Below are 56,940 nucleotides of genomic sequence, written 5' to 3' on the forward strand. Positions count from 1 at the left end.
AGTCAGCGCGAAACTGCCTGCGCCACGGCGCGTATGCACCAGCCCCTCGGCTTGCAGCCGGGTGATGGCCTCGCGGACCACGGTGCGCGAGACGCCGTGGTCGGCAATCAGCGTATTCTCGCTGGGAAGCTTGTCGCCGGGGGCGATTGCCCCGGAGCTGATCCGCTCACGAAGGTGCTGGACCAGGGTGGTGGTCAGATTCGGTTTCATGCTCTCCATAGGTCAAGAATAAGCGCCGGGGCACCTCGATGAGATGTCCCGGCGCTTATTGCGGTTTCTTTAGGCCCGGCCGAATTCCACAGTTTCGGTGGTCCAGGCGCGTGCCTGGTCGCTGAAGCTGAATCCCAGACCCGGGCGGTTCGGCACGATCATGCGGCCGTCTTTGGTCTCGAGGCGTTCATTGAACAGCGGATCCAACCAGTCGAAATGCTCCACCCACGGTTCGCGTGGGTAGGCGGCTGCCAGATGCAGGTGGATTTCCATGGCGAAGTGCGGTGCCAGATCCAGTCCAGCCTGATCGGCTAGCGTCGCCAGACGCAGGAACTGGGTGATGCCGCCGACGCGTGGAGCGTCGGGCTGAATGATGTCGCACGCACGGGCGGAGATCAGGCGCTCGTGTTCGGCCACCGAGGCAAGCATCTCGCCGGTGGCGATGGGGGTATCCAGTGCGGCGGTCAGCGCCGCATGCCCCTCGGCGTCATAGGCGTCCAATGGCTCTTCGATCCACACCAGGTCGAATGCTTCGAGCTTGCGGCCCATGCGCAGGGCAGTGGCGCGGTCCCACTGCTGATTTGCATCCACCATCAGCGGGAAGTCCGCCCCGATGTGCTCACGCACGGCAGCGACGCGGCGCAGGTCTTCGGCGCTGTCGGGCAGCCCGACCTTGATCTTGATGCCGCCGATACCCTCGGCAATGGATTGAGTCGCACGGTCCTTGACCTCTTCGATGCTTGCGTTCAGGAATCCACCGGAGGTGTTGTAGGTGCGGACCGAATCGCGGTGCGCGCCTAGGAACTTGGCCAGCGGCAGCCCCGCGCGCTTGGACTTCAGGTCGTAGAGCGCGATGTCCAAGGCCGCCAGTGCCTGGGTGGCGACACCCGAACGACCCACCGAGGCGCCGGCCCACAGCAGCTTGGTGTAGAGCTTGGCGATGTCGTTGGGGTCCTCGCCGATCATGGTCTGTGCGACTTCCTTGGCGTGTGCGTACTGCGCGGGGCCGCCGGCTCTCTTGGAGTAGGAGAAGCCAAGGCCCTCGTGGCCCTGCTCGGTGGTGATTTCCGCGAAGAGGAAGACCACTTCGGTCATCGGCTTCTGGCGTCCGGTGAAGACCTTGGCATCCGAGATCGGTGTGGCCAGGGGAAGCCGTGCGGTAGAAAGCTTGACGTGGCGAATGGCATCTGGTGTGTAGCTCATGAGTTTTGAACTCCTATTGGGAAAGTGCCCTGCGCGGGCCCTGCATGTAACTTATATTATAAGTTAAGGAGTTGTGACACAAGTGGTTCTGCTGGGATTCTGCAACCAGATCTGCCGCGGTGCCGACCGCAGTCACCAAGATTAAAGTGAAAGACCGCCCGGAGCATCCGAGCGGTCTTTCGTGGAGGGGAGGCTTGGGCTAGCCGATGGCTTCAGCGATCGGGGTCGACCCATCGTAGAAATTAACCGTTCGGCGAGTCGCCGCATCCTTGGCCAGCACGTGCGTGATGACCTCGGCGACGTTCTCTCGCGAGGTGTTGGATTTCCCATCCAGCACGGCGCGACCCTGGATCTTGCCTTCTGCGTCGGCCAGGACGATTTGCCCGGTGGACGAGTCGAGGGTCAAGGCGCCCGGTCCGAGGATCGTGTAGTCCAGATCGGTGCCGCGCAGATACTCATCTGCGTCGTGCTTGGCCTTAGCGTAGCCGAAGAACGAATCTTCCGGATCGAGGGTGTCCACGTCCACCGCAGCGCGTGAGTATGAAACCATCACAAAGCGCTTCACTCCAGCCTGCTGCGCTGCCTGCATGGTGCGCACGGCAGCCTGGTAGTCCACCGCAAGGGTGCGTTCGGGATTGCCGCCGCCGGCTCCGGCGGAGAAAACAACGGCCTTGGCGCCGGCAAACTGCCGAGCGAGGCTGTCCACGTCGGCCTGCTCGATGTCGAGCACGACCGGAGTCGCGCCAAGCGCGGTGATTTCTTCTGCATGGTCCGGATTGCGGATCACGGACTCGACTTCCAGTCCCTGACGTGCAAGTTTGGGCGCCGCGAGAAGGGCGATCTTCCCGTGTCCGCCAAGAATGACTACTCGATTTGTTTCGGCCATATTCTGCTCATTTCTCCTCGGTTGTCGTCTTAGGCACAACGCGAAGTCGTGCTGCGATATTCCAGCCTCAGCAGTTTGAGTCTTCAACTCTTCTCACGCGGTGCCGCCGGAGCGCTGGAAAGCAGGCCGCGTCAGGAGATTGGGGTGACGAGCGAACCGTCTGCCAGATAGGAACGCAGGTTATCCAAGGTCATCGCCGCCATATCTGCGCGCGTCTCGTGCGTTCCGCTGCCCAGGTGCGGCAGCAGCACAACGTTATCCAGCGCAAGTAGCGCTTGCGGGACGGTCGGTTCCTTGGCGAAGACGTCCAACCCTGCGCCCGCAATCAGGCCATTTTGCAGGGCATGGACAAGCGCTGCTTCGTCCACCACGCTGCCGCGCGCAATATTGATCAGGAAGCCTTGCGTTCCAACTTTCGACAGGACCTCGCCGTCCACCAGATTGGCCGATTCCGGGCCGCCTGCCGCCGCGACGATCAAGACATCGGTGGCCGCGGCGAGCTCGGCTGCGGAGCCGTGGAAGGTATAGGAAACGCCGGGCTTTTGCGAACGGTTATGATAGTGGATTTCACACCCAAATGCCTCCAAGCGTGTGGCGATTGCCTGCCCGATTCGGCCAAGGCCGAGGATGCCCACGCGTTTGCCGCTGGCCCTGGTGGCCAGCGGGAAATTCTCTCCCTTGCCCCACGTTCCATTGCGGACAAATCGCTCGGCTGCACCCAATGAGCGAAGCGTGCTCAAGTACAAGCCCAGCGCGGTATCCGCCACGCAGTCGGTGAGAACCTCTGGAGTGTTGCTGATCGGGATGTTGCGCTGTGCGGCCTGGGAGAAGTCGGTGGCATCGTAGCCCACGCCGAAATTGATAATCGCTTCCAGATTGGGCAAGCGGCTCATCAGTTCGGTATCGACGCCGATCTTGCCCGAGCATACGGCGATGCGGATCGCATCCGCGTGCACTTGAAGGAAAGTGTCGCGCTCGGCGCCGACCGCGGGAAGGATCAGCGAATCGAATTCTTCGGCAAGGGCCTTCGCGACGGTGGGGTTCACCGGGCCGACGCGCACGATGGTGTTCCCGGTGATTGCGGTGGTGTTGCGCGATGCGGACGCGCTGGTATCTGTGGGCATAACTGCATCGTAGGAACTTTCAACGATTCAAGTCCAACACGCAGATTGGATAGATCTATGCCCTTACGGTATCGGTGAGGATTCAGGCGCGAAATGTAGCGCATGTCACATTTGATACTTGCCGGTAGGCACCAGTGATCCTTCTCTTTGGCCATGACGCCGACCGGTCATCCCTTGACCGGCCACCGGCTGCAGTCAAAACTTTGGTACGAACAAGGCTAGTTTTTCGCACTGGCCGCACCCGCACTCGTACGTCGAAGGAAACAACGATGACTAACTCCCCGCACACCGCACCACGAGCTCGGCGCATCTCCATGGCAGTGGCCGCCGGCGCCCTGCTGAGCACCACGGCGCTGGCCGGTTGCTCGGTGGCCAATTCCGAAGATTCCACCAGCGGCTCGCAGGCGGCCGTTGCCGGCGACACCCTCCGGATCGTGCTGCAGCAGGAGCCTCCCACGCTTGAGGCCTGCGAATCGAATCTGACGAGCACCGGCGTGGTGGTCCGTTCGACCATCACCGAGCCGTTGATCGAACGCAATCCCTCCACCGGAGAACTCGAACCGAAACTCGCCACCGAATGGTCCAGCGAGGACGACACCACCTGGACGCTGAAGCTTCGCGAAGGTGTGAAATTCCACGACGGATCGGACTTCACCGCAGAAGATGCCGCGGCGACCATAAACCGCGCCGTCAACTCGGATTTGGGCTGCAATGTTGAAGGCTATGTCTTTGGCGACGATGACTTGGACGTCAAGGCGGTGGATGACAACACGGTGGAGGTCACCGCCTTGAAAGCGGACCCGATCCTGCCGCTGCGCTTGTCCTTCCTCGAAGTCGTCCCCGCGGAAACTTCGACCACGGAAAAGGTACGCGAACCCATCGGAACCGGTCCGTACAAGCTCGATGCATGGAATGCCGGTCAAAGCATCGATGCCTCGGCTTTTGCCGAGTACTGGGGCGAGGCCCCGGCCTTTGCCAAGGCGAACTACCAGTGGCGCTCCGAGGGAAGCGTGCGAGCTGCCATGATCACCTCCGGGGAAGCCGACATCGCCACCGGGCTGAGCCCCGAAGACAGCATCGGGGATCTAGGCGTCTCCTATCCGAACAATGAGACCGTCGCTTTGCGCATGCACGCGGACAAGGCACCATTTGATGACATCCGGATCCGCCAGGCGGTGAACTATGCCATCGACAAAGAAGCCATCGTCGCCTCGCTCTACGGCGGGCGCGACAAGGCCGCGGCCCAACTCGTGCCCGAAGGCGTCGTGGGGCACAGCGAATCCCTGCCGGTTTGGGAGTACAACCCCGAAAAAGCCAAGTCCTTGGTCGCAGAGGCAAAGGACGACGGCGTGGAAACCTCGGCGCAGATCAACATGATTGTGCGCACCGCACAGTTCCCGAAGATCGAGGAATTGGGGCAAGTCATCCAGGAGCAGCTTTCCCAGGCGGGGCTCAACGTGAATCTGAAGATGCTTGAGACCAGCCAGCATCTGACTTACCAGGTCCGGCCGTTCCCCACGGACGAGGACGGCGCCATCATGCTGATGACCCAGCACGGGAACCAAGCCGGTGACGCAGCCTTCACCGTTGACCAGTACATGACATCCAAGGGAGCCCAGTCGGCCTTCGGAACCCCGGAGCTGGATGAACTCATCGACACGGCGGATGCCGCCACCGGCGAGGACCGCCAGGCGGCCTTCGAAAAGGTCTTCCAGTACCAGAATGACGAGGTCGTGCAATTCGCCCATATTGCGCATCAGACGGGCATGCTCGGCATTGCCGGGACCGTGAGCTACGAACCGAACTCATCCTCGGGTGACGAGCTGCGCTTGGCCGAAGTCACCGCGAAGTAAGCATCCGATGCTGTTGAAGTGGAACAGATAATGACGAAAATTACTGAAGGTACACGGTCACATGCTCACCTATCTGCGTAAAAGGATCATCTCCTCGGCCCTGCCGTTGCTGGTTGTCATCGTGGGCGTTTTCGCACTGGCCCGGATGACCGGCAACCCGGCGGCGCTCTACCTGCCGTTGAATGCCACCGAGGCCATGCGAGAAGACTTCGCGGTCCGCAACGGACTTGACCAGCCGATCTGGGTACAAATGGCACAGTATTTCGGCGGAATTCTCCGTTTGGATTTCGGCGAATCGATGCGCACCGGTGAAAGCGCGGGCGCCATGGCGTTGCGGGCTTTCCCCGCAACGCTGCAGCTGGCCGGCACCACGATGGCCCTCGCGATTGTGCTGGCGGTTATTGTGGGTTCCGCCGCGGCGCTGAAGCCCAACGGCATTTTGGACAGATTCTCCAGCTTCCTGTCCATGACCGCCGCGTCCATCCCAGATTTCTGGCTCGCGATCGTAGGGATCTGGGTGTTCGCCATCACGCTCGGCTGGGTTCCTACCTCCGGGGTGGTGGGCATGGCGGCCTGGGTGCTGCCGGTGGCGACATTGGTGATGCGACCCTTCGGCACGTTGGTCCAGGTGGTCCGCGGAGCCATGGTCTCCTCACTGTCTGAACCGTATATCAAGCTGGCGCGCGCCAAGGGTGCAACCCAATATCGGGTGGTCGGAGCGCATGCATTGCGCAATGCCGCTGCCCCGGGGCTCACCGTCGCCGGTGACCTGACGGTGGGACTGGTCAATGGCGCGGTGGTGGTGGAGACCATTTTCGGTTGGCCGGGCATTGGCAAGCTGATGATCGACTCCATTCTGCAACGGGATTTCGCGGTGCTCCAGGCCTGTGTGCTGCTGACCGCGGTGGCGATCTTTGTCCTGAACATCCTGATCGATATCGGCTACGCGCTGCTGGATCCGAGGGTTCGACCCAGCGCCGGGGCGCGCAAGCGCCGCAAGGCGCGAGTCGAGCACCGTGGACAGCAAAACGGTCCAAATGCACCCACCACCCCAACTACTACCGGCTCGGCGGCGACCGCCGTGCTCGACGCTTAGGGGATAGCCATGACACAAATCCAAGATCAGCCGGTGCCCGGCAAGACGGTTAAGACATCGGTCGCCCAACGACTGGGGCGGCCGAGCATGCTGAGCATGCTGCTGCGCGATAAATTTGCCACCGTAGCCGCGGTAATTCTCGGCTTCGTCCTGCTGACTGCGGCTTTCGGGCCATCCCTGATGGGTGAACTGGCCACCAATCAAGATCTGATGTTCATGAATAAGGCGCCATTTGATCCGGCAAATGGCTGGGCCTATTTTCTGGGTTCGGATTCGCTGGGCCGTTCCATGCTTGCCCGGATGGTTGTCGCGACCCAGACCACATTGCTGGTCGCCGTTCCTGCGGTGCTCGTTGCCCTCTTCCTCGGTTCGCTCTGGGGAGTTTGGGCGGGCTATCACCGCGGCCGGCGCGAAAATATCTCAATGCGCCTGGCGGACATCATCATGTCCTTTCCCTCGTTGCTGCTTGCCGTAGTTGTTCTTTTTGTTTTCAGCCCGTCGGCTGCAAATATTGTGCTAATTCTGGCGATTACCCGCATCCCGATCTACATGCGTACCGCACGGGCCGAATCTGCCGAGCTGCAGTCGCGCACCTTTGTGGACGCGGCGCGGACCTTCGGAACCAAACCCAACTCGATTATCGTGCGGCATGTGATCCCGGTCGTCACCCCGACCCTGCTGACCCTGGCGACCCTGGAATTCTGTTTCGTAATGCTCGCCGAATCCTCGCTGTCATTCCTGGGGATCGGCATCCAGCCACCAGACGTTTCCTGGGGGCTGATGGTCGCCCAAGGACGCCAGTACCTGCAGACCGCCTGGTGGCTTTCGATCCTTCCGGGGCTTGCCATTGTGATCACGGCGGTGGCCGCCAACGTGCTGGCCGCATGGATGCGCATTGCCACCGATCCGGCCCAACGCTGGCGATTGACGCTGGATAAGCAGGCAAAGAAGGACCTCACCGCAGTAATCAAGGACGCGAAATGATGACCGAGATGCTTGAACCGACAGCGCAATCAGATCCGCCTACCGACACGGTGCTCGAAGTCACCGGACTCGACGTGGACATACGCACTCCGCAGGGAACCGTGAGGGTGGTCAGCCAGGTGAGTTTCGCCGCGCGGCGCGGCCAGACGCTAGCCCTGCTGGGCGAGTCCGGGTGCGGGAAATCGATGACCGCCAAGGCCATTGCCGGGCTGCTCGACCCGGTGGCCTCCGTCGCCGGCGGCACCGCGGTACTCGATGGCCAAGACCTGAACCAGATGAATCCGAAACAGCGCCGGGCGGTCGCCGGCCCCGGGCTGGGTATCGTCTTCCAGGACGCGCTGACCGCACTGAATCCGGTCTATACCATTGGCACTCAGCTGGGGGAGGCGTTCCGCATCCACCGTGGGGCCAGCAAGAAGCAGGCCAAAGCCGAGGCGATCGACCTGATGCGCCGGGTAGGCATACCGGAACCCGAAACCAGAGTGAACTCCTACCCGCACCAGTTCTCCGGGGGCATGCGCCAGCGCATCCTGATCGCGATGGCCGTCGCGCTCAGTCCGCAGTTGCTGATCGCCGATGAGCCCACCACCGCTCTGGACGTGACGGTCCAGGCGCAAATCATGTTGTTGCTGCGTAAATTGCGTACCGAACAGCAGATGGCGGTTGTGCTCATTACCCACGACCTCGCGGTGGTGGCGGAAGAAGCCGACGAGGTGTGCGTGATGTATGCCGGAAACGTCGTTGAGCAAGGCAGCGTCGACAAGGTGTTCTCTCACCCCACCCACCCATACACCAAGGGGTTGCTCGAGTCGGTGCCGACCGATGCGCAGCGCGGCGAAGGGCTGTCTTCGATTCCGGGCAGCCCTCCGGAACTAACCAAGATTCCTGCCGGGTGCGTCTATCAGGATCGCTGCCCGCTGGCGAGTGCTATCTGCCGTCAAGAGCGCCCGCTGCTGCGGGACACGGCAGATGGACAACGCGCGGCGTGCCACTTCGCCGAAAAGGTGTCAGCGGCCAAGACCGACAACGATGATGCCAACAACGTCAAGGAGGAAATCCGATGAGCACTTCGCCTAGTATGAGCCCCGAGAACGTGCTGGAGGTCAAGGACTTGTCCAAGACCTTCCACGTATCGGCCGGGGCCGCCGGAAGCAAAGAGCTACGGGCCCTGGACGGCATTAATCTCCATGTACGCCAGGGCGAAACCCTTGGGCTGGTCGGAGAATCGGGGTGCGGCAAGTCAACGCTTGCCCGCACCCTGATGATGCTGGAGACTCCGGATACGGGGACTGTGCGCTTTGAAGGGCAGGACCCCTTCGCCCTGCGGGGCAAGGAATTGCTTACCTGGCGACGCCGAGTGCAAATGGTATTTCAAGACCCCTTCGCCTCGCTTAATGCCCGCATGACCGCGGGGCAAATCATTACGGAGCCCTTTGCAACACACAAGGACCTGTATCGAGGAACCGCGGCCAAGAACAGAAGGCTGAATGAACTGCTGGATCTGGTGGGGCTGCGCTCAACAGATGCCGCCAAGTCTCCGCAGGAATTTTCCGGAGGACAGCGGCAGCGCATTGGGATTGCCCGGGCGCTGGCTTTGGACCCCGACCTGATCATCCTTGACGAGCCGGTCTCTGCCCTGGACCTCTCGGTACAAGCGCAGGTGCTCAATCTGCTCAACGATCTGCAGCAGGAGTTGGGCGTGAGTTACATCTTCATTTCCCACGATCTGTCGGTGGTTCGGCACGTCACCGACCGGGTCGCGGTCATGTATTTGGGCCGGATCATCGAATCTGGATCCACCGAGCAGGTCTTCGACGCGCCTCTTCATCCGTACACCGCCTCGTTGATGTCCGCGTCGCCGAAGCTTGATCCCGCTAAACGTCCGGCCCGGCGAATCGTGTTGCAAGGCGAGCTGCCATCACCGCTGGATCCACCGTCTGGGTGCCGCTTTCGCACGCGGTGCTGGAAAGCACAACCCATTTGCAGCGCAGAGCGGCCAGAAAAGATGACTAGAAATGACTCTGGTCAAGTCAGCTTGGGGATGCCCGGAGTCGGACCGGGCGCCGGAGCGCATGTGGCCGAATGCCACTTTCCTGTGGCTGATCCCTCCGAAGCGGGACTAATTCCTGCAGGTTAAACCGGCACTCGATGCACGCTGCTGGAGGCCGTGCCGGCGCTGCATGTCACGGCCTCCAGCAAGCCAGCGCGTAGCAGGCCAGATTGCATTGCATCATAGTGGCCTGCCAGATAGGTGAGTGAGGGGCGAAAGTGACAAGATGGTTCCAGACGTGTTCAACAACAAGGAGTCATCGTGAGCTACCAAGTCGGTCCCGCAGAACAGATTTCCAGAGGAGACGCTCTGCTGGTCCCCGCCAGTGACAGCGGCGCCAGCGAAGACATTGCGATTTTCCATGCAGCAGACGGCAATTTTTATGCATTGCAGGACGAATGCCCCCATGAGATCGCTTCGCTCTCCGACGGTTGGGTCGAAGGGTGCGAGGTTGAATGCCCATTGCACGCCTCCACCTTCGATTTGAAGAGCGGAAAGGTGCAGTGCCTTCCCGCCACCGATGACGCGCGCACCTACAAGGTTGCGGTAGTTGACGGGAATTTGGAGCTAGATATCTAAATGCCGTCAGTTCATATTGTCGGCGGTGGCGTTGCCGGATTTACCCTTGCGCGCGAATTGGTCAACAAGGGATATTCCGGAAGCATCAAGATCAGTGACCCCGAGGGGCTTCCCTATGACCGGCCACCGCTAAGCAAGTCGCTGCAGCGTGAGCACTTTGTTCCGCTCTCGTGGTTCGAGGAACATGGCGTGGGGCTGGTCCAGGAATCGGTCACCGAACTGAGCGTACCCACGGAGCCGGACGATTGGGTGGTGCTCGCCACCGGCACCACTCCCAACAAGCTTCAGGTGCCAGGCGCAGAATACGCGCGCAGCCTGCACAGCGGAGAAGACGCCGTTTTTCTGTCGTCGATGCTGGAAGATGGAATGTTCGGCCAACGAGTCCTCGTCATCGGCGCCGGACTGGTCGGTGCGGAGTTCGCCGCCACCGCAAAAATGCTCGGAGCGCAGGTGACCCTCGTGTCCAGCTCTTCGGCTCCGCTGTCCAAAGTCTTGGGCACAGACATGGCAACGGCGCTGCATGCCGAGCATTCCCGCCGCGGGATTACCTCGATGACGGGGGCGGTGACCGAGCTCGGTCCGACGCACGCGATGGTTTCCGGTCGGCGGATCGATGCAGAAATCATCGTTGCAGCAATCGGTGTCACCGCCGAAACCACGCTCGCAGCGGATATGGGGTTGGAAATCAACGACGGGATTGTTGTCGATGAATCCCTGCGCACCACCAGTCAGCGGCAGGTCCTTGCTATTGGGGACGCCGCGCGCATGCTTCAGCGGCCTCGTGCGGTGCACTGGGAAGCCGCCATGGAGGATGCAGCCATTGCTGCCGCAACCATCATGGGCACCGAAGCAACCGCACACTCGGTTCCTTGGTTCTGGTCTGACCGCCACGACAGCCACGTCGAAACGGTGGGGGACTTCGGCAAGGCAAGTCGAACCATTTCGCGGTTGAACCGGCGCGGCCAGCTGCAGGTACTCTTTGGTTTGGACGAGTCCGGAAGCCTGATCGCCGCATCAATGGTCGATGGCGGGCTGATGTCCAAGGCAGTTAAACGACTTATTGCCCGAGGCGTGACCCCGAGCATTGAAGAACTACGAGACCCACTGGTCGGTCCTCGCGACCTTGGACGGCAGGACCGAACATGATCACAGAACGTAATTCGCGGTTGCCCGAAGCTCTTCGCGTTCCGACGAAGCGCGTAGGAGCCGGGTGGATAGCCGCGGTCGTCATTGTCCATATCGGCATCAATGTCGGCTTTTTCGCGCCGATTCAGGTGCTGCTTGGCCTGCACGCCGAACAGCTGGACGCCAGCCAGAAAAACGCCATTCTTTCGCTGGTCACCGGTGTGGGCGCGGCGGTGTCGCTGGTTGCCAACCCGTTATTCGGTGCCTTGAGCGACCGGAGCACCTCGAAATTTGGCCGACGCGTCCCGTGGGTGATGTGTGGAACCGTCTTTGCCGCGCTGGCATTGCTCTTGATGTCCACCGCGCAGACGGTGACCATGCTGGTAATCGGCTGGGCGTTGATGCAGGCAGCCGGCAACGCGGCACTGGCCGCGATCTTCGCGGCCATCCCGGATAAGGTGCCGGTGGAACAACGCGGACTGGTCGGTGGACTGGTAGCACTGGGCCAGACCTGTGGTTCGCTTATTGGTGCGGTCATCGGCATGGTGGCCGCCTCGAACCTGGTTTTCGGCTATGCCATGGTCGCTACTGCGGTGGCGATCTGCGCCATTCCATTCGTATTGATGCGCCAGGACGTGCCGTTGCCCAAGGGAACGCTGGAACCGTTGAAACTCTTGGAATTCATCAAGAGCTTCTGGATCAACCCCCTGCAGTACACCGATTTCGGGTGGGCCTGGCTGACTCGATTCCTGCTGTATCTGGGCAGCCAACTATGTTTGGTATACCTGCTCTTCTTCTTGCAAGACGAACTGCATCATCCGGAACCAGCCACCGGGGTGCTGGTGCTGACCGCCATTTACGCCTTCTGCGTGATCTTCTCCTCGGTGATATCTGGACGCTTGTCAGATCGGGATGGGAAGCGCAAGAAGTATGTAATCATCTCCTCGGTCATCGTGGCCATTGCTGCCCTCACGCTGGCTTTCGCCTCTTCCTTTGGCACCGCAATCATTGCCGCGGTACTGCTGGGCATTGGTTTCGGAGCCTACCTAGCGGTGGATTTTGCCCTGCTAACCCAGGTCCTTCCGCATGAAGACTCACGGGGCAAGGATCTGGGCATGATCAATATTGCGAACTCCCTGCCTCAGGTCGTAGCCCCGCTTGTCGCTTGGCTGTCGGTGACTTGGTTCGGCGGATATTCAACCTTGTTCATCTGCTCCGCGGTGATCAGCCTCGTAGGTGCCGTACTGGTCACGAAGATCAAAAGTGTCCCGTAGCGGTAAATGACAATTGATTGGCTGGTGAATGAGGCACCTTTCATGGTGACTTTCACATTCTTCTTTTTCGGAGCGATGCTTCGCGGCAACGCGACCTATTGGGTAGGCCGCGCAGTGGCACGCGGGGTGGAAAACACCCGGTATCAAAGAATCATGCACGGAATTGTGTACCGGCGTGCCCAAAGATTCATTGCACGGTGGGGAATGCTTGCGGTTCCATTGTGCTTCCTCACCGTTGGAATTCAGTCTGCGGTTAATGCCTCGGCCGGGGCTAGCCGGATGCCGCTACGGCGCTACCTGCCTGCGGTGACGGTAGGAGCGCTGGCCTGGGCCTTGATTTACACGACCATTGGCATGGCGGTGTTCTACGCCTGGCTCTCGCTGGATTGGCCGTATATTGTTGCTGCCTTGTTGGCCATCGCGGTGATCGTGTATTTTTTCCTCCGCTACCGCAAGCGCAATTCCGAACGGATCAGCGGTGCCGCTTCCGAAGAGAGCATGCCTGATCAATCATGAACTCACTATGATGTTGTTCTAGAGAATGTAAAGACGTCCAAGGCGGCAAGGCCCAAAAAAACTTGGTAGTGAAAGCTGGTGCAAATAGATGCTCAATAACCCCGCGTCTGGCGAAAAAAGAACTGCCCAGCTCGATGAGCTAGACCGACGGTTGTTGGCGCTGCTCTCGGAGAATTCACGTAGAACTAATAACTCGTTGGCCGAGGAATTGGGAATTGCGGCATCCACCTGCCTGGCTCGACTAAATGCCCTACGCGACTCCGGAGTCATCTCCCGATTCACCATCGAGGTCGATCCGCAAGTTCTTGGTCGGGAGCTCGAGGCGCTGATCTTCGTCAAAATACGTCCGGGCGCACGTCACCTGATGTCCAGCTTCGCTTCGGACATGCGTGCTAAACCCGGGGTCCGCCAGCTGTTCTTCCTCGGCGGCGCCGACGATTTCGTCCTGCACGTTGCTGTCCGGAACTCCTCAGATGTGCGGCAGTTCGTCTTGGACAACCTGTCAGCGAATCCCGCGGTGGCCACCACCCAAACTTCTCTGGTCTTTGAACACAGCCATGGCACCGACGAGTATTAACGAATGGTTGCAACCCGGTTGGCACCCCTCGACGATACTGACGTTTGGATGAGAACGTATCGGGAATATGGTCCACAACGGAATCGAAGCCAGCGTGCGAAAGTAGAACGATTTGCAGGCTTCGGAAACACGCTCTCGATTCGTACTTCCTGACGATAGCGACTGGCATTATTCGAATAAAAATGCTAAGATGAACGTTCTCTTCCGAGGTGAGGCGTTTCGAAGTCGCGAACCATCGCTGATGATGCCTCGGTCGAGGCTAGCCGCATCCGCGGTTGAGTTTTGAGGAGGCCGAGAACTTAATGAGTGTTGACGTAACTGTACTGGCCGCATTGGTCACCCTTACGGCGCTTGTTGGCGCCAGTATCTATCTGGTCGCGAAATACCGGCGAACACACGCAGCAGAGATCCGCGAGTCGCTGATTCGGCAGGCAAATAAGCATGGCGTCGCATCCCCGGAGAACCTGACGAATCAGGAGCTCAAGGCACATATTCACGAAGCTAAGCGCGACCGCAAGCAAGGGCAGATGAAGACCGCCTAGCAGGTATCGGCGCGCTACCTTCAATGGCGGCGGTGAATAGAACATTTCGGATTCGCTCACCGCCGTCATTCATTTCCCCGCTCAGGCTCTTCGCTAGACCCGTCGCATTCGCCGCCTGAGTGATGATGGACGGGTCGCAAAACCTAGATTAGTTAAAGAATAAATAATCTTCAGAATCATATTTACGCTTTGATTTTTACCCTCTTTGATAAATGGCGCAAGTCACCATTTTTGCCGTAACTTCCGGTTATTCATGCGGATTGAATCACAAGGTGCTGTGACGTTGTGAACGAATTAGAGGGTTCTGTAAAAAAGGGGAAAATTTATGGGCTTTACTGGAATTACGATGTTGGCAAAAATCTAGGAGCAGAACATGGGTGCGATCCCTCTCGGCGAAGACATACTCTTGGCCCGTCATGGCGCAAGTATCGTCAAGTTTCGTCAGGATCGCAAAAACCGTGCAACTGTTGCCTATCTGCGTGGGGGCGCAACGGATTCGGCGTCGAATCTGCTCAGTGCCCGAGCGCTTAGTCCGGCAGAATCGATTAGCCGCGGAGCAGTTTCCTACCTGGAAGATGAATCGGTAGTCAGCCGCCAGGAAGTGCGCTCGCTGGTGAAGATCTCTCTCGGGTTCAGCGCCGTGATGGGAATCGTCTTCGGCGGATTGCTGCTGGCTCTGTACAAGGTCGGTGGCAACGAGGCGATCGCGTCGCTGTCGACCATGGGTGCTATGCCCTAACTCCAGAATTTTCAAGCAGCTTGGGCGAAACCTATTGGTTTCGCCCAAGCTGCTTCTGTATTGCTGGTACTTCGGCTGCGTGCGCATCTCGGAGCGCCGCTGACAAGACTCGTAATTAAGAAATTCTGGGCATAGGATGGCGACAATCCCACGGATTGGAGCCCGACATGCGTTTCGTAATGGAAGTAAACTTCGACTCCGAGAGTATGAAGCTCAAGCCACTCGAGGAGTTGCAGAAGATACTCGCGGACTGGTCGAAGAATATCGCCATCTACCCGCTAGAGCCAGGCGCTCAGGGGGACATCCTCGATGCCGAGGGTGAAGAGGTTGGCGAATGGGCGTTCCTTGATGACTAATCCCGCTTCTTAGAGAACCGCCCAATCACATAACCTATGGCCAAAGTGGCGGAGAGCACGGCCCACAGCGGAGCGGCGGTGTGGAAGAGCAGCAGTTCCACACGCACGAATTGAAGGTTCTGCAAGATAAAGACCAGCGCAATAATTCCCAGCGCGATGGCTGCCCACTGTTTGGCCGAAAGCCTTGAACTCCCAGCAGGCGTACGGCTTTGCCTCATAGCTGGTCTCGCGAAACCAGCAAGCCGAGCACCAGCGCGCGGATTCCGCGTCTAAAGGAATCGTCGCTGGTGTTGATTCCCGTCTCGCGCTGCGCCGCAACGGCCTGCGTGAAATTAGGGGTGGCATCTTGGCGATTGCTCGTGTCAAAAATGTCATGTGGCGCTGCGGTGTCCATGGCTGAGCCGAAGATGAACGACTCCAGGGCGACAATCGTCGGAACGATCTCGGATTCGGCGAGCCCGTAGTTTTTCAACGCCTTTGCCACATGCTCATACATGCCCAAGGTGCGTGGCGAATCGGCCACCGGGAGCACGGCGATAATCGGGATCAATGGAATGTGCTTGGCGAAAATATCGCGGTAGCTGGTAGCCCAGTGAATCAGCGCCTCGTGGATTTCTAGTTTTTCGAAGGCGGAGGTGTCCACCTCCGCCATCACCAATTCCTGAATCCATTGCAGCAGGTCTTGCTTGGAATCCACGTGGTTGTAGAGGGCCGAAGGCGAGACCCCCAAGGACCTGGCCAGTTGCTGCATGGTCAGTGCGTCATAGCCGTCCTGCGATACGAGACCCAGCGCGTGCTCGGTGATTCGGTCACGGTTGAGTATCGCTGTGCGTGGTCGACCGGCCCGTCGGGCACCTTCGGTGGTCATTCCAATTTCCCCCTGACGTGGCATGCTTCACAAGCGCATGTTCGTACTCTATGCTATACGCAGAGGTAAATGAACCAAATTCATTTAGCGTTGAGGAGAATTACCATGAAACAACTTGAACGTGACGTCGTTGTGATCGGTGCTGGGCCATCGGGTCTCACCGCCGCCTTCGAACTGCAAAAATGCGGCAAGACCGTGGCGGTGCTCGAAGCGCGTGACCGTGTAGGCGGGCGCACCTGGAGCGAAGAAATGGACGGCGCCACCATTGAAATCGGTGGCCAGTGGATCAGCCCGGATCAGACCGGATTGTATTCGCTGATCGACGAGTTGGGCATCGAAACCTTCGAACGCTACAAAGCGGGCAAGAGCGTCTATCGAACCACCGATGGCGAGAGCATCGTCTATGAAGGCGCGGATTTCCCGGTCGCGGCAAGCACCGTAGTCGAAATGAACAAACTCATTGAGCTGATGAATGAGCTTGCGGCACAGATGAATCCAGACAAGCCATGGGAGCACCCGCGCGCCAAGGAGCTGGACATGGTCTCCTTCCATCATTTCTTGCGCGAACATTCGGCAGACAACCTCGCCTGCGAAAACATTGGGCTATTTATCGCCGGTGGCATGCTGACCAAACCGGCGCACACCTTCTCGGCATTGCAAGCGGTGCTGATGGCATCCTCGGCAGGATCTTTCGACAACCTTGTTGATGAGGATTTCATCCTTGACCGACGCATCGTGGGCACCATGCAGGGAGTTTCCAAAACGGTGGCCGCGCGCCTCGGCGACGACGTATTCCTGGAGAATCCGGTGTTGAAGCTCGAATGGTCTGAAGATGGGGTAATCGCCCACGGAGCTACCGTCAGCGTGAAGGCCAAGAAGGCTGTCATTGCAGTTCCGCCGAACCTGTACTCGCGCATCAGCTATGTGCCGGCGCTTCCCCGCAAGCAGCTGATCACCCACCAGCACCACTCCATGGGTCTAGTGATCAAGGTCCATGCCGTGTACGAGACGCCGTTCTGGCGAGAAGCCGGGCTATCCGGAACCTGTTTCGGCCCAAGCTCCTTGGTCCAGGAACTCTATGACAACACCTACACCGGAGAAAGCACCGGTACCCTGGTCGGTTTCATCTCTGACGTCAACGCCGATGCCATGTGGGAACTGAACGAAGAAGACCGCAAGGAGCAGATCCTGCAGGGGATCTGCGAATTCCTCGGCGAGAAAGCCTTGGAGCCAAAGGTCTTCTACCTTTCGGATTTCGGCGCCGAAGAATGGACCCGCGGGGCCTATGCCACCAGCTACGACTTGGGCGGCCTCTCGCGGTTCGGCGCAACCCAAAATGACAACGTCGGACCGCTCTACTTCTCCTCCTCAGACCTCGCCGGAGAAGGATTCCAGCACGTGGATGGCGCCGTGCGAATGGGCCGCCGCTCGGCCGCACGAATCATCGCCGAGCTTGACGGGGCCAGCTACGACGAAAACTATGACGGTGTGGCTCCACTGAATAAGGTCACCGCCTAGCCATGAAATTGCTTGTAGGATACACCGCAGATCAACGCGGCGCCGAAGCCATCGAACTGGCCGCGGCCCTGGTGCAGGGCACCTTGTCACCCAGCCTGGTGATCGCGATAGTGCTCCCTGCCAGTACCCCGTTCAGCGCCGTCTATCCCGGCGGGGACCACGGATTCGACTCGATTCTCTCCGCCAAGGTCGATGAATGGGCCGCCCACGCGCTGAACCAGGTCCCGGCGGGAGTCACCGTTCGCGTGGTAGCCCGCTCGGTGCCTTCGGTGGCCGAAGGTCTGATGGAGCTGGCCGAAGACAGCGGAGCCCATGGGATCGTCTTGGGCGGACGCAAACGCCACCGGGCGGGTTTCTTCATGCCCGGTGGCGTGGCGAACGCGCTCCTGCACGCTTCGAGCGTTTCGGTGATCATGTCCAGCCCGCAAGCGCTAGCCTCGCTGCGTGCGGCCCAAGGGAGGATCACCCGCATGACAGCCTTCGTGGGGGACCGCCCCGGGGCACGCGAGGTGATCGCCAGCGCAGCTAGATTCGCCACAGCCCGTGGCGTGGATTTACGTGTGGCCACCCTCGTGGCTGACTCTGATGTGTCTGACCCGGCCACCGAGCTGAACCAGCATCTGGTGCGCACCAGGAAGTTCCTCACCGAACTGACCGACTCCATGGGACTGCAGGCATCCGTTGAAGTGGTTTCGGGGCAAAGCCTGGATGAGGCCATCGAGTCCCTGGAATGGATTGATGGCGAATTCGCCATTCTTGGCTCGGCGCGGCTTGCCGCCACCCGGCGCCTATTCATCGGTCCCAAGGCACAACGAATTCTGCGCCAGCTCAACGTCCCCATGGCCGTGGTGCCGAACTAAAAATCCGTGGAGCGGGCGCTGCCCGCACCGTGGACAGACGACGACGCCTGCCCAGCATGAACCCCAGAAGGTAATCACTATGTCGCAAGATCTCAGACGGGACACCGTCGAGCAACCGGACACCGGCCTGCACTCCAAGGGCCTGTCCACCGGCACCGTAGGCGTGCTGGGACTGGTCGTGATCGGTATTTCCTGTATTGCCCCGGCCTACACCTTGACCGCCGGTCTAGGCGCCACGGTGTCCGAGGTCGGCACGCAACTTCCGGCCATCTTGCTGGCGGGTTTCATTCCGATGCTGCTGGTGGCACTGGGCTACCGCGAGCTAAACAACGCGATGCCGGACTCGGGGACTTCATTTACCTGGGCCACCCGCGCCTTTGGTCCCATGATCGGTTGGATGGGTGGCTGGGGGCTGATCGCGGCGACGGTGATCGTCTTATCGAATCTGGCGGCCGTAGCCGTGGATTTCTTCTATATCCTCATCGCCCAGCTCACCGGCAATCAAGCGATTGCCGAGCTGACGGATAATCTTTGGGTCAACATTCCCACCACACTGGCCTTTATCGCCGCGGCGGCTTATATTTCCTATCGCGGACTGAACGCAACCAAGGTGTTTCAATATATTTTGGTCGGTTTCCAAGTATCGGTGCTGCTGCTCTTTGCCGTCATGGCCTTCACCAACAGCACGCCCTTTGACCGCACGCCGATCACCTTAGACATGTTCAACCCGGCGAGCGTGGATTCATTCTCGGCCTTTGCCGCGGGCATCTCGCTATCCATCTTCGTGTTCTGGGGATGGGATGTCACGCTGACCATGAACGAAGAAACCACCGACCCCAACAAGGTACCCGGACGCGGCGCGACCTGGACAGTGCTCCTGATCATCGCCTTGTATCTAGCGGTTTCCTTGGGAGTCCTCTACTGGGCAGGTGTGGGTGAAACCGGGCTCGGGGCAGGCAATGAAGCGAACCAAGAATCGATTTTTGCGGTGCTTTCGGGGCCGATCATGGGTCCACTGGCCATCCTGATGTCATTGGCGATTCTCTCCTCCTCGGCAGCCTCGCTGCAGTCAACCATGGTGTCTCCGGCACGCACCTTGCTCGCCATGGGCTACTACAAGGCCTTGCCGCCGAGCTTCGCCAAGATTTCGCCACGCTTCATGTCGCCCTCGGTAGCTACCATCGTCTCGGCAGCTGCCGCCGCGGTGTTCTATGTCGTGACCCGGCTGATCTCCGAAAATGCATTGTGGGACACCATCACGGCGCTCGGGCTGATGATCTGCTTCTACTACGGACTGACGGCGCTGGCCTGCGTCTGGTATTTCCGCGGTGAACTATTTACCAACGTGCGGAATTTCTTCTTCAAATTCTTGGCTCCTTTGGCCGGCGGTGTGGTGCTGCTGGTAATGTTCTTCAGCACCGCCGTCGAATCGATGAACCCCGATTACGGTTCCGGATCCGCGATCGGCAATGTGGGAATGGTCTTCATCCTCGGCGTAGGTGTGCTGCTGCTTGGCGTAGCAATCATGCTCTTCACCAGGGTGCGGCATCCCGCTTTCTTCAAGGGAGAAACAATCAAAACGCGTTGAGCGCAGCCATAATGTGCCCTCAACAAATATCATTGAACCACCCACGAATGCCTTGTGGGTGGTTCAATGAGTTCATGGCTACTTCGGTTCTTTTTATCTGCTCGCGCAATGCAGGCAAGTCGCAAATGGCTGCGGCATTGATGGATCTTGTTTCTGGCGGCACGGTCACCAGCTATTCGGCCGGTACAAACCCTGGCACCGTGATCAATCACGAGGCGGTCGATTCTTTGGCCGAAACCGGTGCAGACATGTCTGCCGGAACGCCTAAGGCTATTGATTCATCGGTCGTGGAGAAGGTGGACCGCGTAGTCATCTTGGGGAGCGAAGCCAACCCTAGCATTGACGAAGCGATCCCCACCGAACGCTGGATCACCTATGAACCGAGCGAAGACGGGGTCACCGGTGCGGAACGGATGAATATGATCCGTGACGAAATTGCAGATCGCGTTCGCGAACTGTTCCATGAACTGGAGAAGTAAGATCACCACGAGCAAGACCAAGCAGGGCAAGAATTCATGGTGGCTTCCAGGCATCTGCCTAGTCCTCACTGGCTGGTGCGCCAACCAGTACGTATCGCTTATTAGCTGGTACCAGCAGCACCGCGAGTTGAACGAAATTGAAGCGATGCTGGTGATGGGCAGCTATTTGCTCGGCATGATCCCCACTTTGCTCTTGGGCGGGCCCCTGGCCGACAAATTTGGCCGCAAGCCGTTCACGCTGCTGGCGCTGACCGCGTCCACGCTGGGTTCGGTTGCCATGATGTTCGGCATGGTGAACGACTCCGGGTTGTATCTCGGACGTGTCTTCACCGGAATGGGGATGGGACTGGCGATGGTCGCGGTGACCAGCTGGGTTAAAGTACTGAGCGTCGGTCCGGCAGGAGCCACTCGTGCGGCCCTGTGCACCTCGGCAGGCTTTGCCTTGGGACCGATAATTTCCGGGGCAATAGTTGGCGCGAGCGCTAGCCCCGAACTGGCTTATGGAATTCACGCCGTAGCTGCTGTGTCTTGGCTGCTGCTGATCACCACAGTCAAGGAAGAAAAAGCTCCCAAACTTCGAACAGCTGGAGGCAGCACCACGGCGGAGAATCTCGCCCGCTTCAGATTCGTCGTTCTTCCAGCGGCTCCGTGGGTCTTTGGGCTGGCCGCTAGTGGCTTTGCCATAGTTCCCGCATTGAGCACGGACGCTGGCCAGTCATCGCTGTTCTACACCACCGCCGCGGTTGCCATCACCATGGGCATGGGAGTGATCATCCAGCCACTGGCCAAACGATACAACAACACCAGCAAGGTGAACCTATTGCTCGCCGGGCTCACTCTGGCGGTCCTGGCTTTTCTCTTGATGATCGTGGTTTACACGACCGGCTCCGAAGCCTTGGGCGTCCTCGCCTTTATTCTCTCGGGTTCGGCAAATGGCGTCTTGCTGGTGGCTGGGTTGAGCCAGGTGCTTGACCTTGCCGGATCGGCAGAAATGGGCAAACTCACCGGACGGTTCTATGCGGTGTGCTTTATCGGATTTAGCTTCCCGACCCTCTTCGCCATGTGGCGTCCATTCGCGGACCCCATCTGGTTTATCGCGTTGCTAATCGGGCTTTGCTTGCTCAGCATGGTGTGCGTATTTGCCGCGCGTAGAAACCTTCCGGCAAGGACACTGGATCTAGTAGCTAGCTAGTTCTTGGTTCCGCTGAGTTTCTTGAGCAATTCGGTGGTGCGGTAGGGGATCACGTCGCGCAGAATCATCGAGGTAGATGTGCGCGTGATGCCAGGACATAGGCGGATCTCTTCGGAGACTCGATATAGATCATCTGGATCGGTGGCCGAGACGCGGATCAACAAGTCGGTTTCACCGGCCGGTGCAACACATTCGAGTACCTCTGGGATGCCGCGAAGTGCCTCGATGGCTTCATTCAAACTTGACTGGTTGAGCTCTGCACTGACGAACGCGCTGACTCCGCGCCCCATCGAGCTTGGCAGGATCCGTGCGGTATTTGGACGCAACGCGCCAGAGTGGGCCAGCCGTTCCAGCCGGGTCTGCACGGTGCCGCGGGCCAAACCCAGCTGCTGTGCCAGCATCATGATCGGCACTCGGGGATCGGCATCCAGGGCCAACAGGATTCGGCGGTCGGTCTCATCGAGCTGATACGTTTCCGAATGCATATGGAGTTTCTCCTGTGCTGGCAAGTTGGGTGGGCGGCGGCGTAAGTGCCTTCATAGGATTTTAGTCAAAATGACCAGCCGCACCCAAGTGTGTTGCACGGTCTGACCGGTTTTGTTGCGTCTAACTCATTATGTGTCATCGCCCGGATGCAGTCGAATCTTCGAACACCGGCTTATCCACAACTTGCCTATTCCCACACCAAATAACCGCAAATAACAGTAACCTATCAAGTATGAGGTTTATGAGATTGGAAGACGTCGCCGAAGAGTTGAACGTCAAGCTTCCGCAGGTACGCGCACTGGTGAAAAGCGGCGAGCTTCCGGCGATACAGATTGGTGGACGTGGCATGTGGCGGGTCGAAAGGGTCGAATTGGAAAACTACATTCAGCACCGCTACGCCCAAGCCCGCGACGAAATCAGCGACGGCAGCGAATAGCGCATGTGTAGGCGACAGCAGTAAATCCCGACCGAGGGACAGCCCCGGACGGGATTTACCTCTAGGAGTGCAACTACCCCTGCATAAAACGTTCCAAAGATGCCTTCACAAAGGGAGCTTGGTCTTCGTAGTTCTTCGCGAATCGTTCATCGGCCACGTACATCTCGGCCAACCCCAATACATATTGCCTAAGCTGTGCTTCATCTCCCTCATGGCCCGGGGTTCCGGGGATGCTATTGAGCCAAGCTACATGCTCCGCAGCAATTTGTTGGGCTCGGTCACCAGCTGGGTCTATGCCTGAACGCCCAGCCTGTATCCACTTTTCATTTAGGTCTTTCACCTGCTGCAGCTGTGCGGCCTGTTGGTCCTTCGACTGTCCGCGCCACCACTGATCCGACTTTACGTAGCTCTCTTGGCCCCAACGGGCGACTACCTCGTCTTTGTATTGTTCGTTGAAGCCGTCGAAGGCTTGATCTACATTCATGCTCTCTCCTGATCTTAGCGATTGGATGGTGTGCCTCAGGGCGTTGATTTGGGCATCTAAAGCAGTGCGTTGGTTCCACAACTCGGTGATATGGGTTTGGAGGGCAGAAATCTCATCTTGATGCTCATCAATGATTTCGCCAATGGTTTCCAGCTTCAGTCCCAACTGACGCATTAGAAGAATGCGCTGCAGGCGCACCAACTCATGCCGGGTGTAAAAACGGTACCCATTGTCTGCGGTCCAGCTCGGATGGAGTAGACCGATATGGTCGTAGTGGCGCAGGGTTCGACTGCTCACACCTGCGGCCCGTGCCACTTCACTGATCGAGTGCGCACCACCGGGATTGGTCGACAGAAAATCGTTCATGGCTACCACGCTAAGGGTTGACGCAGCGTCAAGGTCAAGGCGTAATGATGTTTCTGCAGACAAAGTTGTCCTGCAAATGCCAACCTTGTGTAGATTTACTATGAATGCCGATTTCGGCACCGACTGCACCCGCACCAGGAGCGGACTTGGCACCGACCATTACCCAACGCCGTTGGGCGCTGTATACGCTGTTTTTCCTCCCCGGGCTGACGATGTCCTCTTGGGTAACCCGTACACCGGCCATTCGCGATCTGCTCGAAGCTACCCCCGCCAAGATGGGGCTTGTGCTCTTCGGCTTATCCGTAGGATCGATGCTTGGAATTATCTTCTCCGGAAAGCTCGTTGCGCGTTTCGCGGCCCGTCCGGTGATCCAAGCAGGCTCATCCGCCGTGGTTATCTCTATGCCGCTGATTGGAATAAGCGCCCACTTCCAATTGGAATGGTGCGTCGCCGCGGGTCTATTCATCTTCGGCGCCGGAATGGGCAGTGCAGAAGTTGGCATGAACGTGGAAGGCGCCGAGGTGGAACGAATCACCAAGAAGCCATTCCTTGCGAGCCTGCACGGCTTCTTCTCGCTCGGTACCGTCATTGGGGCGAGCCTCGGGATAGTCTTCACGTCGCTGGCCTTCCCTGTAATTTGGCACTTGGTGCTCAGCGGCCTGCTTTCCCTCGCGCTATTCCTCTACGTCAATCGCTATCTTCCGCAGGGAACCGGAAAAATCGATACGCACAGGCAGGATGGAGAAGTGCCGCAGCGCACCGCGCGGTTGTGGCTGGATCCTCGCTTGTTGCTGATCGGCTTCATCGTCTTGGCGATGGCGCTCGCCGAAGGGTCCGCCAATGATTGGCTCCCGCTGGTCATGGTGGACGGCCACGGGTTTGACCCGGCCGCGGGCTCCCTGATTTTCACCGGCTTCGCGTTGGCGATGACCATTGGCAGGTTCTGCGGCGGCTGGTTCATCGCACGTTTCGGCGCGAGCCGGACCTTTGCCGTGAGCGCCTTCCTCGGTGCGTCCGGCCTGTCCGGCGTCATCTTTCTCGATAACCCGGTTCTTGCAGGCAGCGCAGTCATTCTGTGGGGAATCGGCACCTCGCTCGCATTTCCGCTGGCGATTTCTGCCGCTGGAGCCTCAGGAAATGATCCTGCAGGACGCGTCGCCGTAGCAGCAACTATTGGATACATCGCATTCCTGGTCGGCCCGCCACTCCTCGGATTCGTGGGTGATGAATTTGGGCTGCGTCAGGCATTGATCCTGCCTTTGGGGTTTGTCATCGTGGCGATGTTCTTGTCCTCCGCGGTGTCCGAGCGAAAGATCAAGATTGAAAGAGTCCATAGCGAAGCCGTTGAAGACAGTGATCCACGACACTAAATTCAGTGGATTCGGCAGAATGTCGGCTCTAAGGTACCTCAAAGTATTAGGACTGATCATATTGATCACTCATCAACAGGTCGGTTGCACACAGTGATTGATTTGGTATTTACTGGTTTCAGTTGAAGTCATCGGGTTACCACCTGGCATGGCTTACGCCGGTCACCGTAAAGATCACCCACATCTTCGCGGGCGCATCTAGACACGGGACAAATACACCGTCGTCGGGCATCAAAAGGTCTGATCAAGAGACCCGTACACGCTTCCCCGTTTGAGGGGAAACGTGTACGGGTCTCTTTGGCGTTGTGCCACGGGGCAGTGCAGCCCAAAACGATCCGGACCGCCGCAACCGTTGAACTTGTCGACGCTGTGACACCGGTGGCCGACGCGCTGAAACAGCTCCTGGGGTCCTAGAATCAGACTCGCTCCTCTGACAGAATGAGCCCGTGGGAGCACATACGTTGAATATGAGAAGCAGCCGGAACTTCTGGAGTCCCTGGTGGGCCCAGATCGTTGCGGGGTTATTCGTTGTACTACTTGCGGTTGCTCCTTGGCTTTGGTTGTGGCTCGGGCAACGAGACGAGTCGCTGTTGCCTGCTCCGGATTCCGACGCAGCGGGCCTGATTATTGTTTTCTCCCTTGTCGCTCTGCTCGGCGGTTGGTTTGCCCGAATCATTGGGCGGCGCGCGACGAGCTTCGCGATTCTGACCGATGTGGGCATGATGCTCTCCCTCTTGGGACTAGCGGCGCATTGGATATTGGGCGGCGAGCCGAATTTTCTGCAGGGGGGTGCCAGCCCCGAAACCCAAAGGGAGCTATGGGTTTTCGGAACGCTGCTGGTGATTTCCCAGATCCTCTATTTTGTCATCGCAAAATTGCGGCTGAGCGTGGTGGCCCTGCTGGTCGCAGTGCTCGCATTCAGCGTGGGGCAATGGATGCAAATGGTGGCGACGTATACTCCGGCCGATCCAAACATCTATTCCTCGCTGACCTATGCCGGCCCGTTGCTGCTCGGATTCGTGCTGGGATTCCTTGGTTTTCTCCGAGCCTGGCATCTGGTCCTCTGGATTATTGCCTTGGCAATTCAATGGATCATGCCCGCGGTGATCTCCGCGGTGGTCACGATCTTGGAAAACCCTGAGGGGTCATGGGGCGCATCCTTGAGCAGATTCGGCGAGCTGACCGTAGCTGCCGTACGGCAATCCGACTGGATCATTCCGGCGTTGGTGACGCTTGCGACGGCGATGCTAGTGAGCGTCATTCTGCTAATTGTCCGCAAGGTCAGGCGGCGCTCCTACTAGCCCCGCTGCGGCCAATGCGCTCGCAGCCTTGGAATGCAGGCAAATTCTGGAATACTCGAAGGAGATTGGACCTCCAGCACCGGGCACCACCTGACGTAAAGGAAGATTCGTGATGGACAAGAACTACACCAAGGTAGCAAGTTCCCTGTTGGCTCAGGAATTGGGCGATCTTGAATTAGCGAATCCGATTAAGCCAGGGAGCTACTCGGCCCAGCGGATCAGTTCCGCTTCCGGCGCCACGCTCGTGCAGATCGCTTTTGACGCAGATGTCGAATTGGCCGAGCATAAGGCAGCCACTCCCATCATCGTGCAGGTTCTCGACGGGCAAGTGGACTTCAGCGTCGGTGATCAGACCCATCAACTGAGCTATGGCGGAATGATCCAGTTGGAGGCCGGTGTGGTCCACGCCGTTTATGCGGAAAACCCTGCCCGCATTTTGATTACCTTCATCGACGTTTAGCGCTGTAGTAGCTGGCCGTTCCCATCTCCGAATAATTCTGCGCTGAGTTCCACGACCGGCAGCGACACAGAAGCGGCCAATGCCGAGACATGGGTGGCAGGCACGGGCAGCCAGCGCAATTGGTATTCGGCCGGGCGCTTCACCTCGGTCCACTGACCTTCACGCTCGGCGCGAAGCGCACGCGCCGATAGCACCGGGACGGCGGACGGCTCTTGGCGTAGCCCCGTGCCGGAGGCTTTGAGCAGAGCCTCCTTGGCCGACCATGCGATGAGGCGCACCCTATCCGCATTGGCCTCTCGACGAACCAGTCTGCGTTCCGCGGCGGTGAGCGCCACGTCATCAAAACCGGCAAAGACGCCTTCGGGAGAAAAGCCGGGCCCCCGCTCAATGTCGACTCCAAGGTCGATCCTCTTCGGGCCGACTGCCGCGATGAACATTTTGCGGGTGCGCGAAAGCGAGATGGAATGCTCTGGGGATGCAGGTTTCCCATGCTCTACAGAACCGCACGAAGTGCAGCGACGTGAGATCCGCAGCTGCGCGGCCATCGCCAGATCGCCGTGCTGGACATGCGCCAGCAGTAAGCGCAGCAGCGTGCGTGCCCCGAGGAAGGCCTCGCGGTCTTCGGCCTGCAGGAAGTCGGTTGCGCGCCTCGCTTCGGTGCCAAGAATCTGCTCTGGACCGCCAAAGTTCTCCGCCGCCAGCTCGACCTCGCGGGCGGTAGCCACCGCGTAGAAAATCTGTGACTGAGAATTATCGATGCCCATGTGCTCAAGCCTACGTGCTGGAATTCTGGAGGGGACGCACAACGGGTCACGCCGGTCGAGGACCGGCGGAGCGCCTAGTGCATCGGAAAAGTAAGCCACCTTACCTCTGCGTGTTTTAAGACGTCGATCTGGGAAAATGATGTGCGAGTCGGGCCCGATTGTGGGAGGGTGTTGCGTAGAAGTACTTTCGGTGGCGAGCTTGGGGCGGCTCTCCTTGTGGGGTGGGTGCCGATTGAACGAACTAGCACAAGCCGCTCGGACATTGCCAGATGCCTTATGAACCGTGATGGATGAGCGTCGCCGACTGATATCAGGTAGGGACTTATGAGGAATCCGGGACGCACCGCAGCACTGGCCTTGGCCGTGACCATGACGATCGGAACCGGCGCTCAGGCAGCCGCAGCGCCACCGGCATCCGCAGATGTGCCGAACTCCTTGCCGACGGCGAAGCTCACCGTCCAATCCGCCAAATCGGCAACAATCAAGCGCACCACGGCAAACCTGCGGTTGCGCGAACGGGCCACAACCTCCTCAGCCACGTTGCTGGTGATCCCGATGGGCACCAAAGTCAGCGTGCTGGCGACCAGCCATGGTTGGAACAAGATCAAGTACGGCGGGAAAACCGGGTGGTCCGCTGGCTCATACCTGGAAAAAGACTCGTCCACCACGGATTCCAAGGGCGGTTCGGTGCGCTATACGACGGCGAACCTCAACCTGCGCACCGGGGCCGGGACCGGCTACCGTTCGCTCGGTGTGATCCCCAAGGGGGAGAAGGTCACGGTTTCGAAGACGTCCAGGGGATGGGCCAAGGTGACCTCGTCAAAGGGGACCGGTTGGTCCAGCGCCAGCTACCTGACCTCGAAGGGTTCTTCGTCGAAGCCGAGCATCCCGAAAACGGAATCTTCGGAGGGCTCGCGCTATACGACCGCCAACTTGAATCTGCGCACCGGGGCCGGAACCGGCTACCGCTCGCTTGGGGTGATCCCGGAGGGCGAAAAGGTCAATGTCCTGCGCACCTCGGGCAACTGGGCCCAGGTCTCGTCCTCGAAGGGGACCGGTTGGGTCAGCCGGACCTACCTGGGCGGTGGCGCCTCCAATTCCGGACCAGAGACCCCGCCCACCGCCAAAAAGTCAGCGTACACCACGGCAAACCTGAACGTGCGCTCCGGGGCCGGAACCAACCACCGTTCGCTCGGCGTGATCCCCAAGGGCGAGAAGGTCACTATCCACACGACCTCCAGCGGCTGGTCGAAGGTAAGCTCCTCTCAAGGCACCGGTTGGGCCAGCAGCGCGTATTTGTCCACGAGCGCCAAGAGCGACAGCCAGCCCAAGGATGACGACGACAGCGTCCGCCCTATCGGGGGCAGCACCCAGTGGACCACCGCGAACCTCAACCTGCGCAGTGGGGCCGGCACCAGCCATCGTTCGCTCGGCGTGATCCCGAAGGGGGAAAAGCTCACCGTCCACCTGACTACGGCGGGCTGGTCGAAGGTGACCTCCTCGGAGGGGACCGGCTACGTCAGCGCCGACTACCTGAGCGACGAAAAACCGTCCAGCGCGCAATACCGCTGGACAACCGGCAGCTTGCATCTGCGCACCGGCCCGGGGACCAATTATGCAAGCAAGGGAATTCTCCCGGCCTATGGGCGAGTGCAGCTGATCAGCGCGCAGAACGGCTGGGCCAAGGTGACCAGCGGCGTCGGCACCGGATACGTCAGCTCCCGCTACTTGAGCACCGCCGAGCTGCACCCGGTGCGCAGCGATACCCAAGGGGTCATCAAGCAGCTGCGGCAGCTGTTCGCCGGTGACTTCACCTCGCTGGGCACGGTGCGTCCCGGATCCGTTGGCCACAGCTCCGGCAAAGCCGTGGACGCGATGATCGGCAATTACCACAGCGCCGCCGGAATCGCCGCCGGAGACCGCATTTCCCAGTTCCTGCTGGACAACCGCAAGCAGCTGGGAGTCCACTACCTGATCTGGCAGGACAAGATCTGGCTATCTGAGGCGAAGGGCTGGGAGCCGTACTCGACCTCTGGCAAGTACGGCACCCAGTTCACCGACAACTGGAATGACACCACCCGGCATATGGACCACGTCCACGTGGAAACCTACGGCGATTCCGCCACCGGAGGCGCTCTGGATTACAGCGCGCTGAACGGCTAGGCAAGTAGAGGGCTGCGGATCCTGTCCCCTGAGGGCAGGGCCGCAGCCCTTGCGTTTCCCTGCAGGGGTATTGTGTCTCACCGCACGCGCAAGGACAGACTCTGCTGCGCTTCAGCCGCGGAATACGGCATGTTGGATCTCCACCGAGATCCTGTATTTCTTATTGCTTCGAGGAATGGAATGACCTGAAGCGATCATCCGGAAAAAGCGCCAATCGGTAAATCAGCAGTCCGGGCTCCGACCGGTGCCTGGCATGGGCGCTCTTAGCCGGGCGCAGCAATGGTAGTTGATAGCTGCCCGCGGTTACCTATCCAGCCATGACGGTGCCGCGGCGCTTAGCTCTTGTTATCCTCGGCCCAACGGTGTCATTCTGAGGTATGGGTGCGAACATCACTTGGTATCAACCTAGCCGCCGCCGGGCGTCGGCTGCAGCCATCGTGGCGGCGCTCGCCGTGCTGCTCTCCGGTTGTGCTCCCACCGAAGGGGCCGAGGACTACCCCGTGCCGCATCACAGCTTCGTCAGTCGCCCGGATCTGACGCCGCCGAAAATGGCAGTTTCGCACGGCGAACTCGCGGCCGCGGAGCAGGAGGCAATGAGCGAGTATATTTTCCTGACCCCGGGCTACGAGACCGGCACTCCCTCATCCGGGGCGATGATCTTCGATGCCCAAGGCGAACTTGTCTGGATGGAACCGATCGACCCGGAGGACCCGAAGGACAACTATTTTGACCTTCGTCCGCAGGAATACCGCGGCGAAACAGTATTAACGGTCTATCAGGGTACCAGAGACGGGGGCCGCGGCAATGGCGAGATTCTCATTCTCAACGCCGCCTACGAACAGATTGCCAGCGTCACCACCGGCGGTTCTCTAGGTCCGGGCAAGGCAGACTTCCACGACTCGACCATCACCGCAGCCGGCACCATGCTGATCGCCTCCTATGTGCCCACCCCGGCCGATCTGTCTGCCGTGGGAGGCCCGGAGGATGGAAACATCGAAGATGCGGTGATCCAAGAGGTCGACATTGCCAGCGGCGAGGTGATCTTCGAATGGAGCGCGCTGGATCATGTTCCGCTGACGCAGACGATGCTGGATTTCGACTCCGAACGGGCCGCGCAGACGGAGGACGAGGACGAACTGGGCACCGCGGAAAAGCCTTTTGACTACTTCCACATTAATTCGATAACCGAAGACCACGACGGCGCAATTCTCGTCTCGGCCCGGCATACTTCGGCGGTGTACCGGCTGGACCGCACCACCGGGGAGGTGGTCTGGACGTTGGGTGGATCGGCCAGCGACTTCGACCTCGATGAGGATGCCGTGTTCGTCTGGCAGCATGACGCGCAGCGAGCACCCGACGGGACGCTGACGCTGCTGGACAACCACGCCAAAGGAGATGAGAGCGAACGGTCCTCCCGGGGGCTGCGGCTGTCACTGGACGAGGGGGCAATGACCGCCTCGGTGGTCACCGAGTATGCTCCGCCGCAGGAACGGGCGGCCGGCAGCATGGCCAACGCCCAAGAACTGTCCAACGGCAACATGCTTATCGGCTGGGGCTCGCAGTCCTATTTTTCGGAATACAACCATGATGGTGAATTGCTCTACGATATCTGCCATGGCGATGCCTGCTACCCGGAAGGATTCTCTGGGGGAGGCACCAGCTACCGGGCGTACAAGGCTGCGTGGCACGGGCAACCATCGACCGACCCGCAGCTCACGCTCCGGGATCGCACCGCATACGTCTCCTGGAACGGTGCTACCGAGGTCGCGCAATGGCGCCTGCTAACCGGGGACGACGCGGCAACCGCAAGCGAACAGGCCACCGTCGAACGGGAGTCCTTTGAAACAGCCATCCCGTTGCCCGGCGATGCACGGTACGTCGTTGTTGAAGCCTTGGACGGCAACGGTGAGGTGCTTGGCAGCGCAATGCACCAGGAGTAAGCGACTGGCAGGTAGGCCGGTGTGGATTTCGACAGCTCGGCTCGTCGGGCTAGCTCGCTGACTCCGACACAAGTGGCCGCTGCATCGCCGAAGGCCCGGAGCAAGGCCATGGCCTTGTCTTCGGCGGTGCGTGCATCGCGGGATTCCGGATCCTGGGAAGTCAAACATGAAGTGGGCCGATCTGCATGCAATTCATTGCCTGAAATCGGCGGAATCCACCATCACCGGATTCGGCGATCTAACCGCGGCGGGGATCCGACATGCATCCCCCAAGATTGCATGTCGGATCCCCGATTTCCGCCCCCAGCGGCACCGGCTCAGCGCACCACGATGGTGATCGCCTTGCTGGTCCGATCGACGGTGATCTGGTCCCCGCCGGCTCCATTGAGCGCAGGCAGCGCCGCGGACTCGGCGTTCGGCACCGGCTCGACCGGGCTATCCGCGCCAGCGTCCGCACCTTCAACCGGTGGCACGGTCTCGCTCACGCCCTGTGCTTCGTCCAGGACGCCGGCACCGGCGTCGGCCGGCTCCTGGGCCCCGAGCGGATGCAGCGGTGCACCCGGCCGCCAGAAGGTGTAGCCCCAGTTCGCCGACCACTTATAGGACCACCGCGAGCGGTTCCCGTTGGCCCGCAGCAGCACGTTCGTGAAGCGCACGTCGTGCCCGCTGCGCGCCAGCATCACCGGGCCGGGATTGCCCGCGAAGCTGAACTGGTCCAGTACGGATCCGTTCGGAGCGTGCGAGCGGAAGGTCAGTCCGTTCAGCCGCACCGTGTTGATGCCCGGGTTGTAGAGCCGGATGTTGGCGCGGATATAGGTGTCGCGGCCGGAGCCGAGGAAGACCGGGGTGACCTGGATCGAGTACCAGATCCGGGAAGCGGCCTCGAGCGCCTTGCGGGCGTCGATCCGGCCGAACCCGAAATGCTGGTCCCGGCCCCCGGAACCCAGGTCCCGCGCCGTCAGCTTGATGATGTCCTCGACCTCCCAGGAGCGCAGCGCCGGATCGACGGCAAGGATCAGCGCCATCAGTCCCGCGACATGCGGTGTCGCCGAGGAGGTGCCGTTGAACGTGTTCACATAGTTGCCGCCGGAGTAGCCGCCGGATCCCATGATGTCGGTGGTCGGGATCTTGACCCCGGGCGCCACCACGTCGACCTGCGGGCCGTAGTTCGAGCCCCACCAGGTCTCGCCGTCGAGGCTGGTCTTGCTCTTGCGCTGGTCCCACTGGTTGCTGGCCCCGACCGCGAGGAAGCCGCGGATCGAGGGGGAGAGGCGGGCCGGGTAGCCGACCCCGAGAATGTCGCCGTTGCCGGTGGCCGCCGCGATCGGGGTGCCCCGGCCGCCGCGCCCGGTGGCCTGGGCGTAGCGGAACGCGTTGGTCACCACGGTGCTGGTGGGGCTGCCCCACGAGTTGGACAGCACATCGGCCCCGAGGTCGACCGCCTTGCGGACGCCGGCGGCGATGATGGCGTCGGTGGTGGACCAGAAGCCGTTGCCGATGCCGTAGGCGATGCGGATGTGCCGCACCCGGCTGTTCGGCGCGACACCGGCAATGCCGCGCCCGTTGTGGGCGGTGGCCGCGACGATCCCGGCGCAGGCCACCCCGTGGCCATCGGCCGACCTGGGGGCCGGGTTCGGGTCGTTGAAGCGCGCGTCGTAGCCCGGGGCCAGGACGTAGTCCTCGTGCGCGTTGCCGCCCTCGTCGATGACCGCCACCGAGATGGCGGAGCTGCCGCGGGTGATGTCCCAGGCCTCGGGGCAGCGGATCTTCCTGATGCCCCACTGCGCCGGCAGCAGCGGGTCGTTGGGCGTGAACGCCGGGCCGGTGCCGTTCGGCTCGGCCGTTTCCACGAGCTCCTCCAGGGTGCTGGTCAGCCGCGGGGCGATCCGCACGAAGTTCGGCACGGCGTACTCCACGCCCTCCTGCTCGTGCAGCTCGTTGGCGATGGCCAGCGCGGAGTCCGGCGCGCGGGTGGTGCGCAGCAGGTAAGCGCCGGGCTCCGGGTAGTCCTCCCGGACGGTCTGAAGATGGTGCTTTTTGATGAGCTTCGCCGCGGCGTCGGCGCCGGGCTCGAACTTGGCGATGAGCTCGCCCTGGTCGATCAGCGCGCTCGGCGCGTCTTCGCCGTCCCCGGCCTGCGCGGCCACCGGCTCGTAGATGTCCACTGCCCCGGCCTCCGCGGCGGCTTGCGCCCCGGCTGGCCGCGCGAGCGGCGCGTCCTCGACGCGCATGACCACGAGGTTCTGGTCGGTGACCCGCAGCAACTGGACCGGGTGCTGCGGGTCGTGGGATGCCGCCGCGGCGCGGGCGTTCATGGCCTCGGCCTGATCCGCGTCTGCATGGATGGCGACGAAGTTCGGTGATGCGGCCAGCGGAACCCGCTCGCCGTCGGCGTAGTAGTAGGCCTGCGCCTCATTGTTCTCTGACATTGGATTGCTCCTGGAGCCGATAACGGATGCGGCGCCCCTTTGCGCCGCACCCCCTAGGAGCGCCGGCGGCGGCCGGTGATACACCGCCGCGCAAAAAGTTTCCGCTCAGCTGCCCGGGCCGGCCCGCCAGTCGGAACCGAACCAGGCGAAGCTGCGCTCCAGCGGCCCGTCGCAGGCCGCGGCGAGCGCCGCGGGCCCCTCCTGCCCGGAGGCGAGCCGGCGGTGCAGGCCTGCCATGGTCCGCTCTGCCAGGGCGTCGGGGATGTCGGTCAGCGGTGCCACGACGGCGCCCACCCCCATGGCGAGCAGGCTCGAGGTCAGGCCCAGCGCCTCGTCCCCGGGGCGCAGCCGCCCGCGCCCGGCGCTGCAGGCGGAGAGCACCACCAGCGAGGCGCGGATCGGCACTTGCTCCAGCTCGTGGGCGAACAGCGAACCGCCGTGCAACCGCAGCGAGGAGAAGAGCGGGCTGTCTTCCCGGTGCTGCCCGTGGGCGGCGATGTGGACGACGTCGTAGGCGGCCAGGGCGGCTTTGAGCGCGGCCGGTTCGGCGGGGACCGGCCGGGCGCCGGCCCAGCAGCCGGCCACCGCCGCGCATTCGGCTTCGGCCAGCGCCAGCCCGGGACCGGCAACCACGGCCACGCTGGGTGGGCCGGCAAGCCTGACGCCGCCGGCAGCCCAAGCCGCAACCGAGCGGCTGAGCGTGAAACCGCGGTGCCGCAGCCGCGGCAGCATGCCCCAGGGCAGCCTGGCCAGCTCCCCGCTGGGGATGATCACCAGCGGGGCGTTGCCGAGGTCCTCGGGCAGCACCAGTTGCTCGAGCCGTTGCAGCGCGGCGTTCAGCGAGGAGCGCACCGCGCGGGACAGCGGGCCCGCCGGCGCGTTGCCGGCCGCCGCGGTGTCGGCCAGGGCGGCGGCGATCAGGTCGGAAACCTCTGCCCGCCCGGCCAGCGGCAGCAACCGCGCCGGAGCGCCAGGTGCCAGCTGCACCAGATGCAGTGCGTCCGCGGACCAGAAGTAGCTGAGCACGCCCACCGCTGACAGCTCGGCACGGCCCACCGGCCCGGGCAGGCCTTCCGGTTCATGGGTGCGGTGGGTCCAGTGGTGCTCGCGCAGCTGCCTTTCGATTCTGCCGGCCGCGACGCGCAGGGCACCTGCCGGACCCGGTGCGGCGGTGCGCAGCTCTTCGCGCAGCCGGCGCAGCGTGGCGAACAGGGCGGCGGCCGCGTCGTCCGCGGGCGGCAGGACGGAGGGCACCTCGGCGAGCGCCGCCCGCCAGCGTTCGGTGGCCCGCAAGGCGGCCCAGCCGTCGCCGCTGGCAGCCACCCGCTCTAGATCGGAGCGCATGATGGGGGCCAGATGGACCGCGACGGCGGTACGCAGATCCAGGCTTGCCATGCCGGCCCGGGCGGCGGCGGTATCCCGCGCCGCGGCGCGCAGCAGGCGGCCGCGCCGCGCCGGGTCCGTGGTGGTGCAGAGCCCTGCGAGGATGGCCAGCAGGCGCGTGGAAAGGTAGGGGGAGGCACGCATGCGGCGCAGGCCGCGCAGGGCCTGCGGATCGCCGAGCTCCGGCTCGGGTCCCTCCGCGGCGGCGATCAGCTGCAGGGCGGCGGCCCGATCCGCGAGCCAGGGCCGTCCGGTGGCTCGGGCATCGGCGGCCAGGGCCGCGGCCTGCGCCGCAAGCTGCGCTTTCCCGGGCCCGGAGCCCAGGACCAGCGCTTCGAGCCGTGCGGCCCGGGCCTCCTGGGTGCGGGCCGTTTCGCCGCGCCCCGCGGCCTGCGCCAGGACCCCCTCGGCGAGGCGGACCGCCTGGCCGGGGTCTCCGGCGAGCGCGGCGCAGCGGGCCTGGTCCAGCCGGGCTTCGGCCCATTCTTCGGCCAGCCCGGCCAGCTGCAGCTCGGCCACGGCCTGCTCGAAGAGCTCGGTGGCCTCCTCGATGAGCCCGGCCTCCAGCAGCACGCGCGCGCGGTCGTGGCGCGCGACGGAACGGTCCACCTCGACCTCGAGCCCGTCGGCTTGTGCCATGAGCTGCAGGGCCGCTGGCAGGTCCCCGCGCAGATACTCGACGAATCCCAGGTTGTGCAGCGCCATGAACCGGTAGGCCGGCAGGTCCTTGCCCAGCTCCGCCGCCGCGCGCAGGTCCGCGGCGGCCTCGGCCAGGGCGCCGGTCTGCGAACCGATGGTGCCCTTGTTCAGCAGCAGCCGCACGCGGTCATCGAGCGGGAGCCGTGTTGCGTACTTCACCGCGGGCCGCAGCTGTTCCAGCGCCTCCTCGAAGTTTCCGGCTCTGGCGTGGAGCACCCCGGCCTGGATGCGGGCGAGCGCCACGAGATTGTCGTCTGCGGCGGTGGCGGCTTCCTGCAATACCGCCTCGATCTGCGCCAGCGCCGCGGGAAGCCCGCGCGCATCGCAGATCAGCCAGGATTCGGTGAGCCGGATCCGCTGATCGAGGTCCATGCGCTCGGGCCGGGGCAGCGCGGCCAGGTGCCGGCGGGCGGTGCCCAGCAGCGCGCCTGCCTCGGGCAGCCGGTACGCAGCAATGGCCGCCCGGGCGCCCCGGTAGGCTTCGGTTGCGGCCGACAGGTGGTCCTCAAGCGGCATAACTAGAACTCGATGACTGGTGTCAGCACCGGCTTCGCCTCCGGGTCCGCGGGCCGCAGCAGGAACCGGATCGGCCCGTGCGGGATCGAGCGCCAGAGCAGCCGGCCGTTCACATCCGAGGTTGCCCAGTGCGCGGTGCTGCCCGCGTAGAGCGCCACGTCGAGCCCGCCGCCGGTCACCCAGCCATCCACGCGCAGCGACCCGTCCGGCTCCGGCGCGGTGGACACCATCAGCTGCAAGGCCGAGCTGGTGAAGGTGACCGAGTCGGTGGCGCTGGTTTCGGCGGCGCGCAGCGCCGGAGCCTGGCCTTCCAGCAATGTGGCAAGCTCCGCATTGAGGGTGGCCAGGGAGAGCGCAAAGAGCACCGTGTCGTCCAGCGTGGGCGGCGGCGGGTCCAGGGTGTCATAGATCGCCGCGAGCTGCTCCAGGATCGCGGTATCCAGCCCGTCCAGGGGCCGCTGGTGCGGCTCGAATTGCTCGTTCATTGGGTGCTCCAAGCCGGGTCGGCGGTCAGGTAGGTGCGCAGGGTGTCCAGGCAGCGCCCGCGGGTGGGGCCGATGGACCCGACCGGGATGCCCAGCGCCGCGGAGAGGGCGGCGTAGTCCGGCGCTCCGCCGCGGCTGATGACGCGCAGGATGGCCTGGCAGCGCGGCGTCAGTCGGGAAAAGTGCGCCCAGAGCGTGCGCCGGGCCTCATCGCGCAGCAGCGCCTCGGCCGGACCTGGCATGGGGCCGGGGCCGAGGTCTGCTGCACCGGGTTCCGGGTTCTCCCAGGGTTGGGTGCGCCCGCGATCGCGGGCCACGCGCCAGGCTTCGCGCCGCACCGTGGTGCCCAGCCAGGCGAGCACGGTCTGCGGGTCCCGGATGGTTTCCGCCCGATCCACCAGCCGCAGCCAGGCGGTCTGGACCACATCCTCGGCGTCGGCGCGCTCGAGCCGGCAGCTGCGGGCCAGATGCCACAGCGTGGGATTCAGCAGCCGCACCAGCTCTTCGAGCAGTTCGCGCCGGCCGCCGCGGAACTCTTCGAAGAGGGTTGCGGCCTGCCCGACGAGGTCAGTATCCCCGGTCATGGCCGTTGCCAGCCCAGCGTGGTTCCCAGCGCCGTCCATCCGCGTTCCAGGCGTTCGGCCAGCCCGGTGGCGGCGGTATCGGCCAGGGCACGGGCGAGCTCGGCGGCGAGCACCGGGGCGGAGAAGGAGGTGCCGCTCCACACCCCGAAGCCGCCGGTGAAGTCATCTGGGTCCAGCGTGGCGCGCGGCAGCCCGGAATTCTGCAGGGCGGCGATCATCTGCCGGTCCCCGCCAAGGTGCGTGGGCATCGTGGAGACCAGCGCCGCGCCGGGGCGGTGGCAGCTGACCCATGGCCCGGCGTTGCTGAAGTAGGCGACGCTGCCGTCCGGGTTCAGCGCGCCGACCGAGCACAACGGAAGCAGCCCGGCGGCTGCAGGTCCGGCGGCGAAGCCTGCCGGGTACATCGGGGCGGTCGTGGAGTTGTTGCCGGCCGAGGCGACGACCAGCACGCCGAGGCGGCCGAAGTCCTCGAGCAGCGTGCGCAGCGGGGCATCGGCAAGCCGGTCCGCCGGGGCCTCGTGGTAGTAGCCGAGCGAGAGGCTGAGCACGTCGATGAGCTCCGCCTGGTCTCCGGACGCAAGGGCGGAGAGCTGGCCGGTGCGCAGCGACTGGAGCGTGGCGATCAGGCAGGATTCGGAAACCACGCCGTCGTCGGCCATGACCGGGATGCCCAGGATGCGGGCCTCGGGGCAGCGTTGGCGGATGAGCCCGGCGATGAACGTCCCGTGGCCGGCGAAGGGCGGCAGCGTGCCGTCCAGCGGGTTGCGCACCGGTTCGGGGACCGCGCAGCCCGGTACCGTCCCGTGCCGCCCCAGCAGCTGCCCGTCGACGTGGACCTCTGCGGTCGCGGTGGCCGGGTCCTGGAACCAGGGATGCTGCTCCAGGCCGGTGTCCGGCACGACCACCACGGGCGCGCGCTTGGTGCGCGGGCGGCCGTCGAGCGGGTCCGGCAGCACCACCGACACCGGGGTCCGACCGCCCATCCCCGGTGCTCCGTAGCTGGTGGCCGGCGCCCCGGCGACGCCAGCGTAATAAGGCACGCCCGCATAGTAGGGCACCCCGGCGTAGTACGGGGTGGCGACCAGCGCGTGGTCCAGGGCCACCCCGTCAGCGGCCCCCGCCCGGCGCAGCCGCCTCAGCAGCTGCCAGGCGTCGACATCCTCCGGGTCGCCATGCAGCACCAGCCGGCTGACCGGCGGTGCGAGCTTCACCGGGGCCTGTTCCCGGCCGGGCTCGATGCCCAGCGGCGTGGCCTCCACCTTGATCCCCAGCTCACCGGCCACCTTGTTGATGGCTGCGAGGCGGCCGGCGATCGTGCTCGGCTCCGCTAGGAGCAGCAGGGAATTGGCCACATAGGCGGTCGCACCGCCGGAATGCGGCACCACCGTGCGAAAGTTCCAGGCCGCTGCGACCAGCGGGTCAAGGTGGGGGAAGGGATTGCTGGCGACGGTCAAGTGCTCGGTCATGATGGTCCTCTCAAGGTCGAGTTCTTGAGACTTAGGAGGGATGAGGCTCCGCGGTGATACATCAATGCTGGAACAGAATTTTCGGCACCATTCCAATATGCCTGCATCCTACGCCGGATCCGGGTTCCGCGCACCGCTGGAGCGCCTGCTCAAGGCGCAGCCCCGGCCCATGCAATGGGCTAGCGGAGCAGGGCAGGGGCGCCGCACATAGAATGAAGTGGTGAGCGAGCAAACTGAACGAGAACTTTTCGAATTAGTGCAACCCATCATCTTGCGGATCGATAAGGAAGATCCGTCTACCGAGGATGAAGGGATCTCGGCGGTGGCCCGGGCCGCGGTCATTGCCTACCTGCAGAATCCGCAGAACCCGGAATGGCAGACCTGGGCTAGCCAGGCCTTCGCGAAATCGGTGCGCCGCGCGAATCCGAAGATGTTCGCCAAGGTCTTGGAAATGTTCCCCGAACAGATGATCAGCGAGGTGGGCAAGGCCCAAGCCGTCGGGTTGCCACCGCTTCCCGCCACGGACTTGCCCAAGCTGATCGCCAAGCTGCAGGTCTCCGGAACCGAGCTGCCAAAAAGCGACGAGGCGCTGGTCGCCTCGGTGAACATCGTGCTGAACAAGTCCTTGGACATGTCTACGGGTAAAGCCGCCGCGCAAGCAGCCCATGCGCTCTTCGCCTGGCTGACCGAGGCACGGCCAACCATCATCGAAGGTTGGCTCAAAGTCCACGCGCCGGTTGGCATCAAGCAGCTGCCGCGCAACGAGTTTGATCGGCTCTCCGCTCAAGCGTCCGGTCCGGTGATCCAGGACGCCGGGCGAACCGAAATTGAACCCGGCTCGACCACCGCATTTGTTCTCTGCGCTGAGTCGTAGAGCTCAGCTTTAGCTCGGGTATCCGCGAGCCTCATTTGTGTGTCATGATTCTTTTTGGCGGTAACAGTCATGTCACCACAGCGGATGGCTGTTCACTTTCGTGAGCCACTGAGGATCGGCAGAAATGCCTTGTCACGAAGGTAAATAATTTCATGCATGCCAACCGTGTACTGAGTCTTGCGCTCGCAGCGGTATTAACCGTGGGGCTGGGAATGCCGGCTGCCGCTTCAGCGCAGATTCGACCGGAATCCGCGGTGGAAATTTCCGCGGTGAAAGCGAAGATCTCCAAGAAGACCACGGCGAATTTGATTCTGCGGAAAACCGCGTCAAGCACATCCGCCGCGCAGCTGGTGATTCCGAAAAATACCACGCTATCGGTGATCCGGAGCAGCTCCGGATGGGACCAAGTAAGTTTTGCGAAGAGGACCGGATGGGTCTCATCAAAATACCTGACCACGGTTGGGGTTCCCAGCGAGTCCAAGCCCAAGGCAAGCGTTTATCGCTACCTGAAGTCTTTCCAGCCCCTGCGTCAGAAGGCCTCTGCCGCAGCGCCTTCGCTGACCGGTGTGATCCGTAAAACCAAGGTTCAACGACTCGGGTCTTCGGGAGCTTGGACACGCATTAAGGCCGGACGCACGATCGGGTTCGTACCGACCAACCAGCTTTCCACGTCCCTTCCGGCCGCAGTGCATCGGTACACGAAGTCCGCGCAAACGGTCTACAAATCAGCTTCCACGAAGGCATCCACCGTCACCCGTGTCGGGGCCGGTGCAAAGCTCGAATGGTTGCGCACCTCGGGAAGCTGGGCTTATGTCTCCGCGTCCGGTGCCAGGGGATGGATATCCGCAAAGCAGCTATCCAGCACGAAGCCAAGGGTCGATAAGCTCATTGGGAATCGGTGGATGATCACTCATACCGTGGTGCGCCAGGGCAACTGGAACAAGGCCAAATCCTTGGGGATGATCAAGGCCGGCGACAAGGTCGGCCTCTACCTGAGCAAGGGGTCTTGGTCCAAGGTGCAGACAACGCGCGGGACCGGTTGGGTGCCCACCAGCAGCCTCGTGAGCAGTTATTACAAGCCCCATTCCGCCGCATCCCGCTGGACCGTGAAGCAGACGGCACTGCGCTCGGGCAACGCTGGATCGAGCCGGCGGCTAGGCACCGTGGCCAAAAACGAAAAGGTGTCCCTGCATGGCACCTCCAACGGTTGGTCCCGAATCAAATCATCCAAGGGTACCGGCTGGGTGGCCACCCGGGACCTGACCGCGAGCAAGCCCGTCGGCAACGTCCTCAAAGGCCATCGTTGGACGGTGCAATCCGTGGCGGTGCGCGCCAGCCCTTCGGCAAAAGCCAAATCCTCTGGCACCATCCGTGCCGGGCAGAAGGTTGGGTTCTACACCGCCAGCGGCTCGTGGTCCAAGGTGAAAACCTCCCGAGGCACCGGCTGGATAGCATCCAGCGCGCTGGTCAACAGCGCCTACAAACCGCTGAACAGGCTCAAACGCTGGACTACAAGCAACGTGCACTTGCGCGCTGGCTACTCCAGGGCGCACCAGTCCCTGGGGGTGATCACCTTGCACCAGCCGGTCACCGCACACGGAAGCGCCAACGGCTGGACGCGGGTGAGCACCTCCGAAGGCATCGGGTGGATCAGCTCCGGCTACCTCTCGGCTGCCGAGCCCACGAAGCCTGCGCCCGACAAGCAGCAGAGCAACAGCTACCGATGGACAACAGCCAACGTCAACCTGCGGGCTGGCGCCGGGGTCCACCACCGGGGCAAAGGCGTCGTTCCTTCGGGCGAGAAGGTCACATATTTGACGTCCAGCACTGGCTGGGCGAAGGTGAAAACTTCCAGAGGCAGCGGATGGATCAAAGAAAGCTACCTATCCCGGCGGGCCCCGGCGGCCCTCCAACCGGATGCGCGACGCGTCATGAAGGCAATCGACGGCCGATTCCGCGACACGGTCAGCGGCATCCACACGATTCGCAGCGGCTCGGCCGGGCATAGCGCAGGCAAAGCAGTGGACTTGATGATCCGGGACTACAAGAACAAGCGCCGGATCGCTGAAGGCGATGAGCTGGCCCAGTTCCTGATCGACAACCGCGCTCAACTGGGTATCTATTACCTCATTTGGCAGGACCGGATTTGGCTTCCGACGACAGGCTGGACTGCGTACTCCGGGTCCGGCAAGTACGGAAACCAGTTCTCGAATAACTGGAACGACACCACCCTGCATTTGGACCACATCCACGTCGAGGTCTACGGGGACTCGGGCACCGACGGCAGGCTGGATCTCAGCGCGCTGCCACGCTGAGCGTGAAAGCTGCTCCGTCGGAGGGGCTCGCGGCATTGCCGCCGAGGGCCCCAAAAGTGCCGCGAGGAGCCAACCCAAGAAGGGCCAGTCCGAGATCTCGGACTGGCAACGGTGGCAGGCCTAGTGCGCGCCGGCATGCATCTGGTCTGCTGGTGAGATGGACAAATTTATGCACAATCCGGAAATTCAGGTAGACCGACCAGCCGCAGGCTGGAGCGGTCGCATCGATGGGACCGGCAAGCAGCACCTGCGCTGGCATCAGCACGTCGCCACCGGGCCCTCCGGGATGCCCGCGCCGCAGGCAGGTGGCCGACCGGTGGCCCTCCTCGGCTTCGCCTCGGATGCAGGAGTGCTGCGAAACCAGGGAAGAATCGGCGCAGCCAAAGGGCCAGCCGCCCTGCGTGCCGCGCTCAGCTCGCTTGCCATCCATGAATCGCGCATGGTGTGCGACGCCGGTGACATCGTGGTGGTCGGCGACGAGCTTGAGGCAGGCCAGCGGCGACTAGCCCAGAGCGTGAGCCAGCTGCTCAAGTCCGGGATGCTTCCCGTAGTCCTCGGGGGCGGGCATGAGACGGCCTACGGATCCTTCGGCGGCCTTTTTGATCGGCTTCAGCACCAGCCGGATGCCCGCATCGGAATTCTCAATCTTGATGCGCACTTCGACCTGCGCAGCGCACCACGGCGAAGCAGCGGGACACCGTTCAAGGACATAGCCAACGATATGCACGCCGCCGGACGAGAATTCAACTATGCGGTTCTTGGCATCAGCCAGCCGAATAACACGCGGCTGCTATTCGAAGAGGCAAAGGCCCTCGGCGTCACGTATCTGCTCGACGAGCAATGCGGGGCAGGATCTTTGGGGCAGGTCGCCGAGTTCGTAGATCTTTTCCTGCAGGGCATCGATCAGCTGTATCTGACGATCGATCTCGACGTCTTGCCCGCCGCGGTTGCGCCCGGGGTGAGCGCGCCAGCAGCCTACGGGGTTCCGCTAGAGGTAATCCATGCGGTCTGCCGGCAAGTTGCGCAGAGCGGAAAGCTTGCCCTGGTCGATGTGGTCGAACTTAACCCGCGCTTTGATCTGGACGGACGTACCGCGCGCACCGCGGCGCGGCTGATCAACACGCTGGCAGGGGTCTAGCAACCACATATATTTCACAATAATTGCGTCACCAAATTTGAATGTTTGACCCCTCAAACATTATGCTGTGTGCAAGCGGATTTTTCGTGGCGATCAAATGTGAAATGGTGTGGGCAACGGTGCAAACAGCGCAAAGTAGACGACATGGGTCGCGGCTTCTGCGCGCCCTGACCCTGACCTGCGCTTTAGCGCTGGTGCTCGGCGGATGCGGTGCGTCCAAGGAGCCGGAAGTGAAGCCCGCGCAGGACGGCCGTCCGGTGGTGCTGACGACTTTCACGGTCCTTGCGGACATCGCAGAAAATGTTGCCGGCGAACATCTGCGCGTGGAATCGGTGACAAAGCTGGGGGCCGAAATCCATGGCTACGAACCAACCCCGGACGACCTGCGACGTGCCTCCCACGCGGATCTGATCCTCGACAACGGGCTGAATCTGGAAGCCTGGTTCGAGCAATTTGTCCACGACAATCCGGCACCGCACCTGACGGTCAGCGACGGGGTGGAGGTCATCTCCATCGCCGAAGATGCCGGTATCGGCAAACCCAACCCGCATGCCTGGATGAGTCCGCTGAATGTCAAGATCTATGTGGACCATATGGTCCAAGGCTTCAGCGAACTCGATCCCGAGCACGCGGCGGACTTTGCCGCAAATGGCGAAATCTATAAGAACAAGCTGCAAGCGGTCCAGGACCAGCTAGCGGCAGACCTCGCCCAAGTGCCGGAGCGGCAACGCGTGCTCGTCTCCTGTGAAGGGGCCTTCAGCTATTTGGCCCGCGATGCCGGACTGCGCGAAAAATATCTCTGGGCGGTCAACGCCGAATCCATGGCCACCCCGCGCAAGGTCGCGGCAGCCATCGACTACATTCGCGAGCACGAGGTTCCCGCGGTCTTCTGCGAATCGACGGTCTCCGACTCCGCCATGCAGCGCGTGGTCGAATCCACCGACGCCGCGTATGGCGGAACGCTCTTCGTGGATTCCCTCTCCGAGCCCAACGGTCCGGTGCCCAGCTATCTGGACCTCATCACCCATGACGCGCAAACCATCGCCCGTGCCCTCCGAGGAGAACTCAAATGACACTTGCAATCGACGTTGACGCAGCGACGGTTCACTATGGAACGGTCCTCGCCCTCGATAAGGCCTCGGTGCAATTGGAGCGCGGATCCGTCTGCGGATTGGTCGGCATGAACGGTTCCGGAAAATCTACGCTATTCAAAACCATTATGGGGTTGCTCAAGCCCGATACCGGCAAGGTGCTGGTCAACGGGTCCAGCCCGCTGCAGGCGCGGAAATCCGGGGCTATCGGCTACGTCCCGCAGAATGAGGCGGTCGACTGGGACTTCCCGATCTCGGTGCGCGAGGTCGTGATGACCGGACGCTACGGGCATATGGGCTTCACCAGGCGTCCGAAAAAGGCGGACCAGATCGCGGTGGACGCCGCGCTCGAACGCGTGGACCTGGCCGAGCATGCGGGACGGCAAATCGGGCAATTGTCCGGCGGGCAAAAGAAGCGCGCCTTCGTGGCCCGCTGCATTGCCCAGGAATCAAACATCATGCTCCTGGATGAACCATTCGCCGGAGTGGATAAGCGCAGCGAAGCGACAATCACCAAGCTCTTGCGCGAGGTGGCGGACCAGGGCGGAAGCGTGCTGATCTCAACCCATGACCTGCACGCCTTGCCGACCTTGGCGGACCAAGCGATCCTCTTGATGCGCAAGGTCTTGATGCAAGGAGACCCGCAATTGGTCTTGCAACCTGAAAATCTTGCCATGGCCTTTGGCCTGGATCCGATGAACCGAGGCGGCGCAGCATGAATCTGATCGAGTTATTAGCCGAACCGCTGAGCTACACCTTCATGGTGCGAGCGCTCGCCGTCACGGTCATCGCGGCGATCCTGTGCGCGGTGCTCTCCTGCTGGCTGGTGCTGATCGGCTGGTCGCTGATGGGAGATGCGGTCTCCCATGCGGTGTTGCCCGGGGTTGTGCTCGCTTACATTGTCGGCGCGCCCTTCGCTTTGGGGGCCCTGGTCTTCGGCTTCCTAGCCGTGGCGCTGATCGGGGGAGTCCGGGACACCTCCCGGCTGAAGGAAGACGCGGCCATCGGCATCGTCTTCACCACGCTCTTTTCCTTCGGCCTGGTGCTGATCTCGGTCACCCCGAGCCATCTGGATTTGAACCACATCATCTTCGGGAATCTGCTGGGAGTCTCGGCCGCAGATCTCTGGCAGGTCATCATCCTTGGGGCCGTGACCTTCCTGATTCTGGTCTTGAAGCGCAAGGACTTCACCTTGTACGCCTTCGACTCGACCCACGCGCACGCGCTGGGGATGAATCCGCGGTTGATCGGGGCGGTGCTCCTGGGCCTGCTCGCCATGACCTCGGTGGTGGCCCTGCAGGCAGTGGGGGTCATCCTGGTGGTGGCGATGCTGATCATCCCCGGGGCCAGCGCCTATCTGCTGACCAACAGCTTCGGCAAGATGCTGATCATCGCTCCGGGCCTTGCCGCGTTGGCTGGGATCATCGGAGTGTACGTCAGCTACTACGTGGATGCTTCAACCGGTGGCATGGTGGTGCTCTCGCAGGGCGCGATCTTCGTCTTGGTCTACCTGTTCAGCCCGCGGCAGGGACTGGTGGCGCACCGGCTCATGTTGCTGCGCCGCCGCAAAACCTTGGAAGCCGCCGCCAAATAGCGGCGCATTCGGCGACGGATCAGGGCAGGGAAGAAACCCAGACCGATTCGGTGGCCCGGGTGCCGAGCCGGATCACCGAGTCGCTGCCGTTCGCCGAGACCTCCAAGGTATCGGAAAACGGGGCGCCGGTGGCGATGGTTAGCCGCGCGCCGACCGTGATGCCGTTCTCGGAGAAATACTGCAAAAGTTCGGAATCCGAGTCGGAGATCCGCTCCACCGTCACCTTTTGCCCCGGCTGCGCTTCGGCGAGCAGGATTGCGACCGGAGTGGAGACCGCGCCCTCCGCGGTGGGAATCGGATCCCCATGCGGATCACGGGTCGGGTGCCCGAGCAGCTCGTCGATGCGCTGAATCATGAATTCCGAAACCGCATGTTCAAGTTGCTCGGCCTCATCGTGGACCTGGTCCCAGCGGTAGCCGAGCATCTGCACCAGGAAAGTCTCGATCAACCGGTGCCGGCGCACCATGGTGACGGCGTATTCACGGCCGCGCGCGGTCAGCGAGACCGCGCCATAGGGCGCGTGGTCCAATAAGCCTTGCTGACGCAGCTTGGCCATGGCACCGGATACCGTGGACAGCTTCACCCCGGCCTTCTCGGCGATGACGGTTGGGGTCACCGGCTCATCAGACCATTCATTCAGACTGAAAATGATCTTGAGATAATTCTGCGCACTATCCGAAAGCTGAGTTACCGACACGCTTTCATCATAGTCAACTGCGCGCACCGGGCGCAGGGGAGCCGCCGATCCGGCGGAATAAATCTGAGTTTTTCGGTGACCAGTTCGTGCTTCCTTCGAAACTTGCTGGTCGCGGGCGGGTCCCCGGCGTGCGCCGGGTTTGCTCATGTGGATGACGCAGGGCCGGCCTTGACTAGAAATCTTTCGTAGGGAAGACTGTGTAATCGATTCCATGGAATCGATTACATGAGTAAGCAAGGGAGCTTATCGGCCATGAATGCGGTCACCATCAAGGACGTCGCCAGCGCAGCAGGTGTATCTGTTGCCACCGCCTCGCGCGTCCTCTCCGGTCACCCGGCCACCTCTCCGGCCTCCCGCTCCAAGGTCGAGGCAGCAGCCAGCGAGCTGGGCTTCATGCCCAACGCGCAAGCCCGCTCCCTGCGCTCCACTAAAACGGACTCCATCGCCTTGCTCATCTCCGATGTGCGCAACCCCTACTTCTCCGACTTGGCGCACTCTGTGGAACAGCATGCGCGGGCCGCGGGCCTGATGACCTTCATGGGCAACGCCAACGAAGACTCCACCCAGCAAGACGACTTCCTGGCAACCATGCTTTCGCGCCGCGTGGACGGGCTGATCATCGTCCCGCAAGGCCTGGACGAAGAAGCCGATGCGCCCAGCTTGATGATGCACCGCGTCCTTTCCAGCGGCATCCCCACGGTCTTCGTGGACCGCGCGCTGCGCGGAAGCAGCGTCCCGGCAATCACCACGGACAGCACCGAGGCGGTCCACCAAGCGGTAGCCACGCTCAAGGATCTGGGCCACACCAAGATCGCGTTCATCGGCGGGCCGAAGCACGCTTCCACCGCGCTGGAACGCTACAGCTCCTTCAAGTCGGCGCTTGCCGCGAACGGCCTGCAGCACGACGAAGCGCTGCACTTCGTCGGCGACTTCAAGCCCGCCTCCGGTGCCGAGGCGGCGCGCTGGCTGCTGAACCACGGCGCCAAGCCAAGCGCCGTGATCATCGCCGACGCGCCGATGGCCATCGGCGCGCTCACCGTCTGGCGCGAAGCGGGCCTCCGCGTGGGCGCCGAGCTGTCGGTGATCACCTTCGATGAGGTCGACGCGATGCTGCTGCATGACCCGCCGATCGCCACGATCAGCCACGATCTGGGGCTTATGGGAAAGCTCGCGGTCGCCTCCCTGACCGCGGTCATGCAGGGCGAGAACCCGGCACCCCACGAGCTGCAAAGCAAATTTACCGCGCGCGCCTCGGTGGCCGCTCAAGCAACACCAGTGATGGAAGGAAAGCCACGCCCATGAGTAATGACGCTCTACTGGTCCTGGACCGGGTCTGCAAATCGTTCGGCCCCGTCCAAGTGATCGACGAAGTCACAGTGGAGGTCCACGCCGGCAAGGTCTCGGTCCTGCTGGGCGAAAACGGCGCGGGCAAGTCCACCCTGATCAAGATGATCGCCGGAGTGCACACCGCGGACTCCGGGCGGATCCTGATGGACGGCAAGGAAGTGAAGATCCCGGATACCAAGGCCTCCGAGGCCCTGGGCATCGCCACCATCCACCAGGAACTGAACCTGGTGCCTTCGATGAGCATCGCCGAGAACATCACCCTGGGCCGAGTGCCGCGCCGCTTTGGCATCATCAACCGCCGCGAGATGCGCCGCATCGCCCGCGAGGCTCTGGACCAGCTGGGGTTGAACCTCGATGTGAACACCCCGGTGGGGGACCTCGGCCTGGCCGAGCAGCAGCTGGTGGAGATCGCCAAGGCACTGTCCCTGGACGCCCGCGTGCTGATTCTCGACGAGCCGACCGCGGCGCTGACCAACGCGGAAATCGCAGGCCTCTTCGAGGTAGTGAACCAGCTCAAGGCCAAGGGCGTGGGCATGGTGTTCATCAGCCACCACCTGGATGAGATCGCCGAGATCGGCGACTTCGTCAACGTGCTGCGCGACGGCAAATTCATTGCCACCGTGCCCGCGGACACCGACGAGAGCGAACTGGTGCGCCTGATGGTCGGCCGCGATATCGACGCCCAGTTCCCGCGCCAGGCAACCGTTCCCGGGGACACCGCGCTGCTGAGCGTGGAAAATCTGTCCCTCGGCGCGCTGGAGAACATCTCGCTGTCGGTCCGCCCCGGCGAGGTCGTCGCCCTGGCCGGGTTGATGGGAGCCGGGCGCACCGAACTGATCCGCGCGATCGCCGGCGCGGACAAGTACTCTTCGGGAACCGTGAAGATCGCCGGCAAAAAACTGCCGAGCAACGACGTCGCGGCAGCCACCCGCGCGGGCCTGGGCCATGTGCCCGAGGACCGCAAAACCCAGGGGCTGGTGCTGGACGCCTCGGTAGCCGAGAACATCGGCTACGCCACGATGGCGGCCACCGCCAAGGGCGGGCTGGTGGACCGCAAGGGCCAGCGGGCGCGCGCCGAGTCCGTCGCCGTCCGGCTGCGCATCCGCATGGGAAATATCGACCAGCCGATCCGCTCGCTCTCCGGTGGCAACCAGCAGAAGGCGGTGTTCGGACGCTGGTTCTCCGCCGGCGCGAAGGTGCTGCTGCTCGATGAGCCAACCCGCGGCGTGGACGTCGGGGCAAAGGTGGAGATCTACGAACTGATCAATGAGATCACCGCCTCCGGGGGCTGCGTGCTGATGGCCTCCAGCGAACTGCCCGAAGTGCTGGGCATGTCCGACCGCGTCCTGGTGATGAGCCAGGGGCGCATCGCCGGGGAACTAGCCACCGAACAAGCCACTCAAGACAGCATCATGGCCTTGGCCGTGAGCAATGTGCACCGCGAAGATGAAATGGGAAAGAAGTAATGAGCAGCGTAGCCACCACCCCCAAGAAGGGCTTTGACTTCAAGGCATTCCTTGCCAACAACGGTGCCCTAGTCGGCCTGGTTGTTCTTTGCCTTGCCATGTTCATCGCGACCCCGCGCTTCTTGACCGGGCCGAACTTGATGAACATCGGCATCCAGGTCTCCACCATCGCGGTGATGGCCTTCGGCATGACCTTCGTGATCGTCGCGGCCGGCATCGACCTGTCCGTCGGCTCCATCGCCGCGATCTCGGCGATGACCTCCTCCTACTGGGTGACCACCGCCGGACTGCCCGACGGGCTGTCGATTATCGTCGGCCTGGCCATCGGCGGACTGTGCGGTTGGGTCACCGGGGCGATGAGCGCCTTCGGCAAGCTGCCCACCTTCATCGCCTCGCTGGCGATGCTCACCATCGTGCGCGGGTTGACCTTGGTCATCTCCGACGGACGGCCGATCGCCACCGGCGACGCGGTGTCCTGGCTGGGCGGGGACCTGGGCTTCATGCCGGTGCCGATCCTGATCCTGATCGTCTCGGGCCTGGTCGCGGCGTTCGTGCTGAACCGCACCATCATCGGCAAAAACGCCTTCGCCGTGGGCGGCAACACCGAAGCCGCCCGGCTCTCCGGAATCCCGGTCAAGCGCGTGCTGGTCACCGTCTTCGTCATCTCCGGCATCTTCGCCGCGCTCTCGGGCATGATCCTGGCCGGACGCCTGGATTCGGCGCAGCCGACCCTCGCCAGCGGCTACGAGCTGGATGCCATCGCCGCGGTAGTCATCGGCGGCGCCTCGCTATCCGGCGGCGTCGGACGCATCTCCGGCACGCTGATCGGCGCGCTGGTCCTGGCGGTCATCCGCAACGGCCTGAACCTGCTCTCGGTCTCCGCCTTCTGGCAGCAGGTCGTCATCGGCCTGGTCATCGCGATCGCCGTGGGCTTCGACGTGCTGCGCCGCAAGAACGTGCGCCACTAAGACTTTTATTGATCAACCACCCAACATTTAGTTCAAAGGAGAACCCGATGAAGCACATCGTACGCAAGACCACCGTCCTGACCCTGGGACTAGCCCTCGTACTCGGCGCCAGCGCCTGTGGCCGCGGCGAAGCGGCCGCCGAGGGCGGCAAGGCGACCCTGGCCGTATCGACCCTGAACAACCCATTCTTCGTAGACCTGCGTGACGGCGCAGAAGCCGAGGCCCAGGCGCAGGGCATCGAGCTGTCGGTGGTCGACGCGCAGAACGACTCGGCCAGCCAGGCGAACCAGCTGGCCACCGCCGCCACCGACGGCAGCGCCGGGGTCATCATCAACGCAGTGGACACCGAAACCGCGGAAGCCGGTCTGGCTCCGGTAGTCGCGGCCGAGCTTCCGATCGTCGCCGTTGACCGCTCGGTGGGAGAGACCAAGGTCGCTTCCTTCGTCGCCTCGGACAATGTCGCCGGCGGCGAGCAGGCGGCCAAGGCACTGGCGGAAGCCCTCGACGGCAAGGGCAAAATCATCATCCTTGAGGGTGTGCCAGGGGCTTCGGCAACCAACGAGCGCGGCGAAGGCTTCACCAAGGGCCTGAAGGAATTCGCAGATATCGAGGTCGTTTCCAGCCAGACCGCCAACTTCGACCGTGCCGAGGCACTGGACGTGGTCACCAACCTGATGCAGTCCAACCCGGACGCCGCCGGCGTGCTGGCCATGAACGACGAAATGGCCCTCGGAGCCATCCAGGCGCTGGGCGACAAGGCCGGCGAGGACGTCAAGGTTGTCGGCTTCGATGGCACCGAGGACGGCTTCAAGGCAGTCGAGGCAGGAACCCTCGTTGCCACCATCGCGCAGAACCCAGCCGAGCTGGGCAAGCAGTCGGTGCAGATCCTGGCCAAGGCCATGAAGGACGAAGCCGTCGAAGAGACCGTTCAGGTCGCGGTAGACACCGTTGACACCGAAAACGTCGCCGAGTACGCCACCAAGTAATTCCAGGCAGCACCCCTTTCGTCGGTCGAGAGCCAATGCGGCTACAACAAGCTAAGGAAAAATCATGAAGGACAACGTACAAGTCACCATCGTTGGATCGAGCAATGTGGACATCACCGCACTGATGAACCGCCTGCCCGGCCCCGGTGAGACCGTGTTGGCCGATTCCTACCAGCTCTCGCCCGGCGGCAAAGGGGCCAACCAGGCGCTGGCCGCTGCGCTGGCCGGCGCCGCCACCGAATTCATCGGCGCCGTTGGCAACGACTCCCACGCCGAAATCGCTCTGGGGCAGCTCGAAGAGGCCGGGGTGAAGCTGGATCGCGTGGCCCGCGCCAGCGAGCCCACCGGTGTGGCGATCATCCAGGTGGATGCGGCCGCGGAGAATTCCATCGCGGTGGTTTCCGGAGCCAACTCGACGGTGACCGCGGACGCGGTCAGCGCGGCCGGCGAGTTGCACGGGATCCTGGTGCTGCAGGGCGAGATCCCTGCCTCCGGCATCAAGGCAGCCATGGATTCGGCCACCGACCGGGTTGTGCTCAACCTGGCGCCGGTGATCGAACTGGACCGCGAGTACCTGCTGAAGGCCAACCCGCTGGTGGTCAACGAGCATGAGGCCGAAGCCGTGCTGCAGCAGCTGAACCCGCACCCTGCCCGCCGCTTCGACAGCAAATATGAGCGCCTCGCCGGAATGCTGGTTGATGAGGGCATCGCCAGCGTGGTCATCACGCTCGGTGCCAACGGTTGCCTGGTCGCCGACCGGGTCCCAATAGAAAACGGCGGAGTCCAAGTTCGCGTGCTGCCAGCGGTCAAGGTCAAGGCCGTGGACACAACCGGTGCCGGCGACGCCTTTACCGGTGCGCTGGCCGCCCGCTTGGCCAACGGCGATAGCTTGGCTCAAGCCGCAGAATTTGCGGGCAAGTTCGCAGCCCTGACCGTGCAGGCGCACGGTGCCCAGGCCTCCTACCCGCGTTCGCTAGAGAACCTCTAAGACCATTTCGAGCAAGACCTAAGGAAGCCTTCGTGCTGAAATCCGAAATCCTCAACGCCCCGCTGCTTGGCGCACTGGCCAAGTGCGGGCACACCGACACCGTGGTGATCGCCGATTGCGGCCTGCCGATTCCGGAAGGTCCGGTGGTCATCGATCTGGCGCTGACTCCGGGTCTGCTCAGCTTCGAGCAGGTGCTTCAGGTGCTGAGCCGCAACATGGTGATTGAGCAAAGCACCCTGGCTGCAGAGGCCGAGGGCGGGGTGGTCCAGGAACTGTGCGTGTCGCGGGGGCTCGAGCCGGGGTTCATCTCCCATGAGGAGCTGAAAGCCGCATTGCCCCAGGCCAAGATCGTTGTGCGCACCGGGGAAGCGACCCCCTACGCAAACGTGATTCTGCACTGCGGCGTGGCTTTCTGATCGACCAGCTTCCAGTCGGTGCCAACAGCCTGCCGGCACCGGCTTTGCTGTCTGCCAGACAGAGAAATGCATTGGAACATCAACTGATCGGCAGTCCACTGCAAACCTAATTCGCGTGCACCCGGTAGCTCAGTAAGGGGATATGTGCTTGGTTCTCTTCTGGTGGGTTAGTCGAGACGAGCTGCTGTTGACGGGAGCTTGGATTAGCATCGCGCACAGCGCTTCACTCGCAAGCGCACCGGAATGAGCATGGTGTTAGCGTCATGCCGATCTTTTATGGAGGATAGCCAATGAAGATAGCTTTTTATGCAGCATTTGCTGCTATGGCGATCGGCGCGGCAACTGTGATCCTGACCGTGCCAGCACTATTCCATGAACCTAGCCAGTTGCAAGCAGGCTTGGTAATTTGGGCGGGAATAATATTCTTGGCTGGGCTTACCATCGTGAAGCTGCTGAAGTACGTGGCCACGAACGAAGCTTGATGCTTCTGTTCCCAGATTCTGACAGGGCTTCCTCATGTTTGCCGGCTACGCGGGGGAAGCCCAGATAGTTGTTTCACAAGCTGGTCCCTAGAATTGGCCTCATGAGGCAACGCAAGATGGCAGGACGACACGGTGAGGTTTTTTCCCTTATTGCGCCCGAAGCCGGGCTCTTGCTCGGCGCCGGACGGGCGATCCTGCTGCAACTCGCCCACCCGCAGATTGGCTTGGCCATCGCCAAGCATTCTGATTTTGCTTCGAATCCGCTCGGCCGGTTGATCCATACCCTTGGCTATATTTACGCGCTGAGCAACGGGACCCCAGAACAGCAAAGAACCATCATCGACTACGTGAACACCGCGCATCAACCGGTACACGGTACGCGAAACCCCGATCGGGAAACTCCGGCCTACTCGGCGATGGACCCAAAATTGCAGATGTGGGTTGCCGCAACCCTCTATGACTCGGCACGGGTTATCGCCGCCGAAATCCTCCCCATGGCTGAATCCAGCGACAACGAGAACCTGTACCGGCAGTACGCCGCTCTGGGTGATGCTCTGCAAATGCCGGCTCACTTCTGGCCGGACAGCCTTGGCGAATTTGATGAGTATTTCGACCGAACCCTCAACACGCTGAGCGTCACTCCACAGACTCGTCGCCTGGCCGATGAACTCTTTTTGGGTAGCAACGCCCCGTGGTGGATCCGCATTGGACTGCCCTTGATGCGCGATGTGACCATCGCCCAGCTTCCACCCACGGTGCGCGAACAATTCGGCTACGAGCTTTCCGCGAAGGCCGCCAAACGCAACGCGCGAGCCATCTCCTTCGTGCGGTTGGCCACGCGGATATTGCCCAAATTTATCAGGCACGCGCCAATGCGATGGATGCTACGTCATGTGGACCGGATGGGCTAGCCGCCGGTCTTTGCTTGGCCAACATCTTGGAGTCTGCCTGGAAACAGGATGCGTGGCAAGGCAAGCAGCAAGAACAACGTCACCAGGATCAACGAGCCACCGATCCAAGCACCGGTTTCCCAGCCGAAGAATACCTGCAACACGAACCAGACGCAGCCAGAGACAAGCAATCCCACCCCGATACCCACGATTTTTAGCACGATATGGCCAAGGTTTACCGTTTTTTCCTTCAGCCGCTGGCCAAAGAAAAAGCGGTGAACGGCCACGGGGGTAATCAGTAGCAGGATCAGCAGGGTCGCAGCGACCAGCAAGACGACGTAAACAATTTCATCCTTGTGGGTGAGCACTTCAAATCTCGCCTGGAAAGGCAGGACCACCAAAAAAGCTGCCAGAATCTGCAGACCTGTCTGCATCACGCGCATTTCCTGGAGCAATTCGTTCCATTGGCGATGCGGGGCACCATCGCTGGTATCTGGATGGGAACGCTTATTCATCACAGCTCTCCTCGATCAGAAGGCGACCGCCAGCGGAACAGGTTCGCCAGCTGAGGCTACGCCAATTTTCTTGAAACTAGACAAGACGTCGGGTTGCAGACTTTCCAAACTGTCGGCCTTCATGGGTAATTTGAGTATCCCAGTAGGAAAACTATAAGGGAGGTCATGATGAAACTCGAGAACGAAGCACGCATTCAGCCAGATATCTGGACCATGCCTGACAAAGGACTCTCGTGGTGCGACTGCGGCGCGGCGCATGAACTCAGCGCCGACATTGTGTACGGATTCGCCGAAGTGCTCAGGCTGGATACACGTGGGGCGATGACGCACCCCCAGCTGGTTGAACTCACCATGGAGGTATGGAACTTTGAAGCGGTTTGTCGTTTCTTCCACCTCGCCTTGAACGAAGCGACACAATTTATCCACGGCACCGTAGCTGAGGAATATCCGTTCGCCGAAGGGATCGATATCGTCGGATACTTCTCGAAAACCTGGCAAGGCTGCCCGGCGGCAGAGTGCCGTGGCGATGACTAGCCAGAGCGACCGGACAGGTTCGGGTAACTAGCGTTCACAAGAGCCAATCGCACGGCGTGGAAATTGGGCGGTGAGGCTCGCGGCGCATACTGTGGGGAAGATGAAGAGTATTGCACCGAGCCAGGCGGCGGCAAACCATGACGGATACATCCATGTGCGCGGCGCAAACGAGAATAACTTGGATAACGTGGAAGTGCGGATACCGCGCGACGCGATTGTGGCTTTCACCGGGGTCTCCGGCTCAGGAAAGTCTTCCTTGGCCTTTGGCACAATTTTCGCCGAATCCCAGCGGCGCTTCCTCGAATCTGTAGCGCCCTATGCGCGCCGATTGATCGCCCAAGGCCATGCCCCGAAGGTTGAATTCATCTCTGGTCTGCCGCCGGCGGTCGCCTTGCAGCAGCGTCGGGGGACCGCCAGCTCCCGGTCCAGCGTCGGGACGCTGACCACGTTGTCCAACTCGGTGCGGATGCTCTACTCACGTGCCGGGGATTACCCGCAAGGAGCGGCCCGGCTCGATTCGGATGCCTTCTCCACGAATACCGCTGTCGGCGCATGCCAACAATGCCATGGAGTGGGCACGGTGCACTCGGTCAGCGAGCAGTCGCTGGTTCCCGAACCATCGCTGAGCATCCGGGACGGCGCGATTGCCGCCTGGCCGGGAGCCTGGCAGGGTAAAAACCTGCGCGATATCACCACCCACCTCGGCCACGACATTGACGTTGCCTTCGGCAGCTTGCCGAAGGAAACGCGTGACTGGCTGCTCTTCACCGAGGAGCAACCGGTGGTCGAGGTGACCCCCGAAAGAGATCGTGTAGCAAAACCATATAAGGGACGGTTCTGGAGCGCCGAACGCTATGTGCGCCATACCGTGGCGACCTCCAAGAGCGAGAATTTACGCGCCAAGGCGTTGGCCTTCATGCATTCGCAACCCTGCGCCGAGTGCTCCGGGACGGGGTTCCGCCGCGACTCGCTTCGGGTGAAGTTCGCCGAGCTGGACATTGCCGAATTCAACGCGCGCTCGTTGCAATCCTTGGCTGAGCTCTTGCGCCCCTTCGCGACCGTGACCGGTGGCGAGGCCCAAGCCGATGTGGTGAGCATGATCAGCACCGACCTGCTCGCCAGAATCGAAGTGCTCCTAGAACTCGGGCTGGGGTACCTGAGCCTAGACCGCAGTACTCCAACCCTTTCACCGGGGGAGATGCAGCGGCTACGCATTGCCACGCAGCTGCGTGCCGGATTATTTGGCGTCATCTATGTGCTGGACGAACCCTCGGCGGGGCTGCATCCGGCCGATGTGCAACCGCTGATCGAGGTGCTTTCCGCCTTGAAGGACGAGGGTAATTCGGTGTTCGTGGTGGAACACAATATGGACGTGGTCACCCGCGCCGAGTGGATCGTTGATGTGGGACCCGGGGCGGGCAGCGGTGGTGGCCAGGTGCTTTATAGCGGGGAGGTCGCCGGCCTGGCTCAGGTCGAAAAGTCGGTGACTCGCCGGTTCTTGGACGCTTCTCCGGCACCGGCGCGCAACCTGCGCAACGCCACCGACTGGCTGGAACTGCGCGGGGTGAACCTGCACAACCTGGTGGATGTCGACGCGAAATTCCCCTTGGGTGTTTTCTGCGCGGTGACCGGTGTATCAGGTTCGGGAAAATCCAGTCTGGTCTCCGGGGCGCTGGCCCAAGGCGCGG

General features: G+C 62.0%; 55 protein-coding genes and 1 pseudogene (2 of these 56 cut by a window edge). 40 read left to right on the plus strand and 16 right to left on the minus strand.

The genetic code is table 11. The features are described from left to right. The 4 genes from CQ017_RS05505 to CQ017_RS05520 form a co-directional block, all read right to left on the minus strand. Positions 1–219 carry the start of a GntR family transcriptional regulator gene (locus tag CQ017_RS05505; protein ID WP_308727242.1) on the minus strand. The gene continues 492 nt to the left of window position 1, outside the view, so 219 of the gene's 711 nt are visible here — the first part of the coding sequence; it begins with the start codon at positions 217–219; its stop codon lies beyond the left edge, outside the window. A gap of 60 nt (positions 220–279) precedes the next feature. Further along, positions 280–1,413: a mandelate racemase/muconate lactonizing enzyme family protein gene (locus tag CQ017_RS05510; RefSeq protein ID WP_105552883.1), complete on the minus strand. Its 1,134-nt coding sequence runs from the start codon at positions 1,411–1,413 to the stop codon at positions 280–282. A 199-nt stretch (positions 1,414–1,612) separates the two neighbouring features. Next, positions 1,613–2,299 (minus strand): SDR family oxidoreductase, encoded by a 687-nt coding sequence (locus tag CQ017_RS05515; protein WP_105552884.1) that lies wholly within the window; start codon positions 2,297–2,299, stop codon positions 1,613–1,615. A gap of 131 nt (positions 2,300–2,430) precedes the next feature. Beyond that, a complete protein-coding gene (locus CQ017_RS05520) occupies positions 2,431–3,423 on the minus strand; it encodes a 2-hydroxyacid dehydrogenase (RefSeq protein WP_105552885.1) in 993 nt (330 codons plus the stop codon). A gap of 269 nt (positions 3,424–3,692) precedes the next feature. Between CQ017_RS05520 and CQ017_RS05525 the strand changes: the two genes are divergently transcribed. The 13 genes from CQ017_RS05525 (at position 3,693) to CQ017_RS18045 (ending at position 15,114) form a co-directional block, all read left to right on the plus strand. Beyond that, positions 3,693–5,276 carry an ABC transporter substrate-binding protein gene (locus tag CQ017_RS05525; RefSeq protein WP_105552886.1) on the plus strand — a complete coding sequence of 528 codons (1,584 nt, stop codon included), beginning with the start codon at positions 3,693–3,695 and terminating at the stop codon, positions 5,274–5,276. 61 nt (positions 5,277–5,337) lie between these two features. After that, positions 5,338–6,372, plus strand: coding sequence for an ABC transporter permease (locus CQ017_RS05530; protein WP_105552887.1), 1,035 nt, complete (start codon positions 5,338–5,340; stop codon positions 6,370–6,372). Between the two features lie 9 nt (positions 6,373–6,381). Beyond that, complete coding sequence (locus CQ017_RS05535) at positions 6,382–7,356, plus strand: ABC transporter permease (protein ID WP_105552888.1); 975 nt, start codon at positions 6,382–6,384, stop codon at positions 7,354–7,356. Further along, a complete protein-coding gene (locus CQ017_RS05540) occupies positions 7,353–8,420 on the plus strand; it encodes an ABC transporter ATP-binding protein (RefSeq protein WP_308727243.1) in 1,068 nt (355 codons plus the stop codon). The genes CQ017_RS05535 and CQ017_RS05540 overlap by 4 nt, the downstream gene beginning before the upstream one ends. Then, complete coding sequence (locus tag CQ017_RS05545) at positions 8,417–9,493, plus strand: ABC transporter ATP-binding protein (RefSeq protein WP_105552890.1); 1,077 nt, start codon at positions 8,417–8,419, stop codon at positions 9,491–9,493. The genes CQ017_RS05540 and CQ017_RS05545 overlap by 4 nt, the downstream gene beginning before the upstream one ends. Before the next feature lie 174 nt (positions 9,494–9,667). Beyond that, positions 9,668–9,985, plus strand: coding sequence for a non-heme iron oxygenase ferredoxin subunit (locus CQ017_RS05550; protein WP_105552891.1), 318 nt, complete (start codon positions 9,668–9,670; stop codon positions 9,983–9,985). After that, positions 9,986–11,131, plus strand: a complete 1,146-nt coding sequence (locus tag CQ017_RS05555) for an NAD(P)/FAD-dependent oxidoreductase (RefSeq protein WP_105552892.1) — start codon at positions 9,986–9,988, stop codon at positions 11,129–11,131. Next, positions 11,128–12,384, plus strand: a complete 1,257-nt coding sequence (locus CQ017_RS05560; RefSeq protein ID WP_105552893.1) for an MFS transporter — start codon at positions 11,128–11,130, stop codon at positions 12,382–12,384. Before CQ017_RS05555 ends, CQ017_RS05560 begins: the two co-directional genes overlap by 4 nt. A gap of 42 nt (positions 12,385–12,426) precedes the next feature. Next, positions 12,427–12,900, plus strand: coding sequence for a DedA family protein (locus tag CQ017_RS05565; RefSeq protein WP_258133509.1), 474 nt, complete (start codon positions 12,427–12,429; stop codon positions 12,898–12,900). 88 nt (positions 12,901–12,988) lie between these two features. Then, positions 12,989–13,477 carry an Lrp/AsnC family transcriptional regulator gene (locus tag CQ017_RS05570; protein WP_105552895.1) on the plus strand — a complete coding sequence of 163 codons (489 nt, stop codon included), beginning with the start codon at positions 12,989–12,991 and terminating at the stop codon, positions 13,475–13,477. Positions 13,478–13,779: 302 nt separating this feature from the next. Next, positions 13,780–14,019, plus strand: a complete 240-nt coding sequence (locus CQ017_RS05575) for a hypothetical protein (protein WP_105552896.1) — start codon at positions 13,780–13,782, stop codon at positions 14,017–14,019. A 373-nt stretch (positions 14,020–14,392) separates the two neighbouring features. Next, entirely contained in the window at positions 14,393–14,758 is a 366-nt protein-coding gene (locus CQ017_RS05580; protein WP_105552897.1) for a hypothetical protein, read from the plus strand. A 167-nt stretch (positions 14,759–14,925) separates the two neighbouring features. Next, positions 14,926–15,114 carry a hypothetical protein gene (locus CQ017_RS18045; RefSeq protein ID WP_105552898.1) on the plus strand — a complete coding sequence of 63 codons (189 nt, stop codon included), beginning with the start codon at positions 14,926–14,928 and terminating at the stop codon, positions 15,112–15,114. Positions 15,115–15,328: 214 nt separating this feature from the next. Here the strand turns inward: CQ017_RS18045 and CQ017_RS05595 are convergent, their stop codons facing one another. After that, complete coding sequence (locus CQ017_RS05595; protein ID WP_105552900.1) at positions 15,329–15,982, minus strand: TetR/AcrR family transcriptional regulator; 654 nt, start codon at positions 15,980–15,982, stop codon at positions 15,329–15,331. Positions 15,983–16,087: 105 nt separating this feature from the next. On the opposite strand from CQ017_RS05595, the gene CQ017_RS05600 reads away from it, so the two are divergent. From CQ017_RS05600 to CQ017_RS05620, 5 genes are all read left to right on the plus strand, one after another. Continuing rightward, positions 16,088–17,500, plus strand: coding sequence for an NAD(P)/FAD-dependent oxidoreductase (locus CQ017_RS05600; RefSeq protein ID WP_105552901.1), 1,413 nt, complete (start codon positions 16,088–16,090; stop codon positions 17,498–17,500). A gap of 2 nt (positions 17,501–17,502) precedes the next feature. After that, positions 17,503–18,360: a universal stress protein gene (locus tag CQ017_RS05605; protein ID WP_105552902.1), complete on the plus strand. Its 858-nt coding sequence runs from the start codon at positions 17,503–17,505 to the stop codon at positions 18,358–18,360. 79 nt (positions 18,361–18,439) lie between these two features. After that, positions 18,440–19,948, plus strand: a complete 1,509-nt coding sequence (locus CQ017_RS05610) for an APC family permease (protein WP_105552903.1) — start codon at positions 18,440–18,442, stop codon at positions 19,946–19,948. 74 nt (positions 19,949–20,022) lie between these two features. After that, positions 20,023–20,427 (plus strand): low molecular weight phosphatase family protein, encoded by a 405-nt coding sequence (locus CQ017_RS05615; protein WP_105552904.1) that lies wholly within the window; start codon positions 20,023–20,025, stop codon positions 20,425–20,427. After that, the gene (locus tag CQ017_RS05620) at positions 20,411–21,619 is read left to right on the plus strand and encodes an MFS transporter (protein ID WP_105552905.1); all 1,209 of its coding nucleotides are present in this window, start codon (positions 20,411–20,413) and stop codon (positions 21,617–21,619) included. Before CQ017_RS05615 ends, CQ017_RS05620 begins: the two co-directional genes overlap by 17 nt. Here the strand turns inward: CQ017_RS05620 and CQ017_RS05625 are convergent. Beyond that, the gene (locus CQ017_RS05625) at positions 21,616–22,104 is read right to left on the minus strand and encodes an Lrp/AsnC family transcriptional regulator (RefSeq protein ID WP_105552906.1); all 489 of its coding nucleotides are present in this window, start codon (positions 22,102–22,104) and stop codon (positions 21,616–21,618) included. The two genes, CQ017_RS05620 and CQ017_RS05625, sit on opposite strands and share 4 nt — an antisense overlap. A 242-nt stretch (positions 22,105–22,346) precedes the next feature. On the opposite strand from CQ017_RS05625, the gene CQ017_RS05630 reads away from it, so the two are divergent. Continuing rightward, positions 22,347–22,541, plus strand: a complete 195-nt coding sequence (locus tag CQ017_RS05630) for a helix-turn-helix domain-containing protein (protein ID WP_105552907.1) — start codon at positions 22,347–22,349, stop codon at positions 22,539–22,541. Between the two features lie 73 nt (positions 22,542–22,614). On the opposite strand, the gene CQ017_RS05635 is transcribed toward CQ017_RS05630, so the two are convergent. Then, positions 22,615–23,391: a MerR family transcriptional regulator gene (locus CQ017_RS05635; protein WP_105552908.1), complete on the minus strand. Its 777-nt coding sequence runs from the start codon at positions 23,389–23,391 to the stop codon at positions 22,615–22,617. Positions 23,392–23,537: 146 nt separating this feature from the next. Here CQ017_RS05635 and CQ017_RS05640 point away from each other — a divergent pair, with 146 nt between their 5' ends. The 3 genes from CQ017_RS05640 to CQ017_RS05650 all read left to right on the plus strand — a co-directional run bounded on the left by CQ017_RS05640 (position 23,538) and on the right by CQ017_RS05650 (position 26,522). Next, positions 23,538–24,761 (plus strand): MFS transporter, encoded by a 1,224-nt coding sequence (locus tag CQ017_RS05640; protein WP_258133510.1) that lies wholly within the window; start codon positions 23,538–23,540, stop codon positions 24,759–24,761. 446 nt (positions 24,762–25,207) lie between these two features. Further along, a complete protein-coding gene (locus CQ017_RS05645) occupies positions 25,208–26,062 on the plus strand; it encodes a hypothetical protein (protein WP_146112433.1) in 855 nt (284 codons plus the stop codon). Between the two features lie 112 nt (positions 26,063–26,174). Next, positions 26,175–26,522, plus strand: coding sequence for a cupin domain-containing protein (locus CQ017_RS05650; RefSeq protein ID WP_105552911.1), 348 nt, complete (start codon positions 26,175–26,177; stop codon positions 26,520–26,522). On the opposite strand, the gene CQ017_RS05655 is transcribed toward CQ017_RS05650, so the two are convergent. After that, positions 26,519–27,286, minus strand: a complete 768-nt coding sequence (locus CQ017_RS05655) for a 4'-phosphopantetheinyl transferase superfamily protein (protein WP_105552912.1) — start codon at positions 27,284–27,286, stop codon at positions 26,519–26,521. The genes CQ017_RS05650 and CQ017_RS05655 overlap by 4 nt on opposite strands. 324 nt (positions 27,287–27,610) lie before the next feature. Here CQ017_RS05655 and CQ017_RS05660 point away from each other — a divergent pair, with 324 nt between their 5' ends. Next, positions 27,611–29,449 carry an SH3 domain-containing protein gene (locus tag CQ017_RS05660; RefSeq protein WP_105552913.1) on the plus strand — a complete coding sequence of 613 codons (1,839 nt, stop codon included), beginning with the start codon at positions 27,611–27,613 and terminating at the stop codon, positions 29,447–29,449. Positions 29,450–29,826: 377 nt separating this feature from the next. Further along, a complete protein-coding gene (locus CQ017_RS18345) occupies positions 29,827–31,389 on the plus strand; it encodes an arylsulfotransferase family protein (RefSeq protein ID WP_105552914.1) in 1,563 nt (520 codons plus the stop codon). 32 nt (positions 31,390–31,421) lie between these two features. Here the strand turns inward: CQ017_RS18345 and CQ017_RS18350 are convergent. From CQ017_RS18350 to CQ017_RS05695, 6 genes and pseudogenes are all read right to left on the minus strand, one after another. Next, positions 31,422–31,499: pseudogene (locus CQ017_RS18350) on the minus strand (hypothetical protein); the annotation flags it as partial. Between the two features lie 207 nt (positions 31,500–31,706). After that, positions 31,707–33,818 carry a S8 family serine peptidase gene (locus CQ017_RS05675; protein WP_105552915.1) on the minus strand — a complete coding sequence of 704 codons (2,112 nt, stop codon included), beginning with the start codon at positions 33,816–33,818 and terminating at the stop codon, positions 31,707–31,709. Positions 33,819–33,923: 105 nt separating this feature from the next. Then, positions 33,924–36,416 (minus strand): CHAT domain-containing protein, encoded by a 2,493-nt coding sequence (locus tag CQ017_RS18480; protein WP_105552916.1) that lies wholly within the window; start codon positions 36,414–36,416, stop codon positions 33,924–33,926. A gap of 2 nt (positions 36,417–36,418) precedes the next feature. Continuing rightward, a complete protein-coding gene (locus tag CQ017_RS05685) occupies positions 36,419–36,901 on the minus strand; it encodes a hypothetical protein (RefSeq protein ID WP_105552917.1) in 483 nt (160 codons plus the stop codon). Further along, positions 36,898–37,485 carry an RNA polymerase sigma factor gene (locus CQ017_RS05690; protein ID WP_105552992.1) on the minus strand — a complete coding sequence of 196 codons (588 nt, stop codon included), beginning with the start codon at positions 37,483–37,485 and terminating at the stop codon, positions 36,898–36,900. The genes CQ017_RS05685 and CQ017_RS05690 overlap by 4 nt, the downstream gene beginning before the upstream one ends. Next, complete coding sequence (locus CQ017_RS05695) at positions 37,482–38,951, minus strand: S8 family serine peptidase (RefSeq protein ID WP_105552918.1); 1,470 nt, start codon at positions 38,949–38,951, stop codon at positions 37,482–37,484. Before CQ017_RS05695 ends, CQ017_RS05690 begins: the two co-directional genes overlap by 4 nt. A 220-nt stretch (positions 38,952–39,171) precedes the next feature. On the opposite strand from CQ017_RS05695, the gene CQ017_RS05700 reads away from it, so the two are divergent. The 6 genes from CQ017_RS05700 to CQ017_RS05725 all read left to right on the plus strand — a co-directional run bounded on the left by CQ017_RS05700 (position 39,172) and on the right by CQ017_RS05725 (position 45,963). Further along, complete coding sequence (locus CQ017_RS05700; RefSeq protein WP_105552919.1) at positions 39,172–39,825, plus strand: peptidyl-tRNA hydrolase; 654 nt, start codon at positions 39,172–39,174, stop codon at positions 39,823–39,825. A 152-nt stretch (positions 39,826–39,977) separates the two neighbouring features. After that, the gene (locus CQ017_RS05705; RefSeq protein ID WP_105552920.1) at positions 39,978–42,140 is read left to right on the plus strand and encodes an SH3 domain-containing protein; all 2,163 of its coding nucleotides are present in this window, start codon (positions 39,978–39,980) and stop codon (positions 42,138–42,140) included. Between the two features lie 169 nt (positions 42,141–42,309). Continuing rightward, positions 42,310–43,278 carry a formimidoylglutamase gene (gene hutG, locus CQ017_RS05710; RefSeq protein WP_105552921.1) on the plus strand — a complete coding sequence of 323 codons (969 nt, stop codon included), beginning with the start codon at positions 42,310–42,312 and terminating at the stop codon, positions 43,276–43,278. A 104-nt stretch (positions 43,279–43,382) separates the two neighbouring features. Continuing rightward, positions 43,383–44,351: a metal ABC transporter substrate-binding protein gene (locus CQ017_RS05715; protein WP_105552993.1), complete on the plus strand. Its 969-nt coding sequence runs from the start codon at positions 43,383–43,385 to the stop codon at positions 44,349–44,351. Further along, a complete protein-coding gene (locus CQ017_RS05720) occupies positions 44,348–45,088 on the plus strand; it encodes a metal ABC transporter ATP-binding protein (RefSeq protein WP_105552922.1) in 741 nt (246 codons plus the stop codon). The genes CQ017_RS05715 and CQ017_RS05720 overlap by 4 nt, the downstream gene beginning before the upstream one ends. Further along, positions 45,085–45,963: a metal ABC transporter permease gene (locus tag CQ017_RS05725; protein ID WP_105552923.1), complete on the plus strand. Its 879-nt coding sequence runs from the start codon at positions 45,085–45,087 to the stop codon at positions 45,961–45,963. The genes CQ017_RS05720 and CQ017_RS05725 overlap by 4 nt, the downstream gene beginning before the upstream one ends. Positions 45,964–45,982: 19 nt before the next feature. Here CQ017_RS05725 and CQ017_RS05730 read toward each other — a convergent pair whose 3' ends face one another. After that, entirely contained in the window at positions 45,983–46,660 is a 678-nt protein-coding gene (locus tag CQ017_RS05730; protein WP_105552994.1) for a metal-dependent transcriptional regulator, read from the minus strand. A gap of 225 nt (positions 46,661–46,885) precedes the next feature. Here CQ017_RS05730 and CQ017_RS05735 point away from each other — a divergent pair, with 225 nt between their 5' ends. From CQ017_RS05735 to CQ017_RS05770, 8 genes are all read left to right on the plus strand, one after another. Then, positions 46,886–47,962, plus strand: coding sequence for a LacI family DNA-binding transcriptional regulator (locus CQ017_RS05735; protein WP_105552924.1), 1,077 nt, complete (start codon positions 46,886–46,888; stop codon positions 47,960–47,962). After that, the gene (locus CQ017_RS05740; protein ID WP_105552925.1) at positions 47,959–49,473 is read left to right on the plus strand and encodes a sugar ABC transporter ATP-binding protein; all 1,515 of its coding nucleotides are present in this window, start codon (positions 47,959–47,961) and stop codon (positions 49,471–49,473) included. Before CQ017_RS05735 ends, CQ017_RS05740 begins: the two co-directional genes overlap by 4 nt. Beyond that, on the plus strand, positions 49,473–50,441 hold the full coding sequence (locus tag CQ017_RS05745) for an ABC transporter permease (RefSeq protein ID WP_105552926.1): 969 nt from the start codon (positions 49,473–49,475) through the stop codon (positions 50,439–50,441). The genes CQ017_RS05740 and CQ017_RS05745 overlap by 1 nt, the downstream gene beginning before the upstream one ends. Before the next feature lie 47 nt (positions 50,442–50,488). Next, positions 50,489–51,427 carry a substrate-binding domain-containing protein gene (locus CQ017_RS05750; RefSeq protein WP_105552927.1) on the plus strand — a complete coding sequence of 313 codons (939 nt, stop codon included), beginning with the start codon at positions 50,489–50,491 and terminating at the stop codon, positions 51,425–51,427. Positions 51,428–51,491: 64 nt separating this feature from the next. Next, entirely contained in the window at positions 51,492–52,415 is a 924-nt protein-coding gene (locus tag CQ017_RS05755) for a ribokinase (RefSeq protein ID WP_105552928.1), read from the plus strand. A 32-nt stretch (positions 52,416–52,447) separates the two neighbouring features. Beyond that, positions 52,448–52,831: a D-ribose pyranase gene (gene rbsD, locus CQ017_RS05760; protein WP_096283090.1), complete on the plus strand. Its 384-nt coding sequence runs from the start codon at positions 52,448–52,450 to the stop codon at positions 52,829–52,831. A 290-nt stretch (positions 52,832–53,121) separates the two neighbouring features. Next, positions 53,122–53,313, plus strand: a complete 192-nt coding sequence (locus tag CQ017_RS05765) for a hypothetical protein (protein ID WP_105552929.1) — start codon at positions 53,122–53,124, stop codon at positions 53,311–53,313. A 101-nt stretch (positions 53,314–53,414) separates the two neighbouring features. Then, on the plus strand, positions 53,415–54,224 hold the full coding sequence (locus CQ017_RS05770) for an oxygenase MpaB family protein (RefSeq protein WP_105552930.1): 810 nt from the start codon (positions 53,415–53,417) through the stop codon (positions 54,222–54,224). Here the strand turns inward: CQ017_RS05770 and CQ017_RS05775 are convergent. Continuing rightward, complete coding sequence (locus tag CQ017_RS05775) at positions 54,221–54,718, minus strand: DUF6328 family protein (protein WP_096283087.1); 498 nt, start codon at positions 54,716–54,718, stop codon at positions 54,221–54,223. The genes CQ017_RS05770 and CQ017_RS05775 overlap by 4 nt on opposite strands. A 165-nt stretch (positions 54,719–54,883) precedes the next feature. Between CQ017_RS05775 and CQ017_RS05780 the strand changes: the two genes are divergently transcribed. Together CQ017_RS05780 and CQ017_RS05785 are read left to right on the plus strand one after the other, a co-directional pair. Continuing rightward, positions 54,884–55,252: a hypothetical protein gene (locus CQ017_RS05780; RefSeq protein WP_105552931.1), complete on the plus strand. Its 369-nt coding sequence runs from the start codon at positions 54,884–54,886 to the stop codon at positions 55,250–55,252. A gap of 100 nt (positions 55,253–55,352) precedes the next feature. Then, a protein-coding gene (locus tag CQ017_RS05785; RefSeq protein ID WP_105552995.1) for an excinuclease ABC subunit UvrA crosses the window boundary here: on the plus strand, positions 55,353–56,940 show its 5' portion. 878 nt of this gene lie beyond the right edge of the window; the window shows 1,588 of its 2,466 coding nt (coding positions 1–1,588); the start codon lies at positions 55,353–55,355; the stop codon falls past the right edge of the window.

The organism is Arthrobacter sp. MYb224, from assembly GCF_002975455.1.
In the GTDB taxonomy this organism is placed as follows: domain Bacteria; phylum Actinomycetota; class Actinomycetes; order Actinomycetales; family Micrococcaceae; genus Glutamicibacter.

Coding starts and splice junctions, on each gene's coding strand:
- CQ017_RS05510 (WP_105552883.1), bottom strand. CDS start 1,413: ATGAGCTACACACCAGATGCCATTCGCCACGTCAAGCTTTCTACCGCA.
- CQ017_RS05515 (WP_105552884.1), bottom strand. CDS start 2,299: ATGGCCGAAACAAATCGAGTAGTCATTCTTGGCGGACACGGGAAGATC.
- CQ017_RS05520 (WP_105552885.1), bottom strand. CDS start 3,423: ATGCCCACAGATACCAGCGCGTCCGCATCGCGCAACACCACCGCAATC.
- CQ017_RS05525 (WP_105552886.1), top strand. CDS start 3,693: ATGACTAACTCCCCGCACACCGCACCACGAGCTCGGCGCATCTCCATG.
- CQ017_RS05530 (WP_105552887.1), top strand. CDS start 5,338: ATGCTCACCTATCTGCGTAAAAGGATCATCTCCTCGGCCCTGCCGTTG.
- CQ017_RS05535 (WP_105552888.1), top strand. CDS start 6,382: ATGACACAAATCCAAGATCAGCCGGTGCCCGGCAAGACGGTTAAGACA.
- CQ017_RS05540 (WP_308727243.1), top strand. CDS start 7,353: ATGATGACCGAGATGCTTGAACCGACAGCGCAATCAGATCCGCCTACC.
- CQ017_RS05545 (WP_105552890.1), top strand. CDS start 8,417: ATGAGCACTTCGCCTAGTATGAGCCCCGAGAACGTGCTGGAGGTCAAG.
- CQ017_RS05555 (WP_105552892.1), top strand. CDS start 9,986: ATGCCGTCAGTTCATATTGTCGGCGGTGGCGTTGCCGGATTTACCCTT.
- CQ017_RS05560 (WP_105552893.1), top strand. CDS start 11,128: ATGATCACAGAACGTAATTCGCGGTTGCCCGAAGCTCTTCGCGTTCCG.
- CQ017_RS05565 (WP_258133509.1), top strand. CDS start 12,427: ATGGTGACTTTCACATTCTTCTTTTTCGGAGCGATGCTTCGCGGCAAC.
- CQ017_RS05570 (WP_105552895.1), top strand. CDS start 12,989: ATGCTCAATAACCCCGCGTCTGGCGAAAAAAGAACTGCCCAGCTCGAT.
- CQ017_RS05575 (WP_105552896.1), top strand. CDS start 13,780: ATGAGTGTTGACGTAACTGTACTGGCCGCATTGGTCACCCTTACGGCG.
- CQ017_RS05580 (WP_105552897.1), top strand. CDS start 14,393: ATGGGTGCGATCCCTCTCGGCGAAGACATACTCTTGGCCCGTCATGGC.
- CQ017_RS18045 (WP_105552898.1), top strand. CDS start 14,926: ATGCGTTTCGTAATGGAAGTAAACTTCGACTCCGAGAGTATGAAGCTC.
- CQ017_RS05595 (WP_105552900.1), bottom strand. CDS start 15,982: ATGACCACCGAAGGTGCCCGACGGGCCGGTCGACCACGCACAGCGATA.
- CQ017_RS05600 (WP_105552901.1), top strand. CDS start 16,088: ATGAAACAACTTGAACGTGACGTCGTTGTGATCGGTGCTGGGCCATCG.
- CQ017_RS05605 (WP_105552902.1), top strand. CDS start 17,503: ATGAAATTGCTTGTAGGATACACCGCAGATCAACGCGGCGCCGAAGCC.
- CQ017_RS05610 (WP_105552903.1), top strand. CDS start 18,440: ATGTCGCAAGATCTCAGACGGGACACCGTCGAGCAACCGGACACCGGC.
- CQ017_RS05615 (WP_105552904.1), top strand. CDS start 20,023: ATGGCTACTTCGGTTCTTTTTATCTGCTCGCGCAATGCAGGCAAGTCG.
- CQ017_RS05620 (WP_105552905.1), top strand. CDS start 20,411: ATGAACTGGAGAAGTAAGATCACCACGAGCAAGACCAAGCAGGGCAAG.
- CQ017_RS05625 (WP_105552906.1), bottom strand. CDS start 22,104: ATGCATTCGGAAACGTATCAGCTCGATGAGACCGACCGCCGAATCCTG.
- CQ017_RS05630 (WP_105552907.1), top strand. CDS start 22,347: ATGAGATTGGAAGACGTCGCCGAAGAGTTGAACGTCAAGCTTCCGCAG.
- CQ017_RS05635 (WP_105552908.1), bottom strand. CDS start 23,391: ATGAACGATTTTCTGTCGACCAATCCCGGTGGTGCGCACTCGATCAGT.
- CQ017_RS05650 (WP_105552911.1), top strand. CDS start 26,175: ATGGACAAGAACTACACCAAGGTAGCAAGTTCCCTGTTGGCTCAGGAA.
- CQ017_RS05655 (WP_105552912.1), bottom strand. CDS start 27,286: ATGGGCATCGATAATTCTCAGTCACAGATTTTCTACGCGGTGGCTACC.
- CQ017_RS05660 (WP_105552913.1), top strand. CDS start 27,611: ATGAGGAATCCGGGACGCACCGCAGCACTGGCCTTGGCCGTGACCATG.
- CQ017_RS18345 (WP_105552914.1), top strand. CDS start 29,827: ATGGGTGCGAACATCACTTGGTATCAACCTAGCCGCCGCCGGGCGTCG.
- CQ017_RS05675 (WP_105552915.1), bottom strand. CDS start 33,818: ATGTCAGAGAACAATGAGGCGCAGGCCTACTACTACGCCGACGGCGAG.
- CQ017_RS18480 (WP_105552916.1), bottom strand. CDS start 36,416: ATGCCGCTTGAGGACCACCTGTCGGCCGCAACCGAAGCCTACCGGGGC.
- CQ017_RS05685 (WP_105552917.1), bottom strand. CDS start 36,901: ATGAACGAGCAATTCGAGCCGCACCAGCGGCCCCTGGACGGGCTGGAT.
- CQ017_RS05690 (WP_105552992.1), bottom strand. CDS start 37,485: ATGACCGGGGATACTGACCTCGTCGGGCAGGCCGCAACCCTCTTCGAA.
- CQ017_RS05695 (WP_105552918.1), bottom strand. CDS start 38,951: ATGACCGAGCACTTGACCGTCGCCAGCAATCCCTTCCCCCACCTTGAC.
- CQ017_RS05705 (WP_105552920.1), top strand. CDS start 39,978: ATGCATGCCAACCGTGTACTGAGTCTTGCGCTCGCAGCGGTATTAACC.
- hutG (WP_105552921.1), top strand. CDS start 42,310: ATGCACAATCCGGAAATTCAGGTAGACCGACCAGCCGCAGGCTGGAGC.
- CQ017_RS05715 (WP_105552993.1), top strand. CDS start 43,383: ATGGTGTGGGCAACGGTGCAAACAGCGCAAAGTAGACGACATGGGTCG.
- CQ017_RS05720 (WP_105552922.1), top strand. CDS start 44,348: ATGACACTTGCAATCGACGTTGACGCAGCGACGGTTCACTATGGAACG.
- CQ017_RS05725 (WP_105552923.1), top strand. CDS start 45,085: ATGAATCTGATCGAGTTATTAGCCGAACCGCTGAGCTACACCTTCATG.
- CQ017_RS05735 (WP_105552924.1), top strand. CDS start 46,886: ATGAGTAAGCAAGGGAGCTTATCGGCCATGAATGCGGTCACCATCAAG.
- CQ017_RS05740 (WP_105552925.1), top strand. CDS start 47,959: ATGAGTAATGACGCTCTACTGGTCCTGGACCGGGTCTGCAAATCGTTC.
- CQ017_RS05745 (WP_105552926.1), top strand. CDS start 49,473: ATGAGCAGCGTAGCCACCACCCCCAAGAAGGGCTTTGACTTCAAGGCA.
- CQ017_RS05750 (WP_105552927.1), top strand. CDS start 50,489: ATGAAGCACATCGTACGCAAGACCACCGTCCTGACCCTGGGACTAGCC.
- CQ017_RS05755 (WP_105552928.1), top strand. CDS start 51,492: ATGAAGGACAACGTACAAGTCACCATCGTTGGATCGAGCAATGTGGAC.
- CQ017_RS05765 (WP_105552929.1), top strand. CDS start 53,122: ATGAAGATAGCTTTTTATGCAGCATTTGCTGCTATGGCGATCGGCGCG.
- CQ017_RS05770 (WP_105552930.1), top strand. CDS start 53,415: ATGAGGCAACGCAAGATGGCAGGACGACACGGTGAGGTTTTTTCCCTT.
- CQ017_RS05775 (WP_096283087.1), bottom strand. CDS start 54,718: ATGAATAAGCGTTCCCATCCAGATACCAGCGATGGTGCCCCGCATCGC.
- CQ017_RS05780 (WP_105552931.1), top strand. CDS start 54,884: ATGATGAAACTCGAGAACGAAGCACGCATTCAGCCAGATATCTGGACC.